The organism is Maribacter spongiicola (genome assembly GCF_052119685.1).
Classification (GTDB): Bacteria; Bacteroidota; Bacteroidia; order Flavobacteriales; family Flavobacteriaceae; genus Maribacter; species Maribacter spongiicola_A.
The window spans coordinates 57,672-115,342 of the sequence record NZ_JBGQOO010000013.1; the positions used below are offsets into that span (position 1 = coordinate 57,672).

Annotated in this window: 49 protein-coding genes (2 of these 49 cut by a window edge); 29 read left to right on the forward strand and 20 right to left on the reverse strand. The window is 34.2% G+C overall.

The features are described 5' to 3' along the window. The 7 genes from menD to ACEN2N_RS15965 all read left to right on the forward strand — a co-directional run. Positions 1-424, forward strand: partial view of a 2-succinyl-5-enolpyruvyl-6-hydroxy-3-cyclohexene-1-carboxylate synthase gene (menD, locus tag ACEN2N_RS15935; protein ID WP_441825246.1) — the final stretch only. Its footprint begins 1,328 nt before the window's first position; the window shows 424 of its 1,752 coding nt (coding positions 1,329-1,752); its start codon lies beyond the left edge, outside the window; the stop codon is at positions 422-424. A gap of 34 nt (positions 425-458) precedes the next feature. After that, positions 459-803, forward strand: a complete 345-nt coding sequence (locus ACEN2N_RS15940; protein WP_441825247.1) for a DUF2853 family protein — start codon at positions 459-461, stop codon at positions 801-803. Between the two features lie 95 nt (positions 804-898). Beyond that, positions 899-1,735: a CvfB family protein gene (locus ACEN2N_RS15945; RefSeq protein WP_441825248.1), complete on the forward strand. Its 837-nt coding sequence runs from the start codon at positions 899-901 to the stop codon at positions 1,733-1,735. Between the two features lie 170 nt (positions 1,736-1,905). After that, positions 1,906-2,514 (forward strand): SPOR domain-containing protein, encoded by a 609-nt coding sequence (locus ACEN2N_RS15950; RefSeq protein WP_423998942.1) that lies wholly within the window; start codon positions 1,906-1,908, stop codon positions 2,512-2,514. Then, on the forward strand, positions 2,514-3,422 hold the full coding sequence (gene menA, locus ACEN2N_RS15955) for a 1,4-dihydroxy-2-naphthoate octaprenyltransferase (protein WP_441825249.1): 909 nt from the start codon (positions 2,514-2,516) through the stop codon (positions 3,420-3,422). The genes ACEN2N_RS15950 and menA overlap by 1 nt, the downstream gene beginning before the upstream one ends. Before the next feature lie 32 nt (positions 3,423-3,454). Further along, complete coding sequence (locus ACEN2N_RS15960; protein ID WP_441825250.1) at positions 3,455-4,219, forward strand: LytR/AlgR family response regulator transcription factor; 765 nt, start codon at positions 3,455-3,457, stop codon at positions 4,217-4,219. A 419-nt stretch (positions 4,220-4,638) separates the two neighbouring features. Beyond that, on the forward strand, positions 4,639-6,591 hold the full coding sequence (locus tag ACEN2N_RS15965) for a tetratricopeptide repeat-containing sensor histidine kinase (protein ID WP_441825251.1): 1,953 nt from the start codon (positions 4,639-4,641) through the stop codon (positions 6,589-6,591). A 1-nt stretch (position 6,592) separates the two neighbouring features. Here the strand turns inward: ACEN2N_RS15965 and ACEN2N_RS15970 are convergent, their stop codons facing one another. Continuing rightward, the gene (locus ACEN2N_RS15970; RefSeq protein WP_441825252.1) at positions 6,593-7,387 is read right to left on the reverse strand and encodes an SDR family oxidoreductase; all 795 of its coding nucleotides are present in this window, start codon (positions 7,385-7,387) and stop codon (positions 6,593-6,595) included. Positions 7,388-7,432: 45 nt separating this feature from the next. Here ACEN2N_RS15970 and ACEN2N_RS15975 point away from each other — a divergent pair, with 45 nt between their 5' ends. From ACEN2N_RS15975 to ACEN2N_RS16000, 6 genes are all read left to right on the forward strand, one after another. Further along, positions 7,433-8,485 carry an o-succinylbenzoate synthase gene (locus ACEN2N_RS15975; RefSeq protein ID WP_441825253.1) on the forward strand — a complete coding sequence of 351 codons (1,053 nt, stop codon included), beginning with the start codon at positions 7,433-7,435 and terminating at the stop codon, positions 8,483-8,485. Further along, complete coding sequence (locus ACEN2N_RS15980; RefSeq protein WP_441825254.1) at positions 8,476-9,396, forward strand: CPBP family intramembrane glutamic endopeptidase; 921 nt, start codon at positions 8,476-8,478, stop codon at positions 9,394-9,396. The genes ACEN2N_RS15975 and ACEN2N_RS15980 overlap by 10 nt, the downstream gene beginning before the upstream one ends. A gap of 4 nt (positions 9,397-9,400) precedes the next feature. After that, the gene (locus ACEN2N_RS15985; RefSeq protein ID WP_441825255.1) at positions 9,401-10,471 is read left to right on the forward strand and encodes an AMP-binding protein; all 1,071 of its coding nucleotides are present in this window, start codon (positions 9,401-9,403) and stop codon (positions 10,469-10,471) included. Positions 10,472-10,564: 93 nt separating this feature from the next. Further along, a complete protein-coding gene (locus ACEN2N_RS15990; RefSeq protein WP_441825256.1) occupies positions 10,565-12,646 on the forward strand; it encodes a YfbK domain-containing protein in 2,082 nt (693 codons plus the stop codon). Between the two features lie 97 nt (positions 12,647-12,743). Continuing rightward, the gene (locus tag ACEN2N_RS15995) at positions 12,744-14,090 is read left to right on the forward strand and encodes a M24 family metallopeptidase (protein WP_441825257.1); all 1,347 of its coding nucleotides are present in this window, start codon (positions 12,744-12,746) and stop codon (positions 14,088-14,090) included. 70 nt (positions 14,091-14,160) lie between these two features. Then, the gene (locus tag ACEN2N_RS16000; RefSeq protein ID WP_441825258.1) at positions 14,161-16,785 is read left to right on the forward strand and encodes a carboxypeptidase-like regulatory domain-containing protein; all 2,625 of its coding nucleotides are present in this window, start codon (positions 14,161-14,163) and stop codon (positions 16,783-16,785) included. Positions 16,786-16,796: 11 nt separating this feature from the next. Here ACEN2N_RS16000 and ACEN2N_RS16005 read toward each other — a convergent pair whose 3' ends face one another. Continuing rightward, positions 16,797-18,425 (reverse strand): acyl-CoA carboxylase subunit beta, encoded by a 1,629-nt coding sequence (locus tag ACEN2N_RS16005; RefSeq protein WP_441825300.1) that lies wholly within the window; start codon positions 18,423-18,425, stop codon positions 16,797-16,799. 72 nt (positions 18,426-18,497) lie between these two features. Between ACEN2N_RS16005 and ACEN2N_RS16010 the strand changes: the two genes are divergently transcribed. The 3 genes from ACEN2N_RS16010 to ettA all read left to right on the forward strand — a co-directional run bounded on the left by ACEN2N_RS16010 (position 18,498) and on the right by ettA (position 21,483). Next, the gene (locus ACEN2N_RS16010; RefSeq protein ID WP_441825259.1) at positions 18,498-19,469 is read left to right on the forward strand and encodes a Gfo/Idh/MocA family protein; all 972 of its coding nucleotides are present in this window, start codon (positions 18,498-18,500) and stop codon (positions 19,467-19,469) included. A 76-nt stretch (positions 19,470-19,545) separates the two neighbouring features. Further along, positions 19,546-19,722: a CAL67264 family membrane protein gene (locus ACEN2N_RS16015; RefSeq protein WP_091904100.1), complete on the forward strand. Its 177-nt coding sequence runs from the start codon at positions 19,546-19,548 to the stop codon at positions 19,720-19,722. Between the two features lie 69 nt (positions 19,723-19,791). Next, positions 19,792-21,483, forward strand: a complete 1,692-nt coding sequence (ettA, locus tag ACEN2N_RS16020; protein ID WP_441825260.1) for an energy-dependent translational throttle protein EttA — start codon at positions 19,792-19,794, stop codon at positions 21,481-21,483. 64 nt (positions 21,484-21,547) lie between these two features. On the opposite strand, the gene ACEN2N_RS16025 is transcribed toward ettA, so the two are convergent. Continuing rightward, positions 21,548-22,369: an MBL fold metallo-hydrolase gene (locus tag ACEN2N_RS16025; protein ID WP_441825261.1), complete on the reverse strand. Its 822-nt coding sequence runs from the start codon at positions 22,367-22,369 to the stop codon at positions 21,548-21,550. A gap of 10 nt (positions 22,370-22,379) precedes the next feature. Beyond that, positions 22,380-22,838, reverse strand: a complete 459-nt coding sequence (locus ACEN2N_RS16030; RefSeq protein WP_441825262.1) for a GNAT family N-acetyltransferase — start codon at positions 22,836-22,838, stop codon at positions 22,380-22,382. A 153-nt stretch (positions 22,839-22,991) separates the two neighbouring features. Between ACEN2N_RS16030 and ACEN2N_RS16035 the strand changes: the two genes are divergently transcribed. Continuing rightward, the gene (locus ACEN2N_RS16035) at positions 22,992-23,879 is read left to right on the forward strand and encodes a hypothetical protein (protein ID WP_423998979.1); all 888 of its coding nucleotides are present in this window, start codon (positions 22,992-22,994) and stop codon (positions 23,877-23,879) included. Between the two features lie 66 nt (positions 23,880-23,945). Here the strand turns inward: ACEN2N_RS16035 and fumC are convergent, their stop codons facing one another. Further along, positions 23,946-25,346 carry a class II fumarate hydratase gene (gene fumC, locus ACEN2N_RS16040; RefSeq protein WP_441825263.1) on the reverse strand — a complete coding sequence of 467 codons (1,401 nt, stop codon included), beginning with the start codon at positions 25,344-25,346 and terminating at the stop codon, positions 23,946-23,948. Between the two features lie 170 nt (positions 25,347-25,516). On the opposite strand from fumC, the gene ACEN2N_RS16045 reads away from it, so the two are divergent. Then, on the forward strand, positions 25,517-25,690 hold the full coding sequence (locus ACEN2N_RS16045; RefSeq protein ID WP_091609002.1) for a hypothetical protein: 174 nt from the start codon (positions 25,517-25,519) through the stop codon (positions 25,688-25,690). Between the two features lie 67 nt (positions 25,691-25,757). On the opposite strand, the gene ACEN2N_RS16050 is transcribed toward ACEN2N_RS16045, so the two are convergent. From ACEN2N_RS16050 to ACEN2N_RS16080, 7 genes are all read right to left on the reverse strand, one after another. Further along, on the reverse strand, positions 25,758-28,253 hold the full coding sequence (locus ACEN2N_RS16050; protein ID WP_441825264.1) for a TonB-dependent receptor domain-containing protein: 2,496 nt from the start codon (positions 28,251-28,253) through the stop codon (positions 25,758-25,760). A gap of 4 nt (positions 28,254-28,257) precedes the next feature. After that, positions 28,258-28,770, reverse strand: a complete 513-nt coding sequence (locus tag ACEN2N_RS16055; protein ID WP_441825265.1) for a hypothetical protein — start codon at positions 28,768-28,770, stop codon at positions 28,258-28,260. Positions 28,771-28,858: 88 nt separating this feature from the next. Then, positions 28,859-29,203 carry an arsenate reductase (glutaredoxin) gene (gene arsC, locus ACEN2N_RS16060; RefSeq protein WP_441825266.1) on the reverse strand — a complete coding sequence of 115 codons (345 nt, stop codon included), beginning with the start codon at positions 29,201-29,203 and terminating at the stop codon, positions 28,859-28,861. 62 nt (positions 29,204-29,265) lie between these two features. Next, positions 29,266-30,367, reverse strand: a protein-coding gene (gene prfB, locus ACEN2N_RS16065; protein ID WP_441825267.1) for a peptide chain release factor 2 whose coding sequence is annotated in 2 segments (ribosomal slippage) — positions 29,266-30,300 and positions 30,302-30,367 — 1,101 coding nt in all. Because the reading frame shifts where the segments join, the coding sequence is not laid out codon by codon here. 62 nt (positions 30,368-30,429) lie between these two features. Beyond that, entirely contained in the window at positions 30,430-31,284 is an 855-nt protein-coding gene (locus tag ACEN2N_RS16070; protein ID WP_441825268.1) for a transglutaminase-like domain-containing protein, read from the reverse strand. Between the two features lie 30 nt (positions 31,285-31,314). Next, positions 31,315-32,262 carry an alpha-E domain-containing protein gene (locus tag ACEN2N_RS16075; protein ID WP_423998994.1) on the reverse strand — a complete coding sequence of 316 codons (948 nt, stop codon included), beginning with the start codon at positions 32,260-32,262 and terminating at the stop codon, positions 31,315-31,317. Positions 32,263-32,271: 9 nt separating this feature from the next. Beyond that, positions 32,272-33,735: a circularly permuted type 2 ATP-grasp protein gene (locus tag ACEN2N_RS16080; RefSeq protein ID WP_441825269.1), complete on the reverse strand. Its 1,464-nt coding sequence runs from the start codon at positions 33,733-33,735 to the stop codon at positions 32,272-32,274. Between the two features lie 194 nt (positions 33,736-33,929). Between ACEN2N_RS16080 and ACEN2N_RS16085 the strand changes: the two genes are divergently transcribed. Continuing rightward, positions 33,930-36,338 (forward strand): zinc-dependent metalloprotease, encoded by a 2,409-nt coding sequence (locus ACEN2N_RS16085; RefSeq protein WP_441825270.1) that lies wholly within the window; start codon positions 33,930-33,932, stop codon positions 36,336-36,338. A gap of 20 nt (positions 36,339-36,358) precedes the next feature. Continuing rightward, on the forward strand, positions 36,359-37,381 hold the full coding sequence (locus tag ACEN2N_RS16090) for a threonine aldolase family protein (RefSeq protein ID WP_441825271.1): 1,023 nt from the start codon (positions 36,359-36,361) through the stop codon (positions 37,379-37,381). On the opposite strand, the gene ACEN2N_RS16095 is transcribed toward ACEN2N_RS16090, so the two are convergent. After that, entirely contained in the window at positions 37,374-37,688 is a 315-nt protein-coding gene (locus tag ACEN2N_RS16095; protein WP_441825272.1) for a YegP family protein, read from the reverse strand. The two genes, ACEN2N_RS16090 and ACEN2N_RS16095, sit on opposite strands and share 8 nt — an antisense overlap. Positions 37,689-37,875: 187 nt before the next feature. Here ACEN2N_RS16095 and ACEN2N_RS16100 point away from each other — a divergent pair, with 187 nt between their 5' ends. After that, complete coding sequence (locus ACEN2N_RS16100; RefSeq protein ID WP_441825273.1) at positions 37,876-38,976, forward strand: OmpA family protein; 1,101 nt, start codon at positions 37,876-37,878, stop codon at positions 38,974-38,976. Between the two features lie 447 nt (positions 38,977-39,423). Here ACEN2N_RS16100 and ACEN2N_RS16105 read toward each other — a convergent pair whose 3' ends face one another. Both ACEN2N_RS16105 and ACEN2N_RS16110 read right to left on the reverse strand, forming a co-directional pair. Further along, entirely contained in the window at positions 39,424-39,876 is a 453-nt protein-coding gene (locus ACEN2N_RS16105; protein WP_441825274.1) for a thioredoxin family protein, read from the reverse strand. A 40-nt stretch (positions 39,877-39,916) separates the two neighbouring features. Beyond that, the gene (locus ACEN2N_RS16110) at positions 39,917-40,243 is read right to left on the reverse strand and encodes a YbaB/EbfC family nucleoid-associated protein (protein ID WP_441825275.1); all 327 of its coding nucleotides are present in this window, start codon (positions 40,241-40,243) and stop codon (positions 39,917-39,919) included. 126 nt (positions 40,244-40,369) lie between these two features. On the opposite strand from ACEN2N_RS16110, the gene ACEN2N_RS16115 reads away from it, so the two are divergent. The 3 genes from ACEN2N_RS16115 to ACEN2N_RS16125 all read left to right on the forward strand — a co-directional run bounded on the left by ACEN2N_RS16115 (position 40,370) and on the right by ACEN2N_RS16125 (position 44,923). Next, a complete protein-coding gene (locus ACEN2N_RS16115) occupies positions 40,370-42,427 on the forward strand; it encodes a S9 family peptidase (protein WP_441825276.1) in 2,058 nt (685 codons plus the stop codon). Between the two features lie 78 nt (positions 42,428-42,505). After that, positions 42,506-43,546, forward strand: a complete 1,041-nt coding sequence (locus tag ACEN2N_RS16120; protein WP_441825277.1) for a PLP-dependent cysteine synthase family protein — start codon at positions 42,506-42,508, stop codon at positions 43,544-43,546. A 117-nt stretch (positions 43,547-43,663) separates the two neighbouring features. Next, the gene (locus ACEN2N_RS16125; RefSeq protein ID WP_441825278.1) at positions 43,664-44,923 is read left to right on the forward strand and encodes an aminotransferase class I/II-fold pyridoxal phosphate-dependent enzyme; all 1,260 of its coding nucleotides are present in this window, start codon (positions 43,664-43,666) and stop codon (positions 44,921-44,923) included. 68 nt (positions 44,924-44,991) lie between these two features. Here the strand turns inward: ACEN2N_RS16125 and ACEN2N_RS16130 are convergent, their stop codons facing one another. Continuing rightward, positions 44,992-46,110, reverse strand: coding sequence for a GTP cyclohydrolase (locus ACEN2N_RS16130; RefSeq protein WP_441825279.1), 1,119 nt, complete (start codon positions 46,108-46,110; stop codon positions 44,992-44,994). An 87-nt stretch (positions 46,111-46,197) separates the two neighbouring features. After that, a complete protein-coding gene (locus tag ACEN2N_RS16135) occupies positions 46,198-47,283 on the reverse strand; it encodes a transporter (protein ID WP_441825280.1) in 1,086 nt (361 codons plus the stop codon). Positions 47,284-47,370: 87 nt separating this feature from the next. On the opposite strand from ACEN2N_RS16135, the gene ACEN2N_RS16140 reads away from it, so the two are divergent. The 4 genes from ACEN2N_RS16140 to ACEN2N_RS16155 are packed head-to-tail and all read left to right on the forward strand — an operon-like array spanning position 47,371 to position 52,818. After that, positions 47,371-47,625, forward strand: coding sequence for a DUF4834 domain-containing protein (locus tag ACEN2N_RS16140; RefSeq protein ID WP_441825281.1), 255 nt, complete (start codon positions 47,371-47,373; stop codon positions 47,623-47,625). A gap of 32 nt (positions 47,626-47,657) precedes the next feature. Continuing rightward, on the forward strand, positions 47,658-50,093 hold the full coding sequence (locus ACEN2N_RS16145) for a YfhO family protein (RefSeq protein ID WP_441825282.1): 2,436 nt from the start codon (positions 47,658-47,660) through the stop codon (positions 50,091-50,093). After that, positions 50,093-51,364: a glycosyltransferase family 4 protein gene (locus ACEN2N_RS16150; RefSeq protein WP_441825283.1), complete on the forward strand. Its 1,272-nt coding sequence runs from the start codon at positions 50,093-50,095 to the stop codon at positions 51,362-51,364. Before ACEN2N_RS16145 ends, ACEN2N_RS16150 begins: the two co-directional genes overlap by 1 nt. After that, positions 51,364-52,818, forward strand: coding sequence for an oligosaccharide flippase family protein (locus ACEN2N_RS16155; protein ID WP_441825284.1), 1,455 nt, complete (start codon positions 51,364-51,366; stop codon positions 52,816-52,818). Before ACEN2N_RS16150 ends, ACEN2N_RS16155 begins: the two co-directional genes overlap by 1 nt. Here ACEN2N_RS16155 and ACEN2N_RS16160 read toward each other — a convergent pair whose 3' ends face one another. Continuing rightward, complete coding sequence (locus ACEN2N_RS16160; RefSeq protein WP_441825285.1) at positions 52,819-53,856, reverse strand: AI-2E family transporter; 1,038 nt, start codon at positions 53,854-53,856, stop codon at positions 52,819-52,821. It lies immediately after the preceding gene. 140 nt (positions 53,857-53,996) lie between these two features. Between ACEN2N_RS16160 and ACEN2N_RS16165 the strand changes: the two genes are divergently transcribed. Next, complete coding sequence (locus ACEN2N_RS16165; protein ID WP_441825286.1) at positions 53,997-54,863, forward strand: RluA family pseudouridine synthase; 867 nt, start codon at positions 53,997-53,999, stop codon at positions 54,861-54,863. 76 nt (positions 54,864-54,939) lie between these two features. Here ACEN2N_RS16165 and ACEN2N_RS16170 read toward each other — a convergent pair whose 3' ends face one another. Continuing rightward, on the reverse strand, positions 54,940-56,136 hold the full coding sequence (locus ACEN2N_RS16170; RefSeq protein WP_441825287.1) for a hypothetical protein: 1,197 nt from the start codon (positions 56,134-56,136) through the stop codon (positions 54,940-54,942). A gap of 160 nt (positions 56,137-56,296) precedes the next feature. Then, positions 56,297-57,671 carry the end of an excinuclease ABC subunit UvrA gene (gene uvrA, locus ACEN2N_RS16175; protein ID WP_441825288.1) on the reverse strand. It continues 1,406 nt past the right edge of the window, so 1,375 of the gene's 2,781 nt are visible here — the last part of the coding sequence; its start codon lies beyond the right edge, outside the window — the gene reads right to left on this strand; the stop codon is at positions 56,297-56,299.

The window sequence follows — 57,671 nt, forward strand, 5'->3', positions numbered from 1 at the left end:
TGGTATCGATGGTAGCACGTCTACAGCTATTGGAGCATCTTTGGCAAGTAGTTCTCCTACATTATTTGTTACGGGTGACCTTAGCTTTTTCTATGATAGTAATGCCTTGTGGAATAATTATATAAAAAGTAATTTTAGAATTATAGTCATCAATAATAATGGTGGTGGTATTTTTAGAATACTACCGGGCAAAGAAAATACAGAAGTGTTTGAAACGTATTTTGAAACACGACATTCGTTGTCAGCAGAGCATCTTTGTGCTATGTATGGGTTCAATTATAGAACGGCAAAATCATCCGAAGAGTTAAAAGAGGAATTAAGTACGTTTTTCAATGAAACTGGTATTCCGCAATTACTGGAAATTACTACGCCTACATTAAAAAACGATAAAATTTTGATTGATTATTTTCGTTTCATATCTTAGTGGGGTAATAACCATTAATTATAACACATTTAACATGAGTAAAAGAGACGATTTAATTGAAAAGTATGCTGCGGACATCAAAGATAAATTTGGTGAAAATGCAGATATGGACTTGCTTAAGAAAGTAACTATTGGTCTAGGACCATCTATTTACAACATCGATGCTTCTAAAGTATCTGGTAGTGATCAAAAAGAATTGGATACTGTAAAGAACAATTACTTGATCAAAAAGTTAGGTCTTCCTGATAATGCTAAATTAGATGAAGCACTTGCAACTGTTATGGACAAATACGGTTCTTCTAACAGAAACAAGCATAGAGCAGTAATCTATTACAAGCTTTGTCAACATTTCAATAAAGCATCTGTTTACGATAAATAGTCAGATGTCAATTAATTTAAAGACCGTTGCCATTTTTGGAAACGGTCTTTTTTTTTACGTTAAGATTTTAAATATTTAAAATGTAATTTTGCAACATGATAGAATTAGGACGTAAAAACAATCTGGAAATATTAAGAGATACTAGTGTGGGTCTTTTTTTAGGTGATGAAGAAGGAAATGATGTTTTGTTACCAAATAAATATGTACCCACCGAATATGAAATTGGTGAGAAAATAACAGTTTTCTGTTACTTAGATTATGACGAAAGACCTGTGGCAACTACGCTAGAGCCAGATATAATGCTTGGTGAGTTTAGGCTGTTGCAAGTTGCTGAAGTCAATGAATTTGGTGCTTTTATGCAGTGGGGTCTTGAAAAACACCTATTAGTACCATTTCGTGAGCAACGTGTAAAAATGAAAGAAGGGCAGTGGTATGTAGTACACTGTTATTTAGATGAGCGTTCGGGTAGATTGGTTGCTTCGAACAAATTAGATAAGTTCTTGAGCAACGATACCGTGGATCTTAAAGAATGGGAAAGAGTTGATCTTGTAGTTACCAGACAAACCGATTTAGGTTGGGAGGTAATTGTAAATGAAAGGCATAAAGGCTTGGTCTATTTTAATGAAGTTTTTAAGCCAATAAATATTGGAGATGTTATACCAGGTTGTATAAAGACCATTAGAAAAGATAATAAATTAGATATTTCTTTACAGCCATTAGGTGCGAAGGTTTTAGAACCTGCTGCTAAGAAAATTTATGAAGTATTAGTAGAAAGTGGTGGTTTTTTAGGACTACATGATAAATCTGCACCAGAAGAAATTAGAGATGTTTTTCAAATGAGTAAGAAAACATTTAAAAAAGGTTTAGGTACCTTATATAAGGACAGGAAAATCAAAATTGAATCTGACGGCATAAGCTTATTAGATAACTAATAATGACGTGTAGGAAAAATCTTTAATAATTGATTTTCAGCATTATATCTTAAATAATTGACAAGTTTATTGTTAAAAGTTGCATTTAGTTTTATTTTTGTATCAAATAAAAAGTTATTAACAATTTTTAACTTACATTTAGGTTTTAAGCGTAAAAATTACCCCTGTATATGCCCTTTATAGAAGAAAGCGATTTACTAGAATTACATAAAGACGTCGATAAAGCTCAAATTATCAATGAGCGTTTATTAGATCAAATAAAGTTTAAGAACAAAGAACTCAAAAAGAGTAAAATTCAGCGAAATATATTCGCAGGGGTTACAGGTCTTTTTTTAATTGGTGGTTTGGCTTTTACTTCATTTACAGCAGGTTTGTCAAGTTCAGGTGGTTTTAATAGAAAAACTTCTAATGATTTAGTATTGACTTCTATTGATAGTGTCGATGCCATTAGAACTCGTTTAGAAAATTTAAAAGAGCAGAACGAAGAGCTGAGCCTCGTAAAAGAATTCTATTTGGCTAAAGAGTTCTTGCAGAAAGAAAAAATATATTCGGTACAAGTAAAATCATTTGTAGATAACAATGTTACTTTGGCCTCTGAAGCTTTAACAAATACACTTTTCGTTAAAACCAATCCATTTTACTCATACTCTTTAGGTAATTTTGAAACTTTAGAAGAGGCGCAATCTTTTAGAAAACAATTGGTTGATATAGGTTTTGGCGATGCTTTTGTAGCTTCATATCAAGATGGAAAAAGAATTCAAATAGAAGATCCATATTAGTGATTAAAGTTAAAGCTTGGCTCAACGCAGCAAGACTTAGAACGCTTCCCTTATCAATATCTGGTATTCTCGTTGGTACAGCAATTGCTGCATACTATGGCGAAACCAATACCTATATTTTTGTATTAGCCTTACTTACTACAATAGGTTTACAAGTTACTTCGAACTTTGCCAACGACTATGGCGACGGAGTAAAAGGTACCGATAACGATACAAGGGTTGGACCAAAACGAGCTTTACAAAGTGGACTATTGACTGCCCCGCAATTGAAGGTGGGTATATATGTTAGTATCATTGTCAATGTTATACTTATTGTTTTATTAATTATAGTGTCATTCGGACTAGAAGATATTTTTTATCTATCATTATTTTTGCTTTTAGGTGCGTTTGCCATTTGGGCTGCCATAAAGTACACCGTAGGTAAATCAGCTTATGGCTACAATGGTCTAGGAGATATTTTTGTTTTTATTTTCTTCGGATTAGTGAGTGTCTTAGGTTCCATGTTCTTATATCTTAAAGCTATCTCTTTGATGGCTTTTTTGCCAGCAATAGCAATTGGTCTTTTAAGTGTAGGTGTGCTTAACCTTAATAATATGAGAGACATAAAATCTGATGCACTGGTCGGTAAAAATACCATGGTGGTAAAGATGGGCTTATTAAAGTCGAAAAGATACCATTATAGTTTGTTGATTATTTCAGTTTTATGCTTGTTTTTCTTTTTACTTACAACAAATGCATCACAAATACGTTATCTATGTCTTATTGGCTATGTGCCGATACTAATACACATGAGAAAAGTAGCTGAAACGAGTAATGAGGCAGAACTTGATCCAGAGCTTAAAAAATTAGCTTTAAGCACCTTTTTTATCGCTCTGTTGTTTTTTATTAGTTATTATTATTTTTTGTAATTTTGAGTATAACCCACTAACCATTTTAAGCCTTGGAACAACCCATTAAAATTCTAATTGTTGAGGATAATGTCATCATTGCCGATGATATGCAATCTATGCTAGAGGAAATAGGATATGAAATAGTTGATAACGTAATTGTTTACGAGCAGGCTGTTGAAGTTTTAAAAACCCAACAGGTCGATTTAGTTCTTATCGACATCATTTTAGCTTCAGATAAAACCGGTATAGACTTGGGTAAGCATATTAGAGAGAATTATGATATACCTTTTATTTTCGTAACCTCTAACTCTGACCGTGCAACAGTAGAAAATGCCAAAACTGTAAAACCAAATGGTTATTTAGTTAAGCCTTTCGAGCAACAGGATCTTTACACATCAATTGAAATTGCGTTATCTAATTTTATTTATGGTAAACAGACTGCCGCAAATAATGGGGTGGTAAATGATACCAGTACAGAAGATGTTGCAATGTCAAATTCAATATTGAAAGATTCTATTTTTGTTAAAAAACAGCATCTTTATTATAGGATTCAATTTGGAGATATTCAATTTATAAAAGCTGACAACGTTTATCTAGAAGTAAATACGGTCGATAAAAAGTTTTTGGTACGTTCGCCTTTAAAAGACTATTTAGAGAAGCTACCACAAAATAAATTCTATAGAGCACATAAGTCTTACATCGTAAATGTGGATCATATAGATGCTATCAATTCCAAAGATATTATGATCAATAATACGTTGATACCGATTTCTAAAGATTTTAAAGAATTTATCATCTCGGCTATGAATTCATAGTCTTGGTCTATTATATATTAAAACACCTTTAGGGGTGTTTTTTTTTTTGATATTTTTGTGATAAAAGGTATTTATTCATCGTTAAAACGTATCTTTTTAACGATGAAATACACTTCTCTCTATTTGATTTTCGTTTCACAACAACTATTGCAGGTTACACAACAAATAATACTTAAGCCAATTGCTTATGTATAATTTTGAAGTATTAGAAATTGTATGTTTTTTGACTAGAATTTGATCTAATTAGAAAATCAACTTCAATTTTTATTTTTTTATTGAAAAGTACGTAGAACACGCTTTTTGAGTTTATGGTTATTTGACAATCATGTAATGGTAGCTCACAACAAAAATTTAGTAGAATCAGGTATAAGTTTTAAGTTTGATTCAGCTTTTATTGAGATATGAAAAAACAAGTTATTTTGAGATTAGTATGCACTTTAATCTTTAGTGCAATTACGTGCCTAGTTATTGCGCAAGATACTGTGGCAACTCAGAATGAAGATTACTACAGGCAATTTCAAGATTTAGAGAACGGCGAGTTACGTTCGTTCTTCTTTTTTAATACTCCCAACCGTTACAATCAGAATTCACCATACGATTGGTTAGATACCGTAAAGGTGTACTTAAATAGTTCTGAGAAGACTAAAGACTCAACTTCTATTCGCAATTACCAACTCATAGAATCTCAAATTTACTATGATTTGGGTAACTACGAGAAGAGCTTGGCTATTGCAAGACCTTTGTATGAGAACATAACAAGTTTAGATGTAGAATCTAAACAAAACATTTTGGGCATATTAGATTCTAATTACGCCATGCTTGAATTGTATGATAAGCAAATAGAGATTAGAAGGGTCAAGCGAGAATTAGGATTTACCGACAATGTTGCTTTTTATGATATATATGCCAGCCTTGGGCAGTATAGAAAAGCGATGCGCGATTACATGACCGAAGAGAAAAGAGATCTAAAAGATGATGATTATTATGGTCAAGCTATATATAATAATACTATTGGTAATTATTTAAGATTAGACAAATCGACACCAACAGCACTTAGTTATTTTAAGAAAGCAGAAGGACTCATAAAAGTATTTTTAAGTGATGTAACCAATCAACATTCTGATAAGGAAATTGCCGATGGCAGAATTTTAAACGGATTGATTATTGGTAACATTGGTAAATGCCATGTGCAATTAGGAGAGTACGAAAAGGCGATTCCGTTTTTAGAAGAGAGTAGAGATATTATTAAGAAATATAATAAAAGTAAATTCTCTTCTGATATTATTGAAAATACACTTGCGCTAGCAGAGTGTTATTTAAAATTAGAAAATTACTCTAAAGCAACAGATTATTTAAGTGATGATCTTAATCCTATTAAATCTGATAATATTTTAAAGCGCAATAGAATTTACGCAGATTACTATTTTAAAACGGGCGATTTTGAAAATTCTACTGTCTATTTAAAGAAGAATATAAAAATAAGAGACTCCATAGATGCCTTGGCATCTAACATTAAAAATCAACAATTAACTTCTGTTGTTGCTCAAGATCTAGAGAATTCTAGAAAAATGATGGAGCAACAAAAAAATCAATTAGAAGAATCTAGAAAAGATATTAAGGCAAGAGACGATAAAATTAGCTTGGTGTTTGTATCCTTAATATTTACACTTATTGGTTTTGCTGGTTTGGTTTATGCTTATTTAAAAAGTATTAAAAATCAACGCTTGATCGCAGAGCAAAAATTTATAATTGAGAATGCCTTGGTAGAAAAAGATTCTCTACTTAAAGAAATTCACCATAGGGTTAAGAATAATCTTCAAATGGTTTCTAGTTTGTTAAGTCTACAAACCAAGAACACAAGAAGTAAAGCTGCTATTGAAGCCTTAGAAGAAGGTAAAAGTAGGGTTAAGGCAATGGCGTTAATACATCAGAAATTGTATCAAAACGACGATTTATCTGTTATTGAAATGCAGGGTTATATTGAAAGTTTAATTAATAGTATTCAGTCTGTTTACAAAAAAGGAGGTCATAATATTAATATCACTATCGATGCAGAAGGCGTTGAACTTGATATTGATCGAGCAATTCCGTTCGGACTTATATTAAATGAGTTAGTTTCCAATTCATTTAAATATGCTTTTCCTAATGATGACAGTGACGGTAAAATATATATTCACTTAAGAAAATTGTTAGGTCAAGAAGGCTTTTTTGAATATACCGATAATGGTATAGGTTTGCCAGAAGATACTGAAGAGCGTGCAAATTCTTCTATGGGTATTCGTTTAATGAACAGATTGGCAAATCAGCTTCAAACTTCTTTAAATACTGATAAGACCACTGAGGGTGTACGTTTTTGGTTTAATTTTAAATAAATTATCGCACTTTACTTTTTAAAACAACTTTGTGTAACAGTTTAGGGAAGAATCTTTTTAGGTAAATTCCGTATTTCTCCTTTCCGCCCACATAGGTCTCAAATTTTTTCTTTTTAATTGCAGAGATAATTTCTTTTGCACATTCGTTAACGGGCATTCCATTTTCCGTAGCATTATCTTCTTTTTGTAAAGCAGACCCATCACCGGTTAATGCATTTTTGGCGACGTTGGTTTGTATAAATCCTGGGCAAATAATCGATACGTTGACATTGTCTTTCTCATGTTCCATACGCAAAGCATCAAAGAAACCGTGTAACGCATGTTTTGCGCCGCAATAGCCCGAACGATAGGGAGAAGAGAACTTTCCCATTAAACTGGTTACAGTAACGAAATGACCACCTTTTTGAGCTATGAAATAGGGTAGTAGGTGTTTTGTTAGTTTAATAGTACCCAAATAATTAACGTCTATCATTTGTTGATATACTTCAAATTTTGTGTCAATGATAAGTGAACGTTGACTTAGTCCGCCATTATTAATCAAAATATCTATTTTTCCATAGATTGATATGGCCGTTTCGGTTATGCTTTCTAGTGAGTCAAATGCATTTAAATCTAAAGGAAGTATAGCTGCATTTTTAGTAATTTTACATTTACCTTTTACTTCTAAAAGAACATCCGCTCTTCTTGCTGATAGTATAATTTTTGCTCCAAGTATATTTAACTGATATGCTAATGCTTCTCCAATTCCAGAAGATGCTCCTGTTATCCAAATCACCTTATTTTCTATACTGGCCATTCCATTGTATTTAAGTTCAAAATATAGTTAAATTTGTGCGATATTATGAAGGCAACATTTAAAAAGTATCTCCTAAATTTTAAAAACCCTAGCGGAACTTCTAGAGGAATTCTGCGAACCAAAGAAACTTGGTTTCTCTTTTTAGTAGATGAAGGAAAATGGGGTGTCGGTGAATGCGGACTTTTTAGAGGCCTTAGTTTTGATGATGTTCTTGAATACGAAGAGAAATGTGCATGGGTTGCAGAAAATATGAATTTGGGCGAAACCGAATTATTGAAGCAGCTAAAGAATTTCCCCAGTATTCAATTCGGCATTGAGCAGGCTTTTATGTCGCTGCGTTCTAAAAATCCGTTTCACCTTTTTGAATCTTCTTTTTTAAATCATCAAGAGCCAATTTCAATTAACGGATTGGTTTGGATGGGGGATAAGGAGTTTATGCATCAGCAAATAGAGGATAAACTAAATGATGGTTTTTGTTGTATAAAAATGAAAATTGGAGCAATAGATTTCGATACTGAAATAGCATTACTTAAATCTATTAGAGAGCGTTATTCAAAAGAAGCGATTGAATTACGTGTAGATGCTAACGGAGCATTTTCGCCACAGGAGGCTTTATCTAAATTAGAAATTTTATCGAAACTCGATTTGCACTCTATAGAACAGCCTATTAAACAAGGGCAAGCTGAAGAAATGCAATTACTCTGCAGAAATACACCTTTGCCGATTGCTTTAGATGAAGAATTAATTGGGGTTGTAGATGTAATAAAAAAGGCAGCGTTACTACAAACCATACAGCCACAATATATAATTTTGAAGCCAAGTTTGGTTGGTGGTTTTGCAGGAAGCGGTGAATGGATTTCTATTGCTGAAAAAAATAATATCGACTGGTGGGTTACAAGTGCATTAGAAAGTAATATTGGGTTAAATGCCATTGCACAGTGGACGGCAACATTAGGTAATGAAATGCCACAAGGGTTAGGGACCGGGTCTCTTTTTACGAATAATATAGAGAGTCCGTTAGAAGTGAATCAAGGAGGTTTATTTTATAACAACTCTAAAAAATGGAATACAAATTTAATTGAAAGTTTATGTATATAGAACAAGGGTATAAAGGTGATTTAGGTTTATGGAAATATTTAATTATTCCTGGTTGTTTTATAGGGTTTATGATATTGAACTATATCGCAATAATATTGTCACCAGTTAGTGTAGAGGATAGCATGGCGCAATTGATAGCTAGCTTAGGCTCTAATCTTGTATTGATTATTTTACTTGTTCCATTGGCTGTAGGTCTATTTGTGGTGCTTGGGTGGACAAAATTAGTGCATTCTCAAAGCATTACTAGTTTAACAACATCCAGAAAAAAAATAGATTGGAAAAGAGTTTTTTTTGCTTTTGGTATTTGGGGACTGATAACAATAGTTTTAACTTTTATTGGTATTTATTTATCTCCTGAAGATTACCTGTTTAATTTCAAGTTGATGCCATTTTTAAGTTTGGCTTTAATTGGAATAATCCTAATTCCTTTACAAACTAGCTTTGAGGAGTATTTATTTAGGGGTTATATGATGCAAGGGTTGGGTATTGCTACAAAAAATAGATGGATACCTTTAGTTGTTACTTCTGTGTTATTTGGATTAATGCATTTGGGAAATCCTGAAGTAGAGAAACTGGGTTATGGTATTATGATATACTATATAGGTACTGGTTTTTTTCTTGGTATTATAACCCTTATGGATGAAGGTTTAGAGCTTGCCTTGGGTTTTCATGCCGCTAATAATTTAATTGGAGCGTTATTGTTGACTGCTGATTGGACTGCTTTTCAAACTGATTCATTGTACAGGGATGTTTCTGATCCAATTTTAGGTTGGGATGTTTTGGTGCCGGTATTTATAGTTTTCCCAATTCTATTATTAATCTTCTCAAAAAAGTATGGCTGGACCAACTGGAAAGAAAAATTAACAGGAAAGGTATTGTCTGAAGAAGAATTTTTAAAATTAGATAATTAGTACAATGTATAAAGCTTCAGTACACCCAAGTTTTTCAATTCACGGTAGAGCTATTTCTTTTAATGATTTATCAGAAGTAAGCTATAGCCTTATTAAGGAAGGGGAAGAATTCGAAAAGCATATTGGTGAATTTCTTTTAGATTGGATAGATGATTCACCTACAATTTCGGTACAGACCTCTGGTTCTACGGGTGCTCCAAAAACCATTGTTTTAAAGAAAGTACAAATGGAGAATAGTGCTTTGGCGACAGGTGGCTATTTAAATCTATCACCAAAATCTTCTGCTTTATTATGTTTGCCTGCGACATATATTGCCGGTAAAATTATGTTGGTAAGAGCATTGGTTTTGGGGTTAGATATTCATTTTGTGGAACCTACTTCAAATCCGTTAGAAGATATAAATAGGTCTTTTGATTTTGGAGCAATGGTTCCTTTACAAGTTGCTAATTCTTTGCCAAAGCTTTCACTGCTGCATAAGTTGATTATTGGTGGTGCTCCTATTTCTAACTCATTAAGAAAAGAAATAAAAGGTATTTCAAATGCCTCTTATGAAACCTATGGTATGACGGAGACTATAACGCATATTGCAGTTAAGCCTTTGAATAATGGTGTAGCAGATGATACGCCTTTTTCTATTTTACCAAATATTGAAATATCTAAAGACGACAGAGGTTGTTTGGTAATTAATGCACCAAAGATTGCAGATGAAACTGTGGTTACTAATGATTTCATTGAATTAGTTTCGGAAACAGAGTTTAAATGGCTAGGCAGATTGGATAATGTAATTAATTCTGGGGGAATTAAACTTAGTCCCGAGCAGATAGAGGCTAAACTTTCGAATAGTATAGAGCAGCCTTTTTTTATTGCTTCTTTACCAGATACAAAACTAGGGGAGCAGTTAGTATTGGTAATAGAAGGTAAAGTGATAGAAAAGGACGTATTAAAGAAAATTACTTCAAGTCTTCTTTTATCTAAGTACGAAGTGCCTCGTCAAATTAAAGCTATTCCGGTATTCTTACGAACTGATAGCGGAAAGGTAAAGCGGAAAGAAACCATGACCTTATTGAAGTCATAACGTCCCTCATTCTAAAGTACGCTTCACTCATTGCTGGTTTTTAAAAAGCTTCTTTCTTAATAGGTTTATTGCTCAAACTTTAAACCAATTATTATGAAAAATGCAATTTTCCTATTCTTTCTGCTCAGTAGTATGCTGTTGCCTTCTCAGCAAGTTAAAATTAGTGGTATTGTTTCTGATCACGCAGGTGACCCTATGCCTGGTGTAAATGTTATGGAAAAAGGAACGACTAATGGTACTCAAACAGATTTTGACGGCCATTATGTTCTTACAGTTCAAAAGGAAGCTGAACTGTCATTTTCATATATAGGTTGTAAAAATATGATTGTAAAGATCATAGATTCAGCGGTTGTTAATGTGTCACTTGAAGAAGATTTTCAAATGTTAGAAGAGATTGTAGTTACTGGTTATGGTATTCAAAAACGTCATCAAGTTACAGGCTCCGTTGCAATGGTTAACATGCAATCTCCTAAATCTAATATTAGTAGAATTTTACAGGGCAAGGTGAGTGGTGTCAATATACGTGGTGTGGGTTCGGTAGATGAAAAAGGAGTAGCCGCTTCAGTTAGCAGTCCTCTATATATTGTTGATGGTATTCCTATTGAAAAGCAATACAATTCAATTGTTCAAAGATTTAAAAGTGAAGATATTAATAGTAGAAAAGAACTTAAAGCTTCTGAAGCTAAGAGTTTGTATGGGTCAGATGCCAAGTATGGCTGCATTGTAATTCATACTGTAAAAGGAAATTATGCTATTGAAGAAGATGAGAATTATGCACAAATTACTGAAAATCAGTTTCAGAATGTTGCCGTAAATCCACTATCTACTTTTTCTATAGATGTTGATAAAGCAGCGTATAGCAATATTAGAAGATTCATTAATAATGGGAAGGACGTACCTGTAGATGCAGTTAAGATTGAAGAAATGATTAATTACTTTGATTATGACTATCCGCAACCAACAGACGAACATCCTTTTTCTGTAAACACCGAGGTAGCACAAACCCCTTGGAATGTAGATACAAAATTAGTGCGCATTGGTTTGCAGGGTAAAGAATACTTGAATGAAGAATTACCGGCATCTAATCTTACTTTTCTAATAGATGTTTCTGGTTCTATGTCAGCAGGCAACAAATTACCGTTATTAAAATCCGCTTTTAAACTATTAGTAAATCAGTTAAGAGAAAAAGATAGAGTTTCTATTGTAGTTTATGCAGGGGCAGCCGGTGTTGTATTAGAGCCTACATCTGGTAACAATAAAGAGAAAATCATGAGCGCTTTAAATAATTTAGAAGCTGGCGGTTCTACAGCTGGTGGAGCAGGTATTCAATTAGCTTACAAATTGGCAGAGAAACATTTTAAGAAGACTGGTAATAATAGAGTGATATTGGCAACCGATGGTGATTTTAATGTTGGGTTGTCTAGAGATAAAGACATGGAAGATTTGATTGTTGAAAAACGAGAATCAGGAGTGTTTCTTTCAGTTTTAGGTTTCGGAATGGGTAATTACATGGATTCTAAGTTGGAAACTTTAGCAGACAAAGGGAACGGAAATCATGGTTACATAGATACCATGCAAGAGGCTCAGAAGTTATTTGGGAAGGAATTTGGCGGTACTTTATTTACCATTGCTAAAGACGTAAAATTACAGGTAGAGTTTAATCCTGCAAAAGTAAAATCGTATCGACTAATCGGTTATGAAAATAGATTATTGGCTGACGAAGATTTTATTGATGATACCAAAGATGCAGGTGAGTTAGGTAGTGGTCATAAGGTAACCGCTTTGTATGAGATTATTGAAGCAGGTGTTACCTCAGCATATGATAAAGAAATACCACAATTAAAGTATACCAATACTTCTAGCAATACTGGGTTTTCTGATGAGTTATTTACCTTGAAATTCAGATATAAAAAACCTGATGGTAATAAGAGTATTGAATTGGTACATGTCCAAAATTCAAATACTCAAGAAATGTCTAAAGATTTCCAATTCTCTGCAGCTGTTGCTTTATTCGGTCAACAATTACGAAAGTCAGCATTTAATAATAAAGGTTCATTAAATGATGTCATTGTATTAGCAGAGAAGGGTAGAGGAGAAGATAAAAACGGGTATAGAGCAGAATTTATCAGGTTGGTTAAAAGCATTGACGAGAAATTGGTATCAGACAACTATTGATATTATTCAGATTGTAAAAATCAATTGATTTTAGAGGAATAGTTTATTTCGAATGTGTGTTATTTTGTATTTTCAAGGCTTAAACCAAACAACACTCATGAAAAAACTATTCCTTTTTGTATGCCTAATTTTTATAGGGGAAATTTACGCTCAACAAATTCTAAATGAAAAAGAAAGAGCTCAGGTGATAGATGAAATATTAGACGACCGTTTCAATAATTTGCTACCTGAACTTATGGATGCCTCTGACATAGATATGTGGGTGGTTATCTCACGGGAATACAATGAAGATCCCGTAATTAAAACTATGCTTCCGGCTACGTGGTTAAATGCGCGTAGAAGAACTATTCTTTTATTTTACAGAGATAAAGCGAAGAATACTATTGAGAAGCTGGCTGTGGCCCGTTATAATGTAGGTAATAATATTGTTTCTGCTTGGGATAAGGAGAAAGAGCCAAATCAATGGAAAAGATTAATGCAGTTGATATCCGAAAGAAATCCGAAGAAAATCGGACTCAATTATTCTACAGACCATAATATAGCCGATGGTTTGGTTAAGACTGATTATGAAGAGTTTATGGCAAATCTTCCTAAAGAATATACCTCAAAAGTTACTTCTGCCGAGCAGCTTGCCGTTCGTTGGATCGAAACTAGATCTGAACGCGAAATGGTTATTTATGACCAATTAGTAGATATCACTCACGATATTATAGCAGAGGCATTTTCTGAGAAAGTAATTACTCCGGGCTTAACGACAACTTCAGATGTGGTGTGGTGGATGCGTCAAAAAGTAACCGATTTAGGTTTGGAAACTTGGTTTCACCCAACCGTAGACGTACAACGAAGCGAAAAAGACAAAGGCAGTAGGTTTTATTCGTTTGCAGATAAGCCAGATGATATGGTCATTTTACCTGGAGACTTAGTGCATTGCGATTTCGGAATTACGTACTTACGTCTAAACACCGATTGTCAAGAATTGGCATATGTGTTGAAACCTAAAGAAACTTCTGCACCAGATTTTTTGGTAAACGGACTTAAAGATGGTAATAGATTACAAGACTTTTTGACCAACAACATGGTTAAAGGCAGGTCTGGTAATGATATTCTAGCAAAATCATTAAAGGAGGCTAAAGCAGCAGGATTAAAACCATCTATATACACACATCCACTTGGGTTATATGGTCATTCTGCAGGTACTACAATAGGTATGTGGGATTCTCAAGGTGGTGTTATGCGTGATGATGGTGAAAATTATACATTGAACCCAAATACAGTATATGCTATTGAATTGAATACAACTGTCAATATACCAGAATGGAACAGAGATATTCGTATCATGCTCGAAGAAGCCGGTTTTTACGGTGAAGAAGGTTTTAGATATGTTAATGGGCGACAAACCGAACTGCTATTGATACCAAGAGTAAAAGAGCATCAGGGTAATTAATTTTTAATTTGTAGGGTTGTTCAATATCCATGTAATAAAATTCTTATTTTCAAGATTTATAAATAGTTATATGGAATTGAATTTTAATTTTCTTTTGAAGAGAAGCATAGTAATCTTTGTATGGGTTGGTCTAACTTTTTTAACCAAAAGTGTATTCTCACAAACGGTTTTTAAAGGAGTAGTTACGGATGCTGATACAGGTCTTACCTTACCTTACGTGAATATTGGTATTATAGATAAAGGTCTTGGTACCGTTTCAGATGAATACGGAGCATTTAATTTTTTGTTTGATACCGCTAAATTATCAGACTTAGATACATTAAAAGTTTCTTCTATTGGGTATAAGGAGTTTAAATTGCCATTTTCTATGGTGATTGCTCAAGATATGAAATCAACCCAAATAGAATTGCAGCCCGAAATTGTAAGTCTAAATGAAGTTGTTTTAACCTCCAGTAAAAGAAAGAAAAGAAGTAAAACCGAAAAAATGGTAGGGTACTCATTTGTAGGGCAGTTGAAAAATGGTTCTTGGGAGGGTGATGGTGCATTAGGTGGTGAATTGGTTACAAAAATTAATGTCAATAAGAAAAAAAGACAGCTGAATGCTTTCTATTTTTATGTGCTAAAAAATATTTCAGACAGTTTATTGCTACGCGTGAACATTTATGATGGATCAACTTCGTTGCCTGAACACAAGTTAACTAATAAGAATATTACGTATACCCTTAAAACAAATATTGGAAAGGTAGGTGTAGACTTAGTTCCTTTTAATATTACTGTTGAGAATGATTTTAGTATCGGTATAGAATTATTAAAAGTATACGGCGATAAAATAGACCTTGTAATTGCGGGTGATGATACACCGGGAGTTTCTTATCGTAGATACGTAAGTCAAGGGGAATGGAAACGATACGCTAAAGATGCCCTAACTTATTTTGTAAGCACTACATTGCTAGAGGAAGAAGAGGAAGAGGATGTTGTATTATTAGATGAAAAACTAATAACCAATTACACCAACGAGCAATTACTACAAAGCATGGGTAGAAATATTGGTGTTGTCAATGGGTTTGTATTTAAGGAAGGAGAAAGAGTACAAGGAGTTCAAATTCAAAATTTAACTACTGGCGAAGTAACTACTACCGATGATAGTGGTAGATATAATATTAAAGCTTCTTTGAGCGATGAACTAGAATACAGTTATTCAAACTTAGAAACTCAAGTAAGAACTGTATTGGAAACTACTTTCGCCATAAATGTAGCTTTAGAGGAAAAAGTATTAGAACTTGAAGAGGTAACAGTAACAAGTTTGGCTAGGAAGAAAAGAAGTCAAGAAGAGTTGTATAGAGATTTTAATGAAGATAAGGGAATTATTAAAACATCTTTTGGTCTTTTCAGTAAAGAAACTTCAGGTTATTCTATGAGTATTGTAGATGAATCCGAATTTGGTAGTGGCGCGTCTTCATTAGGGAATTTGTTACGCGGTAAGGTTGCTGGTTTAAGTATGTTGTCCACAGATAATATGGATGGTTCAACACAAATATTTTTAAGACAACAAGGTACTATGAACCCTATTCCTGCAGCTTATGAGGTAGATGGACTTTTAGTTTCAGGTTTTCCTTCTTTTCTTGATGTAGCGCAAATAAAACGTATTGCGGTATTATCAGGGTTGGCATCTGTAGCTAAATATGGTACAATGGGTGCTGGCGGTGTTATCATTATTAATACAAAAGCCGCTAATTTTTCATCTTCGTCTTCTGGTGCACCTGAAAAAGGAAGGATGTTTACTCAAGAAATGGATGAGAAGGTTATTACAGAAGAGGAAGCCCGTCGTAATTGGCCCGATTTTTTACAGGAACTTTATGTTAGCGAAAACTTCGTAAAAGCACAAGAGATTTATAATTCTTATGAACCCAAATTTGGCACAAACCCTAATTTTAATATAGATGCCACAAATTATTTTCTTGAATTTTTTGGAAATAAAAATTTTACCGAAGAATTAATTTCTAAGAATATAAAATGTTTCAGTAATGATATCAATTATCTAAAGGCACTAGCTTTTGTGTTAGATAAAAATAAAAAACATGACCAATCTGTAGAATTATACAAGCAAATATTGCTACTGAAATCTAATTCTGTACAGTCATATAGAGATTTGGCAAATGCATACATCAATAACAACCAAAGGGAAAGAGGAGAAAACCTATATGCTAGGTATTTCAATTTAACTAAAGAAGGCTTTTTCTCTAAACAGCCAGATGCCTTACAGAATGTTATTAATTCTGAAGTAAAAACCTTATTGGATATTTCAGAGGATACATTAGATGGCTCAATATCAACTTTTATTAATAAGGAAGAAACTAAAACAAGAATTGTGTTAGAATGGAACGATGATGCAGCAGAGTTAAATTTTCAGTTTGTGTCGCCTGATGATAATTTAAGTAGTTGGTCAAATACGATGGATGGAGAGTTAAGTGAAAGCCTATTGTCTAAAGGTTATACTAGTAAAGATTTTTTCATTTATGGCAATCCACGTAATTGGCGTATTAATGCTGATTACAAAGGAAATAAAACAGGTTTAGCTACCTATTTAAAAATAACGGTCAGTACGAATTATGGCGCTGAGAATCAAAAAGACATGATTAAAATCTTTAGATTGGATGTTAAGAATGTGAATAGAAAACTTATTCACATTCTTTAATAAACACAATTTTAAACCTGCAAAACCCCCATATTAAAAGGCTTTTCAATAGGTGCATGATCAGCAGCCTCTATACCTATTGATATCCATTTACGGGTGTCTTTAGGATCTATGATGGCATCTGTCCATAATCTAGAAGCTGCGTAATATGGTGATACTTGGTTGTCGTAACGTTTTTTGATTTTATCGAAAAGCTCGGTTTCTTTTTCTTCGGTAATAGTTTCACCTTTCTTTTTTAAAGAAGCTTTTTCAATCTGCAGTAATACTTTAGCGGCAGAGTTACCACTCATTACAGCTAGTTCTGCACTTGGCCATGCCACAATTAATCTTGGGTCATAAGCTTTACCACACATAGCATAATTACCTGCTCCGTAGCTATTACCTATAATAATCGTGAATTTTGGCACGACGGAATTACTTACTGCATTTACCATTTTGGCGCCATCTTTTATGATACCACCATGTTCACTTTTACTACCTACCATAAAACCGGTAACATCTTGTAAAAATACTAACGGAATTTTCTTTTGATTACAGTTAGCTATAAAGCGGGTTGCTTTATCTGCAGAGTCAGAATAGATGACTCCGCCAAATTGCATTTCACCTTTTGCAGTTTTTACTACTTTTCTTTGGTTGGCAACTATACCAACGGCCCAACCATCAATACGTGCATATCCGGTAAGAATGGTTTGCCCGTAGCCAGCTTTATATTCTTCAAAATCAGATTCATCTACCAATCGCTTGATGATTTCCATCATATCGTATTGTTCAGCTCTAGAGCTTGGTAGAATTCCGTAAATATCATCCGGATTTTCTTTTGGCTTTATACTTTTCTTACGGTTGTATCCTGCTTTAGGGAAATCACCGATTTTATCCATAATATTTTTTATGGTATCTAAAGCTGCTGCATCATCTTTTGCTTTATAATCGGTTACTCCGCTAATTTCACAATGTGTGGTTGCACCGCCTAAAGTCTCGTTATCAATACTTTCACCAATAGCAGCTTTTACCAAGTAGCTACCTGCTAAAAATATACTTGCGGTTTTATCTACGATTAGCGCTTCATCGCTCATAATCGGTAAATACGCCCCACCGGCAACACAACTACCCATAACGGCAGATATTTGAGTTATGCCCATACTGCTCATGATGGCATTATTTCTAAATATGCGGCCAAAGTGTTCTTTATCAGGAAAAATTTCATCCTGTAAAGGCAAATACACACCAGCGCTATCTACCAAGTATATTATTGGGAGTCTGTTCTCAATGGCTATTTCTTGTGCTCTTAAATTTTTCTTGGCAGTAATCGGGAACCACGCTCCGGCTTTAACCGTTGCATCATTGGCAACAACTATACACTGCTTTCCTTTGATGTAGCCAATTTTAATGACCACGCCACCAGAAGGACATCCGCCATGTTCTTCGTACATACCGTCACCCACAAAGGCTCCGACTTCTATTTGTTCGGTTTTTGGATCTAAAAGATAATCAATACGCTCTCTAGCGGTCATTTTACCCTGATCATGCTGTTTGGCTATTTTGGCTTTTCCTCCGCCTAAATAAACCTCGTTTAGCTTTCTTCTAAGGTCTGATAATAACAACTTATTCCTATCTTCGTTTTGATTGAATTTTAAATCCATTCTGTATAATTTCTTTTCTTTTGATAAAGATAAGGAGTTAATTTTGGTGTTCATGCAACAAAAACAAAAAGTATGATAAAGTGGGGTATAGTAGGGGCAGGAAACATTGCACATAGTTTTTCTAAAGATTTAGCCTTAGTAAATGGTAGTAAATTAGTTTCCGTTGCTTCTAGAAATTTAGAAAAGGCTCAGGCATTTGCAGATGAATATAGTGCGCCAAATGCTTATGGCAGTTATGAAGAGTTGTTTAAAAGCAATACAGTTGATGTCATTTACTTAGCAACACCACATACTTCGCACGCAACATTAAGTATTGCCGCTATGAAAGCTGGTAATGCTGTACTATGCGAAAAGCCAATGGGCGTAAATAGACAAGAGGTTGAAGAAATGATTACCGTGGCCAAAGAAAATAATGTTTTTCTGATGGAAGCATTATGGTCGCGATTTAACCCAACTATTAAAAAAGTAAAAGAATTAGTGGATAACGGTACTATTGGGGATATTGGTTATTTACACGCAGATTTTGCTTTTTATGCTTTAGATAGAGATGAAAGCGGTAGGTTGTTGAATCCTGATCTTGCTGGTGGTTCACTATTAGATATAGGAATCTATCCTATATTTCTAGCTTACCTAATGTTGGGTATGCCAAAGGATATAAAAGCGACAGCTAATTTTTATAAAACTGGAGTTGAGGTGCAATGCAGCATGATTTTTAATTATAACAATGCTCAGGCTATTCTGTATAGCGGACTCAATTCAAATTCAGAAAAGAAGGCGGAAATTGCCGGAAGTGAAGGTTCTTTATTCATACATTCAAGATGGCATGAAACTACAGGATACACAATAGAAAAAGATGGTGAATCAACTTCTAATGAGGTTGGTAAAAGAGGTAAAGGTTATGTGCACGAGATTGAAGAAGTACAAAATTGTTTAGCTTCAGGTAAGAAGCAGAGTGCTCTTTGGAGCCATCAAAATAGTTTAGATTTAATAGAGATTATGGATTCTGTTCGTAAATTGACGGGAATTGTGTTTCCATTTGAATAATAGCAAGGTTAATAGTGGACAAATATCTTAAATTTTACGATATTTGAAGTTCGCTAAAATTTTAATTGATTCGAAAATGAATAAGAATACTGTGCTCTCTTGGGCTACGTTTATAATGATTTTTGTAGGTCTGGCGCTTATTGCTTTAGGTGCTTTTCGCTATGATGATGTTGCTGGGTGGGGTTTTGCATCTGTAGGTATAGGTTTTTTTGCTATTGCTTGGGTGTTTAACGCTCTAAAAGGTAGAGTATAAATAAATGTTTTATATCCTACGCTGAATTCTAAGGGTAGGCTATTAATTATCACTTAATACTATAATTTTATGTCAGACGATAAGAAGGTAATCTTCTCCATGTCAGGAGTTACGAAAACCTATAAAAATGCTAACACCCCAGTTTTAAAGAATATATACTTAAGTTTTTTCTATGGTGCCAAAATTGGAATCTTAGGTTTAAACGGTTCGGGTAAATCTACTTTGTTGAAAATTATTGCGGGTGTTGATAAAAACTTTCAAGGTGATGTTGTTTTTTCTCCAGGCTATAATGTTGGATACTTAGAGCAAGAACCTGAACTAGATGAAAACAAAACTGTTTTAGAGATTGTAAAGGAAGGTGTGGCGGAGACTGTTGCTATTCTTGATGAGTACAATAAGATAAACGATATGTTCGGACTCCCAGAAGTTTACGAGAATCCTGACAAAATGCAGAAGTTGATGGATCAACAAGCGGTTTTACAAGATAAGATCGATGCAGCAAATGCTTGGGAATTAGATACCAAGTTAGAAATAGCTATGGATGCACTTCGTACCCCAGAACCAGACAAGAAAATTGCTGTATTATCAGGTGGCGAAAGAAGAAGGGTTGCTTTATGTAGATTATTACTTCAAGAACCTGAGATTTTATTATTAGATGAACCTACTAACCACTTAGATGCAGAATCTGTACATTGGTTAGAGCATCATTTAGCACAATATAAAGGAACAGTAATTGCCGTTACGCACGATAGATATTTCTTAGATAATGTTGCTGGTTGGATTTTAGAGTTGGATAGAGGAGAGGGTATACCTTGGAAAGGGAATTACTCATCTTGGTTAGATCAGAAATCGAAGCGTATGGCTCAAGAGAGTAAAACAGCTTCTAAAAGACAGAAAACTTTAGAGCGAGAGCTTGAATGGGTACGTCAAGGTGCAAAAGGAAGACAGACAAAACAGAAAGCTCGTCTTAATAATTACGATAAGTTAATGAGTCAAGATCAAAAGCAGCTTGATGAAAAACTTGAAATTTATATTCCGAACGGACCTCGTTTGGGTACCAATGTAATTGAAGCAAAAGGAGTTAGTAAGGCTTATGATGATAAATTACTTTACGAAGATTTGAACTTTAAATTACCACAAGCTGGTATTGTTGGTATTATTGGTCCGAATGGTGCTGGTAAGACAACTATCTTCAGAATGATCATGGGTGAAGAGACTCCTGATAAAGGAGAATTTGAAATAGGCGAAACTGCTAAAATCGCTTACGTAGATCAGAGTCACTCTAACATCGATCCTGAAAAAACCATTTGGCAGAATTTCAGTGATGAGCAAGAGATGGTAATGATGGGCGGTAAGCAGGTGAATTCTCGTGCATATTTGAGTAGATTTAATTTTACAGGTAGTGAGCAAAATAAAAAGGTGAACATGTTATCTGGTGGTGAGCGTAACCGTTTACATCTAGCAATGACATTAAAGGAAGAAGGAAACGTTCTTCTATTAGATGAGCCTACCAACGATTTAGATGTAAATACATTACGTGCCTTAGAAGAAGGTTTAGAGAACTTTGCAGGTTGTGCGGTGGTAATATCACATGATAGATGGTTCTTAGATCGTATTTGTACACATATCTTAGCCTTCGAAGGTGACTCTCAAGTATATTTCTTTGAAGGTTCTTTCTCTGACTATGAAGAGAGCAAAAAGAAACGTTTAGGCGGAGATTTAATGCCGAAACGAATCAAGTATAAGAAACTGATTAGATAATCAAGTATTTATATAGAAAAAGCCCGCATTTGCGGGCTTTTTAATTTTCAGCTAACAGCTAACATTAGTATTCAGCATTAGGGTACCAATCTAATTGAACAACCTCAATTCCTTGATTGCCTGCATCGACTAATTGCTTAAATTTTGCAACATCGCTAACATCTGGTTTGCCTCTGTAATGATAAGGGTAAACTTGTTTTGGTTTAAAATCTAATACTGCAGAAGCAGCGCTTTCAACTGTCATCGTGTATGGTAAATTCATACATACAAAAGCCTTGTCTATATTTTTTAAAGAACGCATTTCAGGAATGTCTTCGGTATCGCCAGAAAAATAGATTCGTTGCTTGTCGATAGTAAGAACATAGCCGTTACCGCGACCTTTGGTATGGAAATTTAAAGCTTCTTTTCTAAGGTTGTACATAGGTATGGCTTCAATGGTAATTCCGGCTAATTTCTTGCTGGTGCCATTCTCCATAATTTCTAATTGCTTCGAATACTTTTTAGGTAACTCATCGGCAACTGCTTGTGGTACTATTAAAGTTGCATTAGAAGTGTCTAAAGCATCAAGAGTTTCGGTACTTAAGTGATCACCATGTATATCGGTAATCAATATTAAAGTTGGGTTTTTTTGACCTTCAAAAGCAGCAGCTCCGCCAGTAGGGTCAACGTATATAACAGCATCTTCCCATTCAATTACTGCTGTCGCGTGTTCTATTGGTATTATTTTAATCGCATCAACTTTGCGTTCACTCGTTTCAACTGGTGTAGACATGTTTTCTTCGATTTCAGCAGTAGAATCTATTTCGCCCTCAGATTTTTTTACTTCTTTGCAAGAAAAAGAGATTGTGCCTATCATTAGTAAAACAAGTAATTCTTTTAGTTTCATTATGTTACGTTTAAAGAGTTAGTTCCATTTTAATATCTGACCTAAGATACTCTAAATTATCCTCTAATGGAACATTTATAAATCCGAATTTCTTATATATATGCAGTGCCGTGTCTAATTTTGTACTGGAATAAAGCTCTAAGGTGTGCCAATTTTTATTTTTAGAAAAATCTATGGCATAGGCTAGTAATTTTTGACCGATCTGTAAACCGTGGTAATTCTTATCCACAGCCATTTTCCCTAATTCAAATCTTCGATAATCTTTTTTAATTAATGCAAAGCATCCTACGGGTTCATTATTCCATAATCCGATAAAAATAAATCCGCCTTTATCAATAATAGAAGTCTGGCTATTTTCTAACAACTCCTTATCTTTCTCTTCCACAGTAAAAAATTCTGTTATCCAAGCTATATTCAACTCTTTAAAGTTTTGAGTATATTTAGACTCATAAGGTACAATAGTAAGCATAATTTTAAATTGGTAAATTTATGAAACCTAAGTTATGCCTTAATTATATGGTATTTATCATGATCAAGAATTTATTTTAACATTAAAAAATCTAAAAATTAAATTAACTCGTATATAACCTGAACAAACAGACACTTTATTAAATTTAAAATTATGACTGAAACAAAAAACAACAATGGCTTAAAAGTTTTGACCGCTCTTTTAGGTGTTGTGCTTTTAGGAACTATCATTTACACAGTAAGTCTTTACCAAGATAAAAAGAAGACCGAAGTTGTTCTTTCTAAAGAGAAAGAATTGGTAGTAGAAGATTTAAATAGCTTAAAATCTGAGTACGATAAAGCTATTTTAGAGAGCAATGCCACTAACGAAGAGTTAGTTAGTGCTAGAGATAATATTGCAAAATATATTGACTCTGTAAAGACAATGAAAGCTGATATCGGATCTTTATCTAGATACAGAAGACAAGTTGGTGTTCTTAAAGCTGAAAGAGAGCAATTACTAAAGCAAGTTGATTCGTTAACTCGTTCTAACTCTATGATTGCTATGCAACGTGATAGTACGTATGTTGAATTAGAGAAGCAAACAGTTTTTAATGATTCTCTAGTAGTACAAAACACAAACTTAGCTCAAGTAGTTGAGAAAGGTTCTGCTTTGAACTTATCTAAATTTAATGTTGATGCAGTTAAAGAGCGTAACAACGGTAAATTAGTTTCTACACAACGTGCTAAAGCAACTGACAAGTTTAAAATTTGTTTTACCGTTGCAGATAACGTTATTGCACAAGCTGGTGATAGAGAGTTCTTCTTAGAAGTTTTAGACCCTCAAGGTAATGTACTAGGTGGTAGTAACTCTAAAACTAATGATAATGGAGCTTCTATTACTTACAGTAAGCAAACTGGTTTCTACTATGAGAACAAGTCTTTAGATGTATGTGATTATATTAGTAAGCCTTCTGGTGATTTCAAAGACGGTAACTATATGGTAAACGTTTATGATGATCAATTAAAATTATTGGGTACTTCTAAATTCATGTTGAAGTAAAATTACCTTTTGCATATAAAAATGGCGACCAATTGGTCGCCATTTTTCGTTTCTACTAGTTTGTTTTTATTCTTTTAAACTACCTACCATATTTTCTGGTTTAACCCAATCGTCATAATCTTCTGCAGTAACGTAACCTAAGTTTACAGCTTCCTCTTTTAAGGTTGTACCGTTTTTATGGGCTGTATTTGCAATTTCAGCAGCCTTGTAATATCCTATTTTAGTATTTAAAGCAGTAACTAGCATTAAAGAGTTATTCAATAATTGCTTTATTACTTCGTGATTTGGCTCTATACCGGCAGCACAATGCTCTTCGAAACTTACACAGGCGTCACCAATTAATTGTGCCGATTGTAATATGTTGGCAGCCATCATCGGTTTAAAAACATTGAGCTCGTAATGCCCTTGTGTGCCACCAACGCTAATAGCAACATCATTACCCATAACTTGAGCACAAACCATAGTTAGCGCCTCACATTGTGTAGGGTTCACTTTACCTGGCATAATAGAACTACCTGGCTCGTTTGCAGGAATAATGATTTCACCGATACCAGAACGAGGACCAGATGCCATCATTCTAATATCATTGGCAATCTTATTTAAAGAAACTGCTAATTGCTTTAATGCACCGTGACTTTCAACAATTGCGTCATGTGCAGCAAGTGCTTCGAATTTATTTTCTGCAGTAATAAAAGGTAAGCCCGTAAATTCTGCTATATATTTTGCAACTAAAACATCATAACCTTCAGGAGTATTCAAACCGGTACCTACTGCAGTGCCACCAAGTGCTAATTCACTTAAATGTGCCAGTGTATTATTCAATGCTTTTAGACCGTGATCTAATTGCGATACGTAACCAGAAAATTCTTGGCCCAAGGTTAGGGGAGTAGCATCCATTAAATGTGTACGACCTATTTTAACTACATTTTTGAATTCAACTGACTTTTTATGAAGCGTATCTCTTAATTGCTTAACGCCCGGAATGGTCACTTCAACAATCTTTTTGTAAGCTGCAATATGCATACCTGTTGGGAAGGTATCGTTAGATGATTGAGATTTGTTTACATCATCATTTGGCTGAATTGTTTTCTCGCCTTCACCGATTACTTTACCGGCAATTTCATGTGCTCTATTGGCTACTACTTCATTTACGTTCATGTTACTTTGCGTACCAGAACCTGTTTGCCAAATAACCAAAGGAAATTGGTCATCTAGTTTGCCTTCCAAAATTTCTTCGCAAACTTGAGCAATTAAATCTCTTTTCTCGGCTGCTAATACACCAAGCTCACAATTAGCATATGCTGCAGATTTTTTTAAATAAGCAAAGCCATAAACAATTTCTAATGGCATAGATGCCGTAGGGCCTATTTTAAAATTGTTGCGAGAACGCTCTGTTTGAGCTCCCCAATATTTGTCTTTGGGTACCTCTACATTACCCATGGTATCTTTCTCGATTCTAAATTTCATAATAGTATATTTTAATGAATCTTAAGTTAACTTGTTTTAGAAGTTCAAAAATAAGGTTTACATTTATTTTAATAGTGACATCATTGTTCAGATTAGTGAAATAAATTTTGCCTAACGTTTGCAAAAAATAATTCGTTTATGGTATCTTTGCAATATATAAGTAATAAGATATGTTTGATTTTGACCAATATTTAGGATTTTTAGCTTTCTTGACCATATTAACCATTGGTTTTTGGCTGATGATGTTTTTGTTATTATTTGTTGTTCCTTACTGGTTAGGAGGTAACATTATAGAGTTGTTGAAAGAAAGACGCGACAAGAAAAAAGCCGCAAGAGAGGCTTAAATGATACAGTATAAGTATAAAAAAAGGAGCCTATTGGCTCCTTTTTTTGTGTCTTGTATTCTGGTTTCTATCCTTCTATTTCATCTCCGTTATCTTCGCCGTTACCATCACCTCTTCCTTTTTTGTTTCTTTCCTTTGGTTGATTAAAGCGATATACAAACCCCATAGTTATTTGGCGTTGTCTCCATTGAAATTCACTTTCTGAAGTAAAGAATTCTGTTTCTGTATAAGAAGTTCTTTTTCTAGAGTTTAGTAAATCACTTACATTTAGGGAAATTGTCCCATTATCTTTTAAGATATCTTTACTAAAGGCTAAGTTCAATGAAAATATACCTCCGTTTTCTGTTTGCGCAGTTGAAGAAGGTCCTCTGTAAAACGCATTTGTTTGCCAATCTACCTTTGCAGGTAATGAAACTTTAGAACTAAATCTCGCAAACCAACTTGTATTTGTAGTGCCATAATCAACACCATTAAAAGCCCCTTCTGTAGAAAATTGAAAGAAATTAAAACTAGAGTTTAAACGTAGCCATTTAGCGGCACTATATAATACACCTGCCTCAAAACCTATTCTGTCATTGGTAGAAAGGTTGATAGGAATAGATCTTATAATTTCTATACCATCAGTGGTCGTTTGACCTGTTTCTTCTTGAATTCGCTCAAAAGAGTCTGTTTCTTTCTGATAATAGATAGATGAGGTAAGGGTTAATTTATCCCACCTCTTTAAATAACCTATATCAAAAGCATTTGAGAATGCAGGGTTCAAATCGGGATTTCCTTGAAAAATATTTGTTCTACTAGATCTAGATGGAAAAGGGTTTACGAATCTTCCTCTGGGTCTGTTTATTCTTCTGTTATAACCTACTGAAATATTTTCATTTTCTGCTAATTCGTAAATTAAATTCACAGTAGGGAAAAGTCCTAAGTAGTTCTTATCAAAATTGGCTTCCACATCAACACCTAATTGATCTTCTAATTCGGTAGTGTCATAAAGAGAAGATAGTTCACCTTTCAATTGGGTGTTTTCTAATCGCAATCCTAGTAAAAAAGAAAACTTCCCAAATTTGTTTCCGTACTGTGTGTATAATGCATTTACATTTTCGGTATAGGTGAATAAATTGGTAAGGTCTTCATTAATATCAAACTGTCCAGTAGATTGATTTAGAGAATCTAAACGGTAGTCAGTTGCGGTTTCTTCAAATGTACCTCTATAACCAACTTCAAACTGAGCATCGCCCATCGGTAGCACATAGTCAGCTTGAACCAAATATTCATTATCTGTTTCGTTCTCGAATACATTTTCTAATACAATTAAATTATCATTAGGTAATGTATTGTTTTCTTGAATAATTGAAAATTTATCTTCTTCACCTTTAGAGTACTGAAGGTCTACAGTTAATTTTTGTCCGTCGTCGTCAAGATCGTTCACATAATTTAAAGAGAATTGATAGTTTTCATCATCTTCATTTTCATCTTCAGTTCTAAATGTTTCGCTATTTAATGCATTATCTATAAACCTTTGGTTGGTGTTTTCCGTATTATCTTCGCTATCAGATGTTCTATAGAATACACTACCAGTTATAGAAGATTTTTCTGTTAAAAAATATTCTAAACCTAAGTTGGTATTAAATCCTTTACGTAGCCTATTATATTCTCTGTCTTCGATAATTCTATCATAGGTACCAGAAGAGTAAGTGTTGTCATAAAAAGCATTACCAGGGGCATCTCTATAGTTGTAACCTGTGGTGTTGAAGAGATTAAATTTGTCGGTACGTAAATTTGTATTTACTGATATGCCACTGTTAACCGGGTACCCAATAGTAGTATTTACAGAGCCGTTAAAACCAAGTGTTTTTTCCTTTTTAAGAATAATGTTTAGAATACCTGCGGTACCTTCTGCATCATATCTTGCAGACGGACTAGTAATTACCTCAACGCTTTCAATAGCATCTGCAGGTAGCTGTGTTAAAGCATCTGTAGATCCAAACCCAGCAAGAGCCGATGGTTTTCCGTTAATTAAGATTCTTACATTTGCATTGCCTCTTAGGCTAATAGCACCTTCTACATCAACATCAACTGATGGTACGTTATTAAGTGCATCAGTAATAGTTGCCCCGCTGTTGGTTAAGTCTTTTCCAATATTATAAATTTTCTTGTCTAAACGCACCTCTACGGTTGTTTTTTCTCCAACGACCTCAACAGCTTCTAGTTGAGCAACATCCAGGGCAAGTCTAACAGTGCCTAAATCTTTATTTTCTGTAAGCGTTTGATTGGGTAATTTGTATGTTTTGTATGAAATGTATTCGATAGAGATATTGTATTTGCCAGGTGAAGCTTCTACCTTGAAATTGCCATCAATATCTGTAATGCCGCCTGTAATTTGATCAGGGTTAGTCACACTTTGAAGTACTAGTGTGGCATATTCTAAAGGAAGGTTGTCGTCTTTATCAAGAACCTTTCCACTTATTGTAATCGGACCTCTTTCCCGGTCTCCTCCCGGTCTTTGACTATATGTATAATTGAAGGATAGTGCTAGGAGTAGGAGTAAGGGAAAAAGTTGTTTCATTTAGTCAGTTTTTGGATTTCTTTCGTTTTTCTTTTTTGTTCTTTTTATTCTTCTTCAAGGTTTTTGCTACACCATCTTTTTGTAATGCAACAAAAGCCTCATACTTTTCTAAAGGCAAACCCGCCTTTAATTCTTCATCTTGTCTTTTTGTAATATTCTCATAAACCTCTGCCATTTTTTCTGGCGGAAGTTTCAATATTTGAGCTTCTATACGCTCTTGCACATATTTCTTTAAAACAGAACTTAATACAGCCTGTTCAAAATCATTTAACGCAAGCGCTTCAGTAATTCTTGGCATTTCGCCATCAACCAATTCTTCGGCAGTTTTAGGTTTTGGTTCTTCGGCTGGTGTTTGTGCCTGAGGTATTGAACTACCTTGTCTGCCATAACCGTTGCCACCTCGAGATCCATAACCATTATTGCCATAACCGTATTGTGCGTAAATTTCAGAACTTCCTAATAGAATTAATAGCAAGCCCAAAAACTTTAGATTGCTACATTTTATTACTTTTTTCATATGATTAGATTATAAAGTTATACTATGGTTTAACTGAAAATGGTTAATACTTTGTTAAGATAATTGACTAGGCGATTATAAAGGGATTCTATTTTAGCAATTCATTAATGTTCGATGTCGGTCTGCCAATAACAGCTGTATTGCCATTTATGACGATAGGTCTCTCTATTAATTTAGGGTGTTCTATCATCGCAGTTATCAATTCTTCGTCAGATAAGGGTAAGTTTTTAAACTTTTCTTTCCAAATTGCTTCAGATTTACGTACCAGATTAATAGGTTTAATATCTAGACAGCTAATAATATTTCTTAATTCTTCTTTGGTTGGTATTTCTTCTAAATACTTTACTACTTCAAAAGTCTTGCCAGATTCTTCTAACACTTTTAAACCATCTCTAGATTTACTACATCTAGAATTGTGATATATTTTAATCATGATTTTTAAATTTAATAGATATAATCCCAATTCATTAAATCATATGAATTGGGATTACATTTTTATTCTTCTTCTCTCTGACCCATTAACATTAGAAAGGCTTTAAGAAATTGATCAATATCTCCGTTCATAACATTGTCGACATTGCCTGTCTCTTCGCCTGTGCGTACATCTTTTATTAATTTATATGGATGCATTACATAGTTTCTAATCTGTGATCCCCATTCAATTTTCATTTTTGAAGACTCAATTTCTTGTCGTGCTTCCATTTTCTTACGCAGTTCGATCTCATACAATTGAGACTTTAGCATTTTCATTGCCGTAGCCCTATTTTCGTGTTGACTTCTACTATCTGAACAAGAAATTTGAATACCTGTAGGGTGGTGGGTTAATTGAACTTTTGTCTCAACTTTGTTAACATTCTGTCCGCCGGCACCACTTGACCTTGCAGTGGTGATTGTAATATCTGCGGGATTTACATCTATCTCTATACTGTCATCTACCAATGGGTAAACATATACCGATGCGAAAGAAGTATGTCTCTTTGCATTACTATCGAACGGAGAAATACGTACCAATCTATGTACGCCGTTTTCACCTTTCAGCCATCCGAAGGCATATTCACCATCAATTTCTAATGTTACGGTTTTAATACCGGCAACATCACCTTCCTGATAATTGAGCTCTTTAATCTTGTACCCGTTCTTTTCTGCCCACATCATATACATACGCATAAGCATTGCAGCCCAATCGCAGCTTTCTGTTCCACCTGCACCTGCGGTAATTTGCAAAACTGCCGGTAGTTCATCACCTTCTTCAGACAACATGTTTTTGAATTCCATCTTTTCAATGGTATTCAAAGCTTTTGTAAATTGACTTTCAACTTCCTCTTCAGAAACTTCTCCTTCTTGTTGAAATTCAATGAGTATTTCTAATTCTGCAATTAAATTTTCTGCAGCATTATAGTCATCTACCCATTGCTTTTTAGATTGGATAAATTTCATATGAGCCTGTGCTTCTTGGGGATTATTCCAAAAATCAGGTGCCAAGGTTTTTTCTTGCTCGTTTTCTATTTCTATTAATTTGCCATCGATGTCAAAGATACCTCCTCAACGCACCAAGGCGATCTATAAGACCTTTGTAGTGGTCTATACTTACGTTCATAAAATTTTATTTTGGGTAAAAATAATACTCTTTTGTTGATTGTAAAGAATGATTTTTTGGAATTACTGTTGTTGGCTTTGCACCTTTACAGTATGTGTAGTTTTGTTTCTTCCGTGAGAATAAATTATTCCTCTTAAAGGTGAACAATCATTATAGTCTTTGCCATGACAAACCTTTATATGATTCGTATTTGCCAATATGTTATTAGTAGGATCAAAACCTTTCCACCCAACTTGTGGAATATAAGATTCTGCCCATGCATGCATTTGAGAATCTCCTAAAAGGCCATGTTCTTGATTTATGTATCCAGATACATATCTTGTTGGTATACCATTTTGTCTAGCTATAGCACAGAATAAATGTGTAAAATCTTGGCAAACACCTTGTTTGGCCGATATAATGTCAATCAATTTTGTGTCAACTTGAGTTACACCTGTTTTAAATTGTAGATGATTAAAGGTCAATTTGTTCAACTCTTGTAGATTTTCGAAAATTGTGTTCGATAAATTAAATTCAAAAATCGAATCTACATCGTTTGGTAGTTTGGTTAGTGGTGAACTTCTTAGAAAGGCTTCAAAATTAATTTTGAAGGTTAATTCATTAATTTCTTTATATGCCAAAGAATCATTTATTTCTAAAGGAAAATTAAAGGGGTCTATATGGTCTTTTATAAAACTAAACTGTGCTTCAAAATTTATTTTCTTGAATTTTTTCTTAGGATGAACTCGTATCGTTCTAAAACCATATCCGTTTATTGAAAATTCATTTACAGCAAATAATGAATTGGAAAATTTAACATCGATATGATGTTGAGAATTATTTTCCATAGGAATAATCAGAAATTGCCAATAGGCATCATTTACCCAATTCTCATATGTGTTTTCTGTTCTATAGGTTATATTATATTGGTTTGGCATAATAATCAAAGATACCCCTAATATATGGTCTTAATAGTTAAAAAACTCTTCATCAACTTTGTTGCTTATTTTGACCAGGCTATCTAAAATATCTTCAATAAATGATTTAATATCCTTTTCTATTTCTTCAACATATTTAAACTCATATTCTGCTCTGACCCTACCAATTAAAAACGCGGTTGAATCGTTGTTATATCGTTTTTCGGGATTAAGCATTCTTACATGCTCGTTTACTTGATTTAATGAATTCATAACTGATCTAGGGCAATTAGGGTTTAAAATCAAAAATTCTAGGGTAGTTATGCTAGTCGGTGTTTTTTTGTAAAATCTACGCATCATATCATATGATTCTGCGCATTTTAAGAGTGTTGTCCATTCAAAACTTTTACTAAATTTATCACCATGACTTCCTTGAGATAATAGAGCATCGTTGTACTTAGAATTTATCATTCGGGTTATTTGTGTAGCCCGCTCAATATTTACACCCATCATTATAATTGCATAGACAGAATCATGTAGCAACGTTCCTCTTATTTTACCACGTAATATTGCTGTCATTTCTGCAATGTTACTTGTAAAGTCATGAAGCCCATTCTTTACAAAAACTTCTTTTGGGTAATTAAGAACGAAATGGTAAAATTTATTAATTGCTTCGTAGAGCTCTGTAGATATTAAATCTCGAGCACTATTTGCGTTTTCCCTAGCTAGTTTTACCGTGCTTATGATCGAAAAAGGATTGTTAGGGTCTAAACCGATACTATATAATACATCTTGTTCTTTAAGAAACTTATTCTCATCTTTCTCGGGGTCGCCGAGCATGAATAGCATTGATCTTAATACAAACTGTCTATCTTGCGATTTTATATTAGGTGCATCTAAAGATGAAAAATAGTTCACGTTCAAATAACGTGCAACATGTTCTGAGCGTTCAATATATCGGCCCATCCAGAATAAATTATTGGCTACTCTTGCTAGCATATTTTTTTATTATTTTTTTAATACCCATGTATCTTTCGAACCACCACCTTGAGAAGAATTTACTATTAAATTTCCTCTTTTTAATGCTACTCTAGTTAATCCTCCTTTTAAAACAAATTCTTTGTCTTTGCCCAGTACTGTATATGTTCTTAAATCTACATGGCGTTGTTCAAAAGATTCAGTTTCATCTATGTATGTTGGGTGAACACTTAGCGACATAATTGGCTGTGCCACATACTTTCTTGGGTTCTCCTTAATTTCAGCTTTTACTTTTTCAATTTCTGCTTTGGTTAACTTGTTACCTATAGAAATGCCATAGCCACCTGCCTCATCAACCGGTTTTATAACTAATTCGTGTATATGCTCTAGTACGTATTTCAACTCATCTGGTCTACTACAATGGTAGGTATGAACATTGTTAAGTATTGGTTCTTCGTCTAAATAATATTTAATGATTTGTGGCATATAGGTATACACAGCTTTGTCATCGGCCACACCAGTTCCTGGGGCATTTGCTAAAGTGACGTTTCCTTTTTTATAAGCAGCAAATAAGCCTGGCACACCAAGGGCTGAATCTGGTCTAAATTCTAAAGGATCAATAAATTGGTCATCAATTCGTCTGTAAATGACATCAACTTTTTCAGGACCTTTTATAGTTTTCATATAAACGAAATCGTTCTCCACAAATAAATCGCGACCTTCTACCAATTCCACACCCATGGTCTTCGCTAAATACGAATGCTCATAAAACGCAGAATTGTACATACCAGGCGTTATTACAACCACATTTGGTACATCTACGCCTTTTGGTTTAACCGATTCAAGTAATTCTAATAGATTTTCTGCATAGTTGGTAACAGAATGGGTTTGATAGTGATTAAAAACTCCAAATAGAGCTTTTTTAAGGGCTGTACGATTACATATTACATAACTAACACCAGATGGGCACCTAATATTATCTTCTAATACATAGTATTTACCATCATTATGTTTGATAATATCAATACCAGAAATGTGATTATAAATACCGCCTGGAGGATTTAAGCCGTTCATCTGATCGAGGTAGTTGGCTGACGATGTAATTAAATCTAATGGAACAATTTTATCCTTTAGTATTTTTTTGTCATGATAAATATCCCATAGAAATAAATTTAAAGCCTTACTTCTCTGTATGGATCCACGCTCTATTATATCCCATTCTTTATGGTCAATTATACGGGGAAATAAATCAAACGGAAATATTTTCTCTTGTAAATTACTATCACCATACACCTGAAATGTAATTCCTTGATTAAAAAAAGAAGATTTAGCCTTAGAATTTAAATTTACATAATCACTTATCGTGTGTTCTCCATAAATTTCGAAAAGCTTTTGGTAGATTTCTTTTACTTTTCCTTCCTTATCATAAATTTCGTCATACAGATCTGGGTTTCTTTGATAAGAAGAGAATATTTGATTTTCAATGTTGGCCATAGAAATTGTTTTTGTAAAAGGTACATGATAAAACGTAATAAACAAATGGCAATTTTGTAATAATTGATTGTTTTTTTATTTATTATATAATTATTCAATAGCTTTTTAACAAGATTGGTAATTATAATTTAGTTTTCCATACATGTTTTTCATTTATAAGTTTTTCTATACTTTTAGTGAAAACTAATAAGAGAATGAGAAAGAATTATATGCTTTTGGTCGGGTTGTTAATACTGTCCTTTAATTTGTTATCTGCTCAGTTCAGTGATAAGAAGAAAAATTTTGTCAAGTATGAAGGTCTTTATGATTTCTATTATGACGGCGAAACCGATAAAATTTATTTGGAGGTCGATAATTTAGAAGAGGAGTTTTTATATGTCTACTCTTTAAGCAGTGGTATCGGTAGCAATGATATTGGTTTGGATCGAGGTCAATTAGGAGATGAACAAGTAGTCTTTTTTAAGAAAGCTGGTAACAAACTATTGTTGGTTCAGCCGAATATGAAATATAGGGCGATTACCGATAATGAATTAGAACGTAAATCTGTAAAGCAGGCTTTTGCTAAATCAGTTTTATTCGGTTTCCCAATTGTAGAAGAGAAAAGTGGTACATATGTTATTGATATTACTGATTTTTTAATGCAAGATGCTCATGGTGTGTCTAACCGTTTAAAAAGAACAGAACAAGGTTCGTATAGTTTAGATAAATCTAAAAGTGCATTTGCTCTTGATAGAACTAAAGCCTTTCCAAAAAATGTAGAATTTGATGTTACCATGACTTTTACCGGTGAAGCTAAAGGAGGGTATATAAGAAGTGTTGCACCAAATGCAAATTTGGTTACGGTGGCTGAACATCATTCTTTTATTGAGTTACCAGATAATAAATATGAAAAACGTGTATTTGACCCAAGATCAGGTTCTTCTCCTTTTAATTATTACGATTACGCAACGTCAGTAGAATCTAATATTTTAAAGCAATTTATTAGAAGACACCGTTTGGAGAAAAAAGATCCTACGGCAGCAGTTAGTGAAGCGGTTGAACCAATTATTTATTATCTAGATAATGGAACGCCTGAACCTGTAAGGTCTGCACTTTTAGAAGGTGGTCGTTGGTGGAACCAGGCTTTTGAAGCTATTGGTTATAAAGATGCTTTTCAATTGAAAGTGTTACCTGACGATGCCGATCCTTTAGATGTTCGTTATAATGTTATTCAATGGGTACACCGTTCAACTAGAGGGTGGAGCTATGGTAGTAGTATAACCGATCCTAGAACTGGTGAAATTATGAAAGGTCATGTAAGTTTAGGTAGTTTAAGAATTCGTCAAGATTTTTTAATTGCTCAAGCATTGATGAACAAGCCTTTTGCTGAGCGAGATGATAACTACCAGCCAATGTTAGAAATGGCAATTGCCCGTATTCGTCAGCTGTCAGCTCATGAAATCGGACATACTTTGGGTTTCGCTCATAATTATGCAGCAAGTACTACTAACAAATCGTCGGTGATGGATTATCCGCATCCGCAATTTTCATTAATAAATGGTGAAGTTGATTTTGAAAAAGCCTATGAAGTAGGAATAGGGGATTGGGATAAGGTTACAGTTGCTTATTCTTATCAAAATTTTAATGAAGGTGAAAGCGAGAAAGACGGACTGAACAAAATTTTGGATAAAGCCAAGACTGACGGACTCCGTTATATTACAGATCAAGATGCACGACCACAAGGTAGTGCTCATGTGTTGGCTCATTTATGGGATAATGGAACAGATGTTAGTAAAGAATTAGATGATATGCTGAAGCTGCGTAAAGTAGCTATTTCTAATTTTTCTGTTGATAATATTCAAGATGGTACACCATATTCGGTTTTAGAAGATGTATTTGTGCCACTTTATTTCTTTCATAGATACCAGACGGAAGGTGTAGCGAAGGTTATAGGAGGGTTAGAATATAACTATGCCATAAAAGGTGATGGACAAGAAGTTGTTGCTATTGCAGATAAAGAAATGCAAGAAGAAGCGTTGAAAGTTGTTTTGAAAACTTTAGATGCCAGTGAAATTGCCATACCTAAAGATAAATTAAGCTTGTTTCCGCCACGTGCTTTTGGTACACCAAGAACAAGAGAATCTATAAATGGTAAAACAGGTGTTTCTTTTGATGCATTGTCGGCTGTTGAAACTGCATCAGACATGACGTTGACGTTTTTATTACATCCTGAGAAAGCATCAAGACTAATTCAACAAAAAGCAATTGCTACCGATAATGTTGGTTTAGATAAGGTTTTAGATAAATTGATTGCAGCGACTATTAATATGAAGCAGAAAGATGCTTATTTGAGTGAAGCCCAGACCATTATTAATTTTAGAGTGTTATTTCATATTATGAATTTGGCAGGGCATACAAGCGTCCATCCGCAGGTAAATGCGATTGCATCTCAAAAATTAAATGAGTTGAATATTCAATTGATTAAAGATTCTGGCTCAAATGCAATTAGTGCAGAAATGGTTAAAAGAATTAAAACATTTAGAGAGCATCCAGAATTGTTCAAAGTAATACCTTCGCCTAAGATTCCTGATGGTTCGCCTATTGGAATGAGTTGTTTTCATTAATTCAATTTTTACAATTTCTTATGCTAATTAATCTTATCAGTGATACGGTAACAAAACCTACAACAGGCATGTTAGATGCAATGATGTCTGCAGCGGTTGGTGACGATGTCTTTAAAGAAGATCCAACAGTAAATGCTTTAGAGGAAAAAGCTGCCAAGCTTTTTGGCATGGAATCTGCGTTATTTTTTCCTAGTGGAACCATGACCAACCAAACTGCTATAAAATTGCACACCCAGCCTGGCGAGCAGTTAATTTGCGATAAGTATGCGCATATCTATAATTATGAAGGAGGCGGAGTTAGTTTTAATAGCGGTGTCTCTTGTAGATTGGTAGATGGTGATCGAGGTACTATGACGGCTGCTCAGGTTGAGTCTGTAATCAATCCGCCAGATTTTTATCATAGTCCGCTTACCACATTGGTATGTGTTGAGAATACCGCAAATAAAGGTGGTGGTACATGTTGGGATTTTCAAGAGCTTCAGAAAATAAGAAAAGTCTGCGATGATTATAAATTAGGATATCACTTAGATGGTGCCCGTTTATGGAATGCCATGATAGAAAAGAATGAAACGGCATTTCAATATGGTCAGTTATTCGATACTATAAGCGTCTGCTTAAGTAAAGGATTAGGTTGCCCGGTAGGTTCATTGCTAATAGGTACAAAAGAATATATGGACAAAGCGCTACGAATTCGTAAAATTTTTGGTGGTGGTATGCGCCAGTCTGGCTTTTTGGCTGCCGCAGCAATATATGCTTTAGATAATAATATTGATAGATTGGCAGAGGATCATAAAAAAGCTAAAGAAATTGGAAAGGTGTTAGTATCTAAATCTTTCATAAAAAAGGTGGAGCCTATTGAGACCAACATTGTCATTTTTGAAATTGATGAGTATTATATGACCAGTGATCAATTTGTAAAAACCCTAAAAGAAAAAGATATTTTAATCATTAGTATGGGTCAAGGTAAATTGAGAATGGTAACCCATTTAGATTACACAGATAATATGCACGAAGAATTATTGAAGCTGTTGGTGGCTATTTAATACCAAAGTCAATACTGTTAGAAATATTCAATATTCCATTTTCCATACCGGCTTCAGAGGAGTAAAGTCCGCTGGAGCCGATTATTTTTCCTGTAGAATTTTTTAATTCCACCAAAAATTTCCCATCGGTATTTGTTCTGCGTTCAAAAAATTTACCGTTAGCATTTTTTAACGCTTTTATATCTTTAATGGTGTTATCTAGTTCGTTCTCAGTGCGGAACGATACACTCTTTAATAGGGTGTTGCCATTATCAGACTTTAAAATGAACTGATAGAATCCGTCTTCCTTCTTGTCAATTTTAATCATGTCACTAAAGATAATTAATATTTTCTCTGCTTTTTAGTGACTTTCTAAATAATAGTGTGTCTTAATTATTGAGGCGTTAACCCAGTCGGTTTCAAATTAGAGTTCGATACTAAAATGAAACGGCTAAACAGGAAACCTCAAATAAATAATTTCAAATAACCAATTATTAATTTTAAACACTATCAAAATGAAAAAAGTATTATTTCTAGCAGTTGCATTTTCAGCTTCTTTTGCAATGGCACAAGATTTGCCGTCAAATCCAGAACCTGGTAAATGTTATGTTCGTTGTACAACTCCCGATGTTTATGTAAACGAGTCAACAACAATAACAACAAATCCGTCTTACAAGATTTTAAAAACGGTTCCTGCTACATTCAAGACAATTACAGAACGTGTATTAGTGAGAGAAGAAGAGAAAGTACTTACGGTAGTTCCTGCTAAGTGGGGAACAGAAACTGTAACGTATGTATCTAAAGGAGGTGGAAATTCTTTACAGGTGATCCCTGCTTCTTTTTCTCCTAGCACACAAACCTTAGAAATAAAACCAGCTTATGCACAATGGGAATTAGGAGTTGCTGCTCCTGATTGTGAGTCAGGTAACCCTGATGATTGTAGATATTGGTGTTACAAAGGGTATCCTGCACAATTTGAGACAGTTTCAACTCAAGTTCTTGCAAATGATGCTTCTACTACTAGTTCTCCGTTAGGTTCTAAAAATGGATCATATACTAAATCAGTATTAATTTCACCTGCAACTGTAGTTGAAAAAATTATTCCTGCTGAATACAGAGAAATTACTAAAACAGTTTTAGATAAAGATGCCTACACGGTAGAAGAATTGATCCCAGCAAAAACTACTACTATCTCTAAAGAAGTATTAAAGGAAAAAGGTGGATTAACTACTTGGAAAGAAGTAGAGTGTGCATTAGTTGAGTACCAAGCTTTACCTATTAACTGGGAGTCTGGTAGCGCAACGTTAACTGCAGAAGCAAGAAACTTAATCGATAACAGATTATTACCAGTATTGGCTCAAAACCCTGGTGTTAAAGTTGAATTAGCTTCTCATACAGATTCTCAAGGTGGAGCAGCTTCTAACCAAGATCTTTCTGAAAGAAGAGCTAAGGCGGTTGCTGATTACTTAATAACAAAAGGTGTTAACTCTAGTCTTTTAGTAGCTAACGGTTACGGTGAAACTAAATTATTAAACAGATGTAGCGATGGTGTTTCTTGTACTGCAAGAGAGCACGCGGCAAACAGAAGAACTCAATTTAGATTAATTAATAACTAGTAAATAGTGTATTAATAGGAGAAAGGGCTTACGTAAAGTAAGCCCTTTTTTTGTGCTTTATATTGAACTAGCTATAATTCTGCCAGTAGCTGAATAATGTTTGTTATCATTATTGATTGACACAATAAATTTTGTATACAGGTAGCTAATACACTTCGATACCTATACACTTTTATCGGGATTGTATTTGCGAATGTTTTAAGATCTACTAGAAGAGAATTTCTTGGTTGCTCTATTGATTATTTGAAGTATCGAACTCTTTTTAAAGGCTTGTGGCGCTACAATTGCATGCAGTAATGGTTTCTTAACTACTCTTGCTGAGGTTACTCGATTCGTTTTTAAATGCCTTTCTTATTGAATGATTTAAAGGTGTAAATCTTAAAGAAATCTATAAAATAAAAAGGGCTTACATATCGTAAGCCCTTTATTTAAAATCTGAATTTTCGCTTATTTATTATTCTCTAACAGTTTAAGGTGAGAATCTATTACACCATTCATGCTGTAACCTGATAATTGGTCTAATTCATTTCCTTTTGAATCTAAAACGGTCAACAATGGAAATACCTTTTTCTTATTCAGCTTAGTCAACAATTCTTTGTTGTGAACCATTTGCTTTTCTGATATCAAATCTCTATTTCTTGGAACATCTACATATAGAAGAATATAGTTGCTTGATAATTCTTGAAACTCATGCGTTTCGAATAAATCGGTCTTTAGCATTTTACATGGCGGACACCAGTCGCTACCTGTAAAATATACAAGCACATTTTTATGTTGCTTTTTTGCTTTAGAAATAGCAGAGTCATAATTAGTAAGCCATTTAGAATCATCTACGTTATTTAAATCTGCTTGTGAAATTGCCAGCAGCGGAATCATAAATAATAATATAAAGTACTTCATAATCAATATTTTATAGGTTAATACAAATAACCTGCCAATCTTACTTAAATAACGAATCCATGCCAGGAATATTGGGCATGCCGTCTTTGGCTACAGCAGCTAATTCTGTTTCGTTAACGTTAGTTGCCTTTTTAATTGCTTTGTTCAAAGTCAAAATTAGATAATCTTCTAATTGCTCTTTGTCTTGCAAAAGACTGTCATCTATTACTATTTTCTTAAGTTCTCTATTGGCAGTAATGGTAACTGAAATTAGATTATCGTTAGATTTTTCTTCTAAGGTTACGGTATCCAATCTTTTTTTAGTTTCCTCAACTTTTTTTTGGGTCTCTTTAAGTTTTCCCATCATGCCCATCATATCTCCAAACATATTATTATTTTTAGATTTAGGTTGTAAAAGTACTAAAAATAGGAGTATTTCAGTTTTTCAAACTAATAAAACGGGGGTCGATTATTTAGTCTTATTTTTGTCGTCCTATTTTATAATGAAGTTTTTATGACTGCTAAACATCCGCTAAAGGCGAAAAAAATTCCTAAAGAATTAATTATTCATGATGACGTTCGTTTAGATAATTATTATTGGCTAAATGATAAGGAGAATAAAGATGTTATCTCATATTTAGAGGCAGAGAATGCGTATTACGATACCTTAACAGGGCATACCAAAAAGTTTCAAGAAACCTTGTTTCAAGAAATGAAGGGTAGAATTAAAGAAGATGATTCTTCGGTTCCCTATAAATTAAATGATTACTGGTATAGTACTAGATATGTAATTGGTGGTGAGTACCCGGTGCATTCAAGATTCAAACAAAATTTAGAGGCAGTTGAAGAAATTATGTTCAATTGTAATGATATGGCTAAAGGTCATGATTACTTTAGTTTAGGTGGTATCGCTATTAGTCCTGATAATAAATTGGCTGCTTTTGGTGTAGATACCGTTTCTAGAAGACAATATACCTTACAGATAAAAAATCTTGAAACAGGTGTAGTTTTAGAAGATAAAATAGAGAATACGACTGGTGGCGGAGTATGGGCAAATGACAATAAAACATTGTTTTATACTAGAAAAGACCCAGTTACCCTTCGTTCAGATAAAATTTACAAGCATATTCTAGGTACGCCCACTTCTGAGGATGTTCTGATTTTTCATGAAAAGGACGATACATTTAGCACATTTATTTACAGAACAAAATCGAAGAAGTTTTTGGTGATTGGTTCATTTAGTACCATGACTTCTGAATTTCAAACGCTTTCTACGGATAACCCTGATGGGCAGTTTGAAATATTTTCACCTAGAAAAAGAGGTTTAGAATATACTATTTTTCACTACGAGGATAGTTTCTATATTTTGACGAATATGGATAAGGCATTGAATTTCAAATTGATGCGTTGTTCAGAGGTGAATACAACATCGGATTATTGGCAAGAATTTATTCCGCATCGCGAAGAGGTACTCTTAGAAGATATTGATATTTTCAAGGAGTATTATGTGCTTTCTGAACGTGAAAACGGACTCAATAAAATTAGAATTATTAGATGGGATGGTAAAAAAGAATACTTTCTGCCATTTAAAAGCGAAACATATACTGCGTACGTTGGTAGTAACCCCGATTTTGATACTGAGATTTTAAGATACTCTTACAACTCAATGTCAACCCCTAGTTCGGTTATTGATTTTAATATGCGTACTAAAGAAAGAGAAATAAAAAAAGAACAAGAGGTTCTTGGTGGTTTGTTTGATAAAAATAATTACAAAGAAGAACGTTTGTGGGCAACCGCAAGAGATGGTGAAAAAATACCCATGTCGGTTGTTTATAGAAAAGATACCGTTTTAGACGAGAATACTCCTGTTCTACAATATGCTTATGGATCTTACGGATCAACCATTGATCCTTATTTTTCTACCGTAAGGTTGAGTTTACTAGACCGAGGTTTTGTGTTCGTAATAGCGCATATTAGGGGAGGTGAGTATTTAGGGCGTCGTTGGTACGAGACTGGTAAATTGTTACAGAAGAAAAATACATTCACAGATTTCATTGATTGTTCTAAGTTTTTAATTGAACAAAAGATGACGAGCGCCAACCATTTATACGCCATGGGTGGGTCAGCAGGTGGTTTGTTAATGGGTGCAATTATAAATATGCAGCCAGATTTATATAACGGCGTTATAGCGGCAGTGCCTTTTGTTGATGTGGTTACGACTATGTTAGATGATTCTATTCCGCTTACTACCGGTGAATATGATGAGTGGGGTAACCCAAATGAAAAAGAATATTATGAATACATGAAATCGTATTCTCCTTACGATAATGTTATTGCCCAAGATTACCCGAATATGTTGGTTACAACAGGTCTACATGACTCTCAAGTACAGTATTTTGAGCCTGCAAAGTGGGTAGCAAAATTAAGAGAATTAAAAACAAATGATTGTCTTTTGCTTATGGATACAAACATGGATGCAGGTCATGGTGGTGCTTCAGGTAGGTTTGAGTCTTTACGAGAGGTGGCCAAAGAATATGCATTTCTTTTAGATTTAGAAGGAAAAATCGCATAATGGAAAAAAAACAGTAAATTTGCATCAGAAATTTTAACAAATTTCGTTTATACAATAACTAAACATTGATCCCCCCTTATGAAAAATGAGATCAGGGCTTACAACAATATATTAGAACTAGTAGGTAATACTCCCCTAGTTAAATTAAATAAGATAGCCGAAAACCTTACAGGTAATTTTTACGCCAAGGTAGAAGCTTTCAATCCGGGTCACTCTTCTAAAGATAGAATTGCGATTCATATTATTGAGCAGGCAGAGAAGGCAGGTTTACTTACCGAAGGCAGTACAATAATAGAAACAACTTCAGGTAATACCGGTTTTAGTATTGCAATGGCAAGTATCATTAAAGGGTACGATTGCATATTGGCGGTTAGTTCTAAATCATCTCCAGATAAAATAGATATGCTTCGCTCTATGGGCGCAAAGGTATATGTATGCCCGGCGCACGTAAGTGCAGATGATCCAAGGTCGTACTATGAAGTGGCTAAAAGATTACATAAAGAAACTAAAGGTTCCATATACATTAATCAGTATTTCAATAAACTGAATATGGAAGCGCATTATAAATCTACAGGTCCTGAGATTTGGGAACAAACTGGCGGACAAATAACGCACCTTATCGCTTGTAGTGGAACAGGTGGTACTATATCTGGTACAGCTCGTTTCTTAAAAGAGCAAAACCCGAATATTAAAGTTATCGGTGTTGATGCTTTTGGTTCAGTATTGAAGAAATATCATGAAACAGGTAAATTAGATACTAACGAAATCTATCCGTATAGAATAGAAGGTTTAGGTAAAAATTTGATTCCTGGTGCTACAGATTTCAGTGCTATAGATGAGTTTATAAAAGTAACCGATGCAGAAAGTGCACATACAGCTAGAGAGATTTCTAGAACAGAAGGTATATTTGCTGGGTATACTAGTGGTGCCGTAATGCAAGCTATTAAACAATTAGATGAACTAAATACATTTGATAAGGATAGCAATGTAGTATGTATTTTTCCTGATCATGGATCTCGTTATATGAGTAAAATTTATAGCGACCAATGGATGGAAGATCAAGGTTTCTTAAATACCGAAACAGTCGAAGAGACACAAGAAATCCAGTATATAAAGTAATTCTTATTATAATATCGAATATAAAAAGTGGGTTTATGGCCCACTTTTTTGCATTATAAATAATTTATGAACTTTTATCAAAATTATTTACTTTTGCAGACAGATCCAAATTAAACAATGAAAGACTTATTTGAAAGAATTTTAGCGAATAAAGGCCCTTTAGGCAAATGGGCTTCACAAGCAGAGGGATATTTTGTTTTCCCAAAATTGGAAGGTCCTATTTCTAATAGAATGAAATTTCAGGGGAAAGATGTGATTACCTGGAGTATCAATGATTATTTAGGCTTGGCAAATCTTCCTGAAATTAAAAAGATTGATGGCGAGGCTGCTGCCGAATATGGTGCTGCTTACCCAATGGGAGCTAGGATGATGAGTGGTCATACTGAGTTTCATGAGCAACTAGAGCAAGAATGTGCTGCTTTTGTACAAAAAGAAGCTGCATATTTATTAAACTTTGGTTATCAGGGAATCATGTCGTGTATCGACGCTTTGGTAGGTAAAGACGATATTATCGTTTATGATGTAGATTCTCATGCATGTATTATTGATGGTGTACGTCTGCATATGGGTAAACGTTTTACGTTTAAGCATAATGACATTGAGAGTTTAGAGTTGAACTTGGAACGTGCCACTAAAATGGCAGAACAAACAGGTGGAGGAATTTTGGTTATTTCTGAAGGTGTTTTTGGAATGCGTGGTGAGCAAGGAAAATTAAAAGAAATTGTTGCTCTTAAGAAAAAATTTACTTTCCGATTATTGGTTGATGATGCGCATGGTTTCGGTACGTTAGGTAAGACTGGTGCTGGAGCAGGCGAGGAGCAAGGTGTTCAAGACGATATTGATGTATATTTTGCAACTTTTGCTAAATCAATGGCAAGTATTGGTGCTTTCTTAGCAGCAGATCAAGGTATTATTGATTATTTGAAGTATAATTTACGATCACAAATGTTCGCTAAATCATTACCAATGGTTTATGTAAAAGGAGCATTAAAGCGATTAGATATGTTACGTACCCAACCAGAGCTTAAAGCTAAACTTTGGGAAAATGTAAATGCGTTGCAAAACGGATTAAAGGAGAAAGGTTTTGATATTGGTTCAACTACTAGTTGTGTTACGCCAGTTTATCTTAATGGTAGTATTCCTGAGGCAATGGCGTTAGTAAAAGATTTACGTGAAAATCATGGTATTTTTTGTTCTATCGTTGTTTACCCGGTTATACCTAAGGGATTAATTCTATTACGTTTAATACCGACCGCTTCGCATACATTACAAGATGTAGAAGAGACGCTAACAGCTTTCTCTGCAATTCGTGAGCGTTTAGAAAATGGTACTTATAAAAGATTGTCTGCAGCAGTAGCTGCCGCAATGGGAGAATAATATCTCATTAATTTATATTAATAAAGCCCGAAATCATTTGATTTTGGGCTTTTTTCTTTTGTCTTTTTTTAGAGAGATTTTCTATAAGTTCTTCTACGTTTATATACTACTGGGTCAAAATGTTTCCACATTTGCTTAATAGCCAAGTTTTCTTCAAGTTCGGGAGTTCTGTAGCACATGTCAATGCCTTTTTCATTAAATGTTTTATGGTATTCATTGAATATAACAGCGGTAACACCTTTATTTTGATATTCGGGGTCTATGCCTATCAAATAGAAAATAACATCTTTACTATTCTTTTTAGCTTTTAGCAAATGGAACAATCCAAAGGGGAATAACTTTCCTTTTGCTTTTTGCAATGCTTCTGAAAATGAAGGCATAACAATAGCAAAGGCAATTAGTTTATCATCTTTATCTTTCACAAACTTTATATATTCAGGATTTATAAAGCTGATATATTTTTTTTTGAAGTATGCTTTCTGTATTTCTGTAATTGGCACAAATGAAGAAAGCTTAGCATACGTTGCATTAAAAAGATCGAACATTTCGTCTGCCATAGGCATCACTTCTTTTGTCTTGGTGAAATTGACTTCTTTAAGTCCGTAGCGTTTTTTTACCAAATCATTCAACCTGCTAAACAAAGCAGGATCGGCATTTTTTGCAGGAAATTTATTTTCCATGTATTCCTTCTCCTTTACAAAACCTAAATTCTCATAATGATCTTTATAGTAGGCGTGATTGTACCAGGTAATCATAGTGCCAATGTGGTCAAAACCTTCTATTAAAACACCTACTTTGTCTAAATTAGAAAAGCCTACTGGGCCTTCCATATATTCTAGATTATGCTCTTTGCCAATTTGGGCTACTTTATCTAAAAGTGCTTTTGAAACTGCTGGGTCATCAACAAAATCGAACCAGCCGAAACGCATTTTTTTTACATTCTGTTGATTAATTTCTAGGTGATTGATTACTGCTGCTACACGACCAACTATTTTTTCATCGTCTTTAGCAAGAAAAAACCAAGCTTCGGCATCTTTAAAAACGGGATTCTTGTCTTTATCAAAACTCTCTAATTCGTCATTGATAATAGGCGGAACCCAATATTTATTGTCTTTATATAAAGAAAACGGAAAAGTTACAAAGCGCTTTAAGTCTTGCTTTGATTTTGCTTCATGTAGTGTGATCATTGAACTTCTTTAGAAGTGCCAATATTAGTGATATTAATCTACAATGTAAAGTGGTAAAGCCTGAAAAATGAGATGCGTTGCAGCGAATTAGAAGTCTATCTCGCCACTATCCTTCTTTTTTTTCTTTTCGGCTTTCTTTAATTTTTTAAGTTGCTTTTTAGAAGGACCAAGGTCAATATCTTCGGCGCCGTTACCTTGCTCTTTATTCTCCTTCTTTTTCTTTTTCATTGCCTTCTTGTCAATCGCTCCTCCATTTTGGTCAGCTTCTTGATCTTCAATGGGTTTAAGAGTGTCTTTATGAAAGTCCATTCTATATGAACCACCAAATCCGAAGAAAATACGGGATGGGGTGTTTTTTAAGCTAGCACCCATATTAAAGTCTAAATGTAGATTTTCTTTAAGTAAATGCGCTATACCACCACGTATCAATAAATCGGCGTAGCGATCGCTTTGTATGCCTTGGTGTTCAACGAACACACTCCATTTAGGGTTTCTAAAAGCGTGCGATAATGAGATGGTATAACTTAATTCTGGGTCATCTGTAGTTATGCGGTCATATGCCGTATTAGTGATCAACACAAACCTTGGGGTAATTCTGCTTTGGGTAGCAATCATACCTCGGTATGATATTGTTGGTTCACCGATGTAAAATGGGTTATCGCCAAGTACAAAGTTTGCTCCACCGTAAAGTGATACCGCAGGTAAAAGGTTTTTTAATTGAAATTTATTGTTTGCTCGCCAGCTATAAAGATTAGGCTTATTTGCTTCAGGATTTTTAAAGGGATCATAAACAAGAAATTTCAATCCCAATCTATTTCTAGAGAAATCTCTTCGTTTGCCTAACAGGTCAAAATTAGAAAATGTTATATTTTGATCTTGAAAAGTGCCTTCGTAATTCAGTTCTAGTTTTTCGAATAATAATCCGTATCGCAATGAAATATCTGTTCCCCAAATATCTGATTGGGTATTTAAAAGGGTATGGTCTCGTTGTTCGTAAAACAAACCCATTTCTGCTTGAACAACATTTTTACCTACGGCATAGGCACTGACCGATACGCCAGGTCTATTAGAATTTATTACATCTGTATATTGAGAGATGGCTACCAATGGTAGAAGAAAAAGTATGCTTAATACGTATTGATATGATTTAGAGTAGGCAAAAAGACTATTCATGAACACGATTTTATAATTATTTTAATAGTATGATTCTTTATATACAACGTGATAATTGTATTTTTGATATATCTTAAGTAAGAATAAATGGCTTTTTTAAAAACTATATTAATTATTCTTTTGGTGTATTACTTGCTAAAATTTTTGGCAAAGTTATTTGCGCCGAAAATATTAAACTACGCTGCCAAGAAAACAGAATCTCATTTTAGAGAAGCTTTTGATAATCAACGACCTTTTAACCAAGAGGAAGAAAAAAGTGTAATTATCAATAAAAAACCATCTCGAAAAAAGAACGATTCTGAAAAAGTAGGTGAATACATTGATTTTGAAGAGCTAGACTAGTTATCTTTGTCAAAACACTACTTATTTAGCAAATGAAGCAAGGCTTAAAATTCTTTTTCATCCATTTTTTTGTTGTCGTATTTTTTATCATAGCTGCATTAGCATATTTCAGCCCAGTACTACAGGGTAAAGTAATGTACCAGCATGATATTGCCCAATATACGGGTATGGCAAAGGAGCAGAACGATTTTAGAAAATCTACTGACCAAGAACCATATTGGACCAACAGTGCTTTTGGCGGTATGCCAACGTATCAATTAGGGGCGAATTATCCACATAACTACATTAAAAAATTAGATAAGGTTATTCGGTTTTTACCAAGACCTGCAGATTATCTGTTCTTATATTTCATAGGTTTTTATATTCTACTTTGTTGTTTGAAAGTAGATTATAGACTAGCAATTGTAGGGGCTTTGGCATTTGGTTTTTCTACATACCTTATTATTATATTGGGGGCAGGGCATAATGCTAAGGCGCATGCCGTCGCCTACTTACCTGTTCTTTTAGCAGGTATCGTGCTCGTTTTTAGAAAAAAATATCTTTGGGGTTTTGTTTTGACAGCCTTAGCAATGGCTCTCGAAATTACTGCGAACCATTATCAAATGACCTATTATTTTATGCTACTTATTCTCATTTTAGGGATAGTGTATTTGATATATGCCATAAGAGATAAGCAGTTAAAACACTTCTTTACATCTGTTGGTATTTTATTATTAGCTGTTACTTTAGGTATTGCGGCCAATGCTACAGGACTAATGGCTACTAAAGAGTATGCCGATTGGAGTACACGGGGTAAAAGTGAATTGACCATAAACCCAGATGGATCGCCAAAAGAAGATACTGGCGGATTGAGCAAAGCTTATATTACTAATTGGAGTTACGGTATTACAGAATCATTGAACTTATTTGTACCAAGACTTTTTGGTGGCGCAAGTCAAGAGAATTTGGGTGAGAATTCTAAATCTTATAATTATTTAATCGATAAGGGCTTGGCTAGAACAAGTGCTTTAGATTTCGTAAGCGGTTTACCATTGTATTGGGGCGAACAACCTGGTACATCAGGTCCGGCGTATTTAGGTGCGGTTATATTTTTCCTATTTATTTTAGGATTGTTCTTGGTGAAAGGAAAACATAAATGGTGGCTTCTTTTTGGGTCACTTATGTCATTAGTGTTATCGTGGGGTAAAAACTTTAGTGCATTAACTGATTTTATGATCGACTATTTTCCGCTGTATGATAAATTTAGAGCGGTGTCATCTATTCAAATTGTACTAGAACTTTGTGTGCCAGTGTTGGCAATTTTAGCATTAAATAAATTATTTAAGGATAAAGTTCCGCAAGCCGATAAAATTAAATCACTAACTATTGCGGCAGCGATTATTTTAGGGTTAGGTATTGTTTTATTCATATTTAAAGGAGCTTTCCACTTTGTTGGTGTCAATGATGATAATCTTAGAATGACCGGTTTAGAAGAATTACCAGAAATGCTTCGCTTAGATCGTAAAAGTGTTTACACGAGCGATTTGTTGCGTTCTTTGGCTTTTGCACTTGGTACAGCATTATTGATTTGGTTGTATTTAAAAGAGAAATTGAAAATGAATCTTTTAATAATTGCTATTGGTTTATTAGTAATTGTCGATTTGGTAGGGATCGATTTACGGTATGTTAACAATGATAATTTTGTATCTAAACGTAAAATGTTAGAGCCTTTTCAAGAAACTACAGCTGACAAAATTATCGCTAAAGATAACGGAGTATATCGGGTTTTTGATCAAACCGATGGATTCGATTCTGCTAAAACAGCTTATTTCCATCAGAGTATAACTGGTTACCATGCAGCGAAACCCGCTGGTATGCAAGACTTATTTAATTTTCATGTCTATAATGGCAACTTGTCCGTGTTGAATATGATGAACATTAAATATGTGATCAGACAAGATCAAGATGGCAATTCTTTTCCTATAGAAAATCCGAATGCAAATGGCAATGCTTGGTTTGTTTCTCAATTACAACCTGTTGCCAATGCCGATGAAGAGATTATGGCTTTAGATAGTTTAGCTACTAAAAATGTAGCAGTTTTTAATGCCACTAATTTTAAAAAGATAGCGCCTTTAAATTATCAAGTTGATTCTACGGCTTCAATCACCCTTATTGATTATGAGCCTAATCATTTAACGTATACTTCTAAAAACAGTAATGAAGGCGTAGCTGTATTTTCAGAGATGTATTATAAAAATGGGTGGAATGCTTATATCGACGGAAAAGAAAGCGATTACTTTAAAGTTAATTACGTATTAAGAGCCTTAAAAATACCTTCAGGTGAGCATAAGATCGAGTTTAAATTTGAGCCGGATGTAGTTGTAATAGGTAGTAAAATTACATTAGCGAGTACTATTTTATTAGGTCTTGTTATTGTTGGCGGATTCGGATTTTCTTTTTGGAGGTCTAAAAAAGAAGAAGAAGCATAATGAGAAAGGTACTGGTCATTACTTATTATTGGCCACCCGCTGGCGGACCGGGAGTTCAACGTTGGTTAAAATTCGTAAAATACCTTAGAGATTTTGGTGTTGAACCGGTGTTGTATATTCCTGAGAATCCTCATTACCCTTTGTTAGATGAGTCTTTTGTGAACGATATTCCAAAAGATTTAATAATTTACAGACATAAAATTAAAGAGCCTTACCGAATTGCCTCATTATTTTCTAGCAAGAAAACCAAACGTATTAGCTCAGGTATTATTCAATCTAAAAATCAATCTGGTCTAGAAAAGATATTACTTTGGATTCGTGGGAATCTATTTATACCTGATGCCCGTAAATTTTGGGTTAAACCATCGGTTAGTTTTTTGAAAGGCGTTTTAGAAAAAGAGGGGATAGATACCATAATTACTACGGGCCCTCCACACAGTGTACATTTAATAGGATACTATTTAAAGCAAGCAAAATCATTAAAGTGGATTGCCGATTTTCGTGATCCATGGACAACCATAGGCTACCATAAAAAACTAAAATTAACATCCTCTTCAGAAAAGAAACATAAAAAACTAGAGTCTGATGTTTTAAATACTGCCGATAAAATTATTGTTACCAGTACTACAACCAAGCAAGAGTTTCAGCAAATTACTAGTCAGCCGATACAAGTAATTACAAACGGTTATGATGGTGGTGTGTCAACACAGGTAGAACTTGATACTAAATTTACCATATCTCATATCGGGTCATTGTTAAGTGGTAGAAACCCACTAAAGCTGTGGAAGGTATTATTTGAATTAATAACAGATAATTCAAGTTTTAAAGAAGCGCTTTGTATACAGTTTATTGGTGTGGTAAGTGATGAAATTTTGTCCTCAATTGACGAAATGGGCTTGAAAGATTATATTGAGATTTTAGGTTATGTTTCTAATGAAAAGGCATTAACCTATCAAAAATCATCGCAGGTTTTGTTATTGGTAGAAATAGACTCTCAAGATACCATTGGTATCATACCTGGTAAGTTATTTGAATATATGGCCGCAAAACGCCCCATATTAGGTGTAGGACCAAAAAATTGGGAAGTTGGTAAAATTGTAGAACAAACTAAAACCGGATATATTTTTGAGCATTCTGATGACATTGCTTTGAAAAACGTACTTTTAAATTGGTTTGAACTGTTTCAAAGTAACGAGCTACAAATATCTTCTAATACTATTGAGGAATATAGTAGAAAAGAGCTCACCCGAAAATTAGTCGAATATATTTAATGGGCATTGTACTAAAACAATCGTTGAACAATACTATTGTAACCTATGTGGGTTTTGCAATAGGTGCTATCAATACCTTGTTTTTGTACACAAATTTTATGCAACCAGATAACTACGGACTCATACAGGTAATCTTGTCGGTCTCTGCTGTGTTAATGCCTGTTTTGGCATTTGGTGTACCGAACAGTTTGGTTAAATTTTACTCTAGTTTTAAAAGTGAAGATAACCAAAATTCGTTTTTGACACTTATGTTGCTGCTTCCTTTAGCACTCATTATTCCTATTGCTGCTCTCAGTTATGTGGCTAATGAAGCCATTGGAAATTTGCTTTCAAAACAAAATGATATCGTTCGTGACTTTGTGTGGCATATTTTTCTAATTGGTTTTGCTATGGCATATTTTGAAGTCTTTTATGCTTGGGCGCGTATAAAGATGAAATCTATGTTCGGCAATTTTATGAAAGAATTGTTCTGCAGAATAGGGCAAACTGCATTGTTGATTTTGCTATGGATGAAGATTATTGATATTGAATTCTTTATTAATGCTTTAGTCGGGTTTTATTTAGTGCGAGCCCTTATTATGAAATTTTACGCATACAAAATTCGCAAGCCGATATTAAATTTCACCTTATTAAAAAACTGGAAGACTATTGTAAATTATAGCGGCTTGATTATTCTTGGTGGTTCTACAGCTATTGTGCTTATGGAGGTCGATAAAGTGATGTTGAATAATTTTCTAGAACTAGAGAATGTGGCGTTTTATGCTGTTGCTGGTTTTATTGCTTCAACCATTGCAGTGCCATCGAGAGCTATGCATCAAATTACATATCCTTTAACGGCGAACTATTTAAATAATAATGATAAACCAGCATTAGCACAGTTGTATCAAAAAAGTTCGTTGACGCTTTTTATTGTTTCTGGTATTTTGTTTCTATTGATTTTGCTCAATTTAAATGAGCTATATCAATTATTACCCGAAAAATATTCTGGCGGATTCATGATTGTGTTTTGGGTAGGTCTGGCTAAAGTATATGATGCTCTTCTAGGAAATAATAATTCTATACTGTTTAATTCTGATTACTACCGCTCAATTTTGTTTTTCGGGGTACTGCTGGCTTTTTTAGCTATTGCGTTTAACCTTTGGTTAATTCCAACTTACGGTATTGATGGTGCCGCTATTGCTAGTTTTAGTGCATTTTTCATCTATAATACCTTAAAAATTGGGTATGTAAAATCAAAATTTAAAATGCTACCGTTTACGAGAGAGACGCTTCAAGTGTTGTTATTATTGATAGGTATTGCAGTAATTTTTTCTATAGTTTCATTTCCCTTTCACCCAATTGTAAACATTATTTTAAAAAGTATATTGATGATTTTCTGCTATGTCGTTGTACTCTATCGTTTTAAAATATCTGAAGATGTATATGGCTTTCTAAGCAAATTTTTAAAACGCTAATTACATTTGGTTTGCAACCTTTCTACTTGGTTTCTGAATACCATATTGCTGCTTATACATTTTTACGATAATTAAAAATAGATTGATAATTAACGGACCGAAAATCAATCCTACAAATCCAAATAACGGTATACCAATTAAAACGCCTATTAAGGTAACCAACGGGTGAGTGCTATCTAATTTCTTAAGTACAAATAATCGAATAACGTTATCGGTCATACCTACAACTAAGATTCCGTAAAGTAGAATTCCCCATGCTTGAAAATCATCTCCGCTTGCGAGACTCAAAACAAACACCGGAAAAATGCCTATGAAAGTGCCTATAAATGGAATCATAGATCCAACGGTAACAATTACAAACCAAAATAACGGATTGTCTACCCCGAATATAAAAAAACCAATTAACGCTATAAAACCTTGAGCGACTGCCACCAAGGGTATTGCTATGGCATTTGAACGTACTACGCTATCAATCTCTTTGCCTAAAGTTATAAGGTTCTTATTGCTTAAAGGAATGTACTCTAAAAGTGAATCTTTCAATTGTTTCGGACTTTTTAGCATATAATAAAGCAGAAATAATAAAATACCGAGAGAAATAAGAATATTGAATGTACCGCTTGCAAAACCAGAAAGGTTATCTGTTAACCAACCCGATGCTTGTTCTGGATCGATGGCAGAAGAAATATCATATTGAACATACTTCTCTATTTGAAATAATTGATCTTTAAAGGCTTTGGTAACTTGTTCAGATTTATCGGCAAAATCTCCCAATTGTGAACTTAGCATGAAACCAGCGCCGGTCAATGGAATAAAAATACCAACAAATGCAGCTAAAATTAGAAGCATCGCTGCCCATGATCTTTTTAATCCTTTATTAATTAATTTGAGCATCGATTTTCTAAGCACAACATATAATGTCAGCGCACCAAGTACCCCAGAGATATATGGTAACATATATTTTATAATGACCCCACCTAGAAAAACAATCAATGCTAGTATAATAAGCTGTCTAAGAATTTTATGGTTGATTTTTTTCATAAAGGTATTTTGAAGGGAATTTTAGAATTGGACGAAAATTAGGTTTATATACTTAGGGTGATTAACTCACTTGGGTATATTAGTAGTCCAAAAATAAATCTTGTAGATTTCTGTGAAATACTGATTAACTTTAGGGCGTAATGCAATTAAAAGAAACCCACATTTCGAAAAAGAATACAACCCCTGTAAGGTTACAAGAATATGGAGTAGGGGTATTTCAACAGATTTCTACGAAATCGGCTTTAAAAAAAGCGATAAAGAAGAATTTACTATTAGTAAATGGTTCAATTGCTACAACGGCTACATTAATTGCGGGTGGTGAGGTGATTGAGTATCACCATCCACTAGAAAAAGAAACGAAAACGCGTTTGTTATTAAAGCTAGAGGTAGTATACGAAGATGATTTTATTGCTATAATTAATAAACCAGCAGGAATTTTAGTAAGCGGTAACAATTTTAAAACTATTGCTAATGCGCTTCCCCAAAATTTAAAAATGAGTTCTGCTGAAGATGCTGTTAGTCCCAAACCTTGTCATCGTTTAGATTATGCTACTACAGGCTTACTTTTGGTAGGCAAAACAAGTACTTCTATTATGAAGTTGAACCAGTTATTTGAACGTAAAGCAATTGAGAAAATATACTATGCAGTAACTATGGGTGCTATGAAAGAGGCTGGCCAAATTGATTTACCTATTGATGATAAGCCGGCAAGTTCATCATATCAAGTATTACAAAGTGTTGTCTCTGAGCGTTTTTCATTTTTGAATTTGGTTAAACTGAGTCCGCATACAGGTAGAAGACATCAACTAAGAAAACATTTATTTTCTATTGGGAATCCTATTTTGGGGGATGCTACCTATATTTTGGAGGGATTACAATTAAAAGGGAAAGGTCTGTATTTACATGCGAATTCGCTTTGGTTTCAACATCCTATTACAAATGAAGAAATGCATGTATCATCTCATCTACCTAAAAAGTTCAAGAAACTATTTCCTGATACTATTTAGAATCGCTAATAAAAAAAGCGCCGCAGTGCATTTAATCACTGCGGCGCTTTACAACTAACCAACCTAAAAACTTATTTTAATTTCTTCTACTGCTTCTTGAATCTGTACTAGTTCTAGAGCTTGAACTTCTTGAAGGAGCTTTGCTTACCGACCTAGAGCTTGAACTTCTGCTTACAGTACTTCTAGATGGACTCTGTGTCGCTTTTCTAGCTACAGTGCTGCTTCGTTGAGTACTTGTCTTCGTTACAGTTCTAGTGTTCGCACTTCTGCCAGCAGGTTTGTTATACGTAGTGGTACTTCTTTTTACAGTTGTACTTCTTGGTGTACTAGTTACTTCTCTTTTAGTAACTGTTCTACTTGGTGTACTACGTACTGCTGAGTTATTACTTCTCTTTACCGTACTATTATTCGATGAACTTCTAGTAGCTGTTCTATTTTGAGCAGTTCTACCACTATTGGTATTGCTACGTTTTACAGTAGTTGATCTATTTACAGTTGAGTTTGTATTGTTAGACGCTAAACTTCTGTTGGTTCTTAAACCGTTATCTCTTTTTGCAACACTTCTATTACTTCTGTAATCGTTATTTCGTGCTGCAACTCGTTTATCATTTCTGTAAATGGTAGATCTGTTATTTCTAGCATTGTCATATCTATGTTGTCTACCGATATTTACATAAGCCTTTCTATAATTGTTTCTGTATGGGCTGTAGTAAGAATATCTTACAGGTGTATAATACCTTCTGTAAGGGGTAGTGTATACAAAGCTAAAGCCAACTGCAGGTCTTACAAACCATTGGTGAAATGGGCGGTATACATAATTTCTGTTATATACATTGATATACCCTGTGTGGTAATCATAGAAACCGCGGTTGTTGTAAAACACATTCATATTACCTACACTGCGTACTCTATTGTTTGAGTAATTAATATTTACATCACCAATATTACTAACACGACCATAATAGTCATAATAGATAGGCACATTTTCTACTTGAATTACTGCACCATAATCATCGTATTGAGCAAACGGACTATAATCATAACCAGAGTTGAAGGTTACACCATTTTTGCGTCCTGAAACTTGATTTTCAATATAAAAATCAAATTCTCCATCGGGATAAACAGAAAATGTAATTCCGTTTTCTATAAAAATAAATGAGTTGTCGTATCGATAAGTATTGCTGTTGGCAACCTTATCTTCACTAATACCTGTAGCGAAAACACCTGTGGTGCTAAAAATCATCGCTGAAAAAAGGAGTATAAAGTTCTTCATAATATAAGGTTTAAATCTGCCCCTTAGGCAGTTGTTCTAAATGTAATTATTTACATTCTCTTAGTACATTACAAACAGCGTGCCAAAAAACAAAACCTTTGATTATATAACTGATAATCAAAGGTTTAAATATAAAACTGATATTCTTTTTTGAGATTTTCTAATTTAATTTTTCTTTTAAATAGCTAGCGGTATACGATTTTTTATTTTTTGCAACCTCTTCTGGCGTGCCTTCAGCAAGTAATTGTCCGCCATTTTCACCACCACCTGGTCCGAGGTCAATTAGGTAATCGGCACATTTTATAAGTTCGATGTTGTGCTCGATAACCACAATAGAGTGTCCTTTTTTAATAAGGGCATTAAATGATTTCAATAATTTTTGAATATCGTGAAAGTGTAATCCGGTGGTTGGCTCATCAAAAATGAACAGTGCTTTATCTTTCGTGCTTCCTTTAATTAAGAATGATGCCAGTTTAATACGTTGTGCTTCACCACCAGATAGGGTAGAAGATGACTGACCTAAAGTTACGTATCCTAAACCTACATCTTGTAATGGTTTTAATTTGGTAACAATTTTAGTCTGCTCTCCGGTTTCAAAAAACTGAATAGCATCGTCGATGGTCATATTAAGAACATCATCTATATTGGCATTATTGAAAGTAACTTCTAATACTTCTTTTTTAAATCTTTTACCTCCACAAGTTTCGCACTCTAAATGCACATCGGCCATAAACTGCATTTCTACCGTAATTTCACCTTCGCCTTTACATTTCTCGCATCGACCGCCATCAACATTAAATGAAAAATGTTTCGCTTGGTAATTTCTGATTTTACTTAATTTTTGATTGGCATATAGATTTCTAATATCATCATATGCCTTTATATAGGTAACAGGGTTAGACCTTGATGACCTACCGATAGGGTTTTGATCAACAAATTCTACATGTTTTATATGATTGTATTTGCCATCTACCGATGTATGCTGACCAGCTTTTTCTCCGTAGCCACCAGTTTCTTTTAATATAATAGGATACAGTAATTTCTTCACCAAGGTACTTTTGCCACTACCGGATACTCCTGTAACCACAGTAAGCATATCTAGCGGAAATGTGACATTGATATTTTTAAGGTTATGCTCCCGAACACCTTTAATAGTTATGTAATTTTTAGAAGTTCTACGTTCTTTCGGAACTTTTATCTCCATTGTACCGTTCAAATACTGTGCGGTAAGAGATTTAGATTTCAGAATTTCACTTAAAGTACCTTGCGCCACAACCTCACCACCATGTGTACCAGCTTCAGGACCTATATCGATGACCATATCGGCAGCTTTCATAATGTCTTCATCATGTTCGACCACTATTACGGTGTTGCCTAAGTTTCGCAACGATATTAAAACTTCTATTAAATTTTCGGTATCTCTCGGGTGTAAACCAATACTGGGCTCATCTAAAATGTACATAGAACCCACCAAGCTACTGCCTAATGAGGTCGCTAGATTTATTCGCTGACTTTCACCACCAGATAATGTGTTC

Bases quoted from the DNA above. Each gene is read 5' to 3' on its own strand.
- ACEN2N_RS15945 (WP_441825248.1), top strand. From the start codon at position 899: ATGATAGAATTAGGACGTAAAAACAATCTGGAAATATTAAGAGATACT.
- ACEN2N_RS16045 (WP_091609002.1), top strand. From the start codon at position 25,517: ATGTTTGATTTTGACCAATATTTAGGATTTTTAGCTTTCTTGACCATA.
- ACEN2N_RS15950 (WP_423998942.1), top strand. From the start codon at position 1,906: ATGCCCTTTATAGAAGAAAGCGATTTACTAGAATTACATAAAGACGTC.
- ACEN2N_RS16140 (WP_441825281.1), top strand. From the start codon at position 47,371: ATGGCTTTTTTAAAAACTATATTAATTATTCTTTTGGTGTATTACTTG.
- ACEN2N_RS16000 (WP_441825258.1), top strand. From the start codon at position 14,161: ATGGAATTGAATTTTAATTTTCTTTTGAAGAGAAGCATAGTAATCTTT.
- ACEN2N_RS16095 (WP_441825272.1), bottom strand. From the start codon at position 37,688: ATGATTAAAATTGACAAGAAGGAAGACGGATTCTATCAGTTCATTTTA.
- ACEN2N_RS16080 (WP_441825269.1), bottom strand. From the start codon at position 33,735: ATGGCCAACATTGAAAATCAAATATTCTCTTCTTATCAAAGAAACCCA.
- ACEN2N_RS16010 (WP_441825259.1), top strand. From the start codon at position 18,498: ATGATAAAGTGGGGTATAGTAGGGGCAGGAAACATTGCACATAGTTTT.
- ACEN2N_RS15995 (WP_441825257.1), top strand. From the start codon at position 12,744: ATGAAAAAACTATTCCTTTTTGTATGCCTAATTTTTATAGGGGAAATT.
- ettA (WP_441825260.1), top strand. From the start codon at position 19,792: ATGTCAGACGATAAGAAGGTAATCTTCTCCATGTCAGGAGTTACGAAA.
- ACEN2N_RS16030 (WP_441825262.1), bottom strand. From the start codon at position 22,838: ATGCTTACTATTGTACCTTATGAGTCTAAATATACTCAAAACTTTAAA.
- ACEN2N_RS16035 (WP_423998979.1), top strand. From the start codon at position 22,992: ATGACTGAAACAAAAAACAACAATGGCTTAAAAGTTTTGACCGCTCTT.
- ACEN2N_RS16165 (WP_441825286.1), top strand. From the start codon at position 53,997: ATGCAATTAAAAGAAACCCACATTTCGAAAAAGAATACAACCCCTGTA.
- ACEN2N_RS16055 (WP_441825265.1), bottom strand. From the start codon at position 28,770: ATGAAAAAAGTAATAAAATGTAGCAATCTAAAGTTTTTGGGCTTGCTA.
- ACEN2N_RS16125 (WP_441825278.1), top strand. From the start codon at position 43,664: ATGAAAGACTTATTTGAAAGAATTTTAGCGAATAAAGGCCCTTTAGGC.
- ACEN2N_RS16005 (WP_441825300.1), bottom strand. From the start codon at position 18,425: ATGGATTTAAAATTCAATCAAAACGAAGATAGGAATAAGTTGTTATTA.
- ACEN2N_RS16120 (WP_441825277.1), top strand. From the start codon at position 42,506: ATGAAAAATGAGATCAGGGCTTACAACAATATATTAGAACTAGTAGGT.
- ACEN2N_RS16145 (WP_441825282.1), top strand. From the start codon at position 47,658: ATGAAGCAAGGCTTAAAATTCTTTTTCATCCATTTTTTTGTTGTCGTA.
- ACEN2N_RS16170 (WP_441825287.1), bottom strand. From the start codon at position 56,136: ATGAAGAACTTTATACTCCTTTTTTCAGCGATGATTTTTAGCACCACA.
- ACEN2N_RS16075 (WP_423998994.1), bottom strand. From the start codon at position 32,262: ATGCTAGCAAGAGTAGCCAATAATTTATTCTGGATGGGCCGATATATT.
- ACEN2N_RS16130 (WP_441825279.1), bottom strand. From the start codon at position 46,110: ATGATCACACTACATGAAGCAAAATCAAAGCAAGACTTAAAGCGCTTT.
- ACEN2N_RS16105 (WP_441825274.1), bottom strand. From the start codon at position 39,876: ATGAAGTACTTTATATTATTATTTATGATTCCGCTGCTGGCAATTTCA.
- ACEN2N_RS15970 (WP_441825252.1), bottom strand. From the start codon at position 7,387: ATGGCCAGTATAGAAAATAAGGTGATTTGGATAACAGGAGCATCTTCT.
- ACEN2N_RS16025 (WP_441825261.1), bottom strand. From the start codon at position 22,369: ATGAAACTAAAAGAATTACTTGTTTTACTAATGATAGGCACAATCTCT.
- ACEN2N_RS15940 (WP_441825247.1), top strand. From the start codon at position 459: ATGAGTAAAAGAGACGATTTAATTGAAAAGTATGCTGCGGACATCAAA.
- ACEN2N_RS16015 (WP_091904100.1), top strand. From the start codon at position 19,546: ATGAATAAGAATACTGTGCTCTCTTGGGCTACGTTTATAATGATTTTT.
- ACEN2N_RS16150 (WP_441825283.1), top strand. From the start codon at position 50,093: ATGAGAAAGGTACTGGTCATTACTTATTATTGGCCACCCGCTGGCGGA.
- ACEN2N_RS16100 (WP_441825273.1), top strand. From the start codon at position 37,876: ATGAAAAAAGTATTATTTCTAGCAGTTGCATTTTCAGCTTCTTTTGCA.
- ACEN2N_RS16160 (WP_441825285.1), bottom strand. From the start codon at position 53,856: ATGAAAAAAATCAACCATAAAATTCTTAGACAGCTTATTATACTAGCA.
- ACEN2N_RS16085 (WP_441825270.1), top strand. From the start codon at position 33,930: ATGAGAAAGAATTATATGCTTTTGGTCGGGTTGTTAATACTGTCCTTT.
- ACEN2N_RS16050 (WP_441825264.1), bottom strand. From the start codon at position 28,253: ATGAAACAACTTTTTCCCTTACTCCTACTCCTAGCACTATCCTTCAAT.
- ACEN2N_RS16110 (WP_441825275.1), bottom strand. From the start codon at position 40,243: ATGTTTGGAGATATGATGGGCATGATGGGAAAACTTAAAGAGACCCAA.
- ACEN2N_RS15975 (WP_441825253.1), top strand. From the start codon at position 7,433: ATGAAGGCAACATTTAAAAAGTATCTCCTAAATTTTAAAAACCCTAGC.
- fumC (WP_441825263.1), bottom strand. From the start codon at position 25,346: ATGAAATTTAGAATCGAGAAAGATACCATGGGTAATGTAGAGGTACCC.
- ACEN2N_RS16155 (WP_441825284.1), top strand. From the start codon at position 51,364: ATGGGCATTGTACTAAAACAATCGTTGAACAATACTATTGTAACCTAT.
- arsC (WP_441825266.1), bottom strand. From the start codon at position 29,203: ATGATTAAAATATATCACAATTCTAGATGTAGTAAATCTAGAGATGGT.
- ACEN2N_RS16135 (WP_441825280.1), bottom strand. From the start codon at position 47,283: ATGAATAGTCTTTTTGCCTACTCTAAATCATATCAATACGTATTAAGC.
- ACEN2N_RS16070 (WP_441825268.1), bottom strand. From the start codon at position 31,284: ATGCCAAACCAATATAATATAACCTATAGAACAGAAAACACATATGAG.
- ACEN2N_RS15980 (WP_441825254.1), top strand. From the start codon at position 8,476: ATGTATATAGAACAAGGGTATAAAGGTGATTTAGGTTTATGGAAATAT.
- ACEN2N_RS15990 (WP_441825256.1), top strand. From the start codon at position 10,565: ATGAAAAATGCAATTTTCCTATTCTTTCTGCTCAGTAGTATGCTGTTG.
- ACEN2N_RS16115 (WP_441825276.1), top strand. From the start codon at position 40,370: ATGACTGCTAAACATCCGCTAAAGGCGAAAAAAATTCCTAAAGAATTA.
- ACEN2N_RS15985 (WP_441825255.1), top strand. From the start codon at position 9,401: ATGTATAAAGCTTCAGTACACCCAAGTTTTTCAATTCACGGTAGAGCT.
- ACEN2N_RS16090 (WP_441825271.1), top strand. From the start codon at position 36,359: ATGCTAATTAATCTTATCAGTGATACGGTAACAAAACCTACAACAGGC.